We start from the raw sequence: 56,284 nt of genomic DNA on the forward strand, positions 1-56,284 counted from the left end.
TGTCGACGGCGTTCTACCGCGCGTCACGGACCGAGCCGATGGGCGTGGTGCTCCGTCGCCGGTTCGGGCTGGACCACGGCGCCATCACGGCCTACGAGGACGAGCACCTCCAGGACCGGGCCGAGCACGATGTCCGCAGCCAGATCCTGGCCGAGGAGATCGAGCGACCCCGCGTTGGGCCGATGCGCGACATCGTCGCGACGATCCAGCCCGAGCAGGACGAGATCGTCCGCGCGGGCGCCGACCAGACGATCTGCGTCCAGGGGGCGCCGGGCACGGGCAAGACCGCGGTGGGCCTGCACCGAGCTGCCTGGCTGCTCTACGCCTTCCGTGACCGCCTCGCCCGGTCCGGGGTCCTGGTCATCGGCCCCAACCGCGCCTTCCTCGAGCACATCGGCGCCGTGCTGCCGGCCCTCGGAGAGGTGGCCGTCGGCCACACCACCATCGAGGAGCTCGTCGCGTCGGTGCCCGTGCGTGGCACCGACAGCACCGAAACGGCTGTGCTCAAAGGCGATGCCCGCCTCGCCGAGGTGCTCAGGTATGCCGTGTGGTCGGCGGTGCAGCGCGCGACCGAACCCCTCGTGGTGCCGCGCGGCGTGCGCAAGTGGCGCGTCCCGGCATACGAGGTCAACGAGATCCTGGACGAGCTGAAGGCGAGGGGCGTCCGCTATGACGCGGCGCGCCAGATGCTGCCCCAGCGACTCGCGCACGCGGTCCTCCTCCAGCTGGAGGGCGCAGGCGACTCACCCGACGACCGCGTGCAGGACCAGGTCGCCCGCAGCGCGATCGTGAAGAAGTACGTCGCCTCCCTGTGGCCGGCGCTCGACGCCAAGGCCGTGCTGTACTCGCTGCTGTCCGACCCCGACGTCCTGGCGCGCCACTCGCAGGACCTCCTGACCGACGACGAGCGCCGGATCCTGCTGTGGGAGAGCCCGGCTCGCTCCAAGGGGACCGTTCGCTGGTCGCGGCCCGACACCGTGCTGCTGGACGAGCTCGGTGACCACATCGCCCGCACGCCGTCGCTGGGGCACGTCGTCCTCGACGAGGCGCAGGACCTCTCCCCCATGCAGCTACGCGCCGTCGGACGTCGGTGCTCGACCGGTGCGGCGACGGTGCTGGGCGACATCGCCCAGGGGACGACGCCGTGGGCCACCGACTCGTGGGAAGCCTCGCTGCACCACCTCGGCAAGCCGGGCAGCCACGTCGAGGTCCTCGACCGGGGGTTCCGCGTGCCCGCAAGCGTCATCGAGTACGCCGCCCAGCTGCTCCCCCACATGGCGCCAGGTCTCGGCGCACCGGTGTCGGTCCGCGACAACCGGGGCCGGCTCGACCTCGTCGCCGTGACCTCGGGCGACCTGCTGGCCCACACCGCCGGCGTCGTGGCCGGCGAGCTCGCCGAGCCCGGCTCGATCGGTGTCATCGCTCCCGACGACCTGGTGGCGGAGGTGTCGAAAGCCCTGAGCCACCACGGGATCGAGCACGGCGTGCTCGGGCAGGACCACGGCGACATCGACCACCAGGTCGACGTCGTGCCGGCCACGGTCGCCAAGGGCCTCGAGTTCGACCGGGTCATCGTGGTCGAGCCGGCCGCCATCGCCGCTGCCGAGCCCGACCAGCGCACCGGGCTGCGGCGGCTCTACGTCGTGCTGACCCGAGCGGTCTCGGCGCTCACGGTCGTCCACGCCGAGCCGCTGCCCCTCGAGCTCGCCCAACGGCCCTAGCCGGGGGTCTCGCGCGTCGTCCGACGACTCCCGCCCAGACGAGCTCGCGCTCTGTCAGACTCGGCCCGTGCCGGCACTCATCACGTGGTGGAAGCTCGACGTCGCCGACCTCGCTCCGCGCGCGCACTCTGACGCCGTCCTCGCGATCGGGGCCGACCTGGTGCGCAGGCTCGACGAGGAGCACCGCAGGTACCACACGACGCGACACCTCGTGGAGCTGTTCTGGGCGCTCGAGGACCTGGAGCGCGCCCACGTCATCTCGGCTCGTGAGGCGGCACTGGGCCGGATGGCGGGCTGGTTCCACGACGCGATCTACGACCCCACCACGCCCCCCGGCGACAACGAGATCCACAGCGCCGAGCTCGCCGTCCGGGACCTCAGCGCCCTCGGCTTCGCGCCGGACGACATCGAGACGATCCGCGACCTCGTCCTCGCCACGCAGACCCACGAGCTGGCCCACGACGGCCTGCCCGCCGCCTTCCACGACGCAGACCTGTGGATCCTCAGCGCCCCGCACGGCCGCTACGACGAGTACACAACCCAGGTGCGCGAGGAGTATGCCGCCGTGCCCGACGACGTGTTCGCCTCCGCGCGGGCGGCGATCCTGCGGCCCTTCATCGACCGCGAGTCGATCTACGCCACGGCCTTCGCCCGGGAGAACTGGGAGGACGCCGCCCGTCTCAACCTGGCGGCCGAGCTGGAGACATTGACGGCGGCACGTCCTCGATGAGCGGCCACCAGAAGCGCCCGCCGGAGCGGTTCCGGAACTCCTCCACGCTGACCCACTGGGGGTCGACCGCGTCATCCTCCGTGGCGGTCAGCTCCGGTGCCACCGAGCGGATGCGGGCTCGGTAGAGCTGCATCGCACCACCGGCGACAGGCCATCGTCCGGGCGTCTGCGGCTCGAACCGCTCCTCCCCCCACGGCGTCAGGTCCTCGTCCGCCAGGACGAGACCGGTCTCCTCCCGGACCTCGCGCAGCACGCATTCGAGCACGGTCTCGCCCTGCTCGCGGGCACCACCGGGAGGCCCCCACTCGCCGCGGCGCGGACTGAACACCACGGCATACCGGTCCTCGGCATCCTGGAGCACGACCATGGCGGCGAACACCTGCGACTCCGGCGCGAGCTCGTCGGAGCGGACGAGCTCGACGTGGGCCACCGAACCATCGGCGAAGGGCACGTCCCGCAGCTGCGCCAGGACGGTCCGACTCATCGTCGGCGTTCCAGGTGCTCCAGGTACCCGATCAATGGCCACCAATGGCGTTGTGAAAGTTCGGTTTTCGCGCGGTCGGGCGCCAGCCAGATGCCGTGACTCGCCTCGTCCCCCAGGGCGAGACGGTCGCTGTACACGGCGAAGCACGCCTTCGGGGCGGGCCACGGATAGTCCGCATCGGGTGACGGCACGGTGTTGCGGACGTAGCCCAACAGCGTTGGCGAGACGGCAGAGGGCGAGCCCATCAGGTCGTCGACCATCTCGGCGAGCTTCTCCAGCGGCGACCGGTCGTCCACCGCGCGGCTCGGGAGGTCCCAGCCACCGTCCGGGCGTTCGACCACCAGCAGCTCCGGCCCGCGCACCAGGGCCAGCCGCACCAAGACCGTGTTGGCCGGCGGCTCGTCCTGACGGGACGCGATGACGTCGGCCCGTGAGCCAGGCGGCAGCCAGGACGCGCCGGGCACGGCCTCCACGACGCGTTCGTGCTTGCGCTTCTGGATCCGCAGGCCGCTGCGCTGCAGGATCCGCACCACCTCTCGCCCGTCGACGGGAGCGGCGCCTGCGGCGACCAGCGCGGCATACCGCTCCTGTGGCACGTCGTAGTGGTCACCCTCGAAACCGCGGCGTGGAATCCCCTGTGCTGCAGCGAAATCGTGGAGCTCTTCATAGGAGGTGTCGCTGACGAGATGGGACCACAGGCGGCCGTGGGCCGGCCAGGCAGGCGGGTCGATCCAGATCGTCACCCGGCTGACGCTACCGCGCCGCGAAGAGCCCTGTGGATAACCCCGGGCCGACCGCGCACAGGTGCCTAGCCTCGGCACAGGCGGATGTCATGGGGGCACCGCACCGTCAGGAGGACAACCATGTCGGCACAGTTCACGGTGGACACCGAGCGCATCCACTCCGCGTCGGGCGACATCGCCCGCATCTCCAGCGAGATCGACGGCCAGGTCACGGCGATGATGGCGCGGCTCAACGAACTCCAGGGGGCGTGGACCGGCACCGCCTCCGCGCGGTTCCAGTCGCTGGTCGCCGAGTGGCAGGGCACCCAGAAGCAGGTGCGTGCCTCGCTCGACTCGATCGGCGGCGTGCTGGCCGCCGCCGGAGTTCAATATGCCGAGGCGGAGGCGCAGACCCTTCGGATGTTCAGCTGACGTCGCGACACCGTGAGCGCGTGGCACGGATCGTCATGCGTCCGGGCCACGGACCGCAGGTATGCCGCGTGGCCCGGACCGCGCTGGGTCCGGGCCACGCGTCGTGCCGGCCCCGCTACTCGGTGGTGATGGCCTTGAGCACGTCCAGCCGCGAGGCGCGGCGCCCGGGCCAGAGGGCAGCGAGGACACCCACCACGCCCGCCAGCGCGACGAAGATCGCCAGCTGCGGCACGGGGACCGCCAGCACGTCGATGCCGTCGTCGGCCAGGGAGCGCTGCAGACCCCAGCCGGCGCCGAGGCCCAGGACCACCCCGAGCACGGCTCCCAGGAGGGCGATCGCGACCGACTCCAGCCGCAGCATGGTCCGCAGCTGGCGGCGGCTGAGGCCGACGGCCCGGAGCAGTCCGATCTCGCGGGTCCGCTCGATCACCGACAGGGCCAAGGTGTTGACGATCCCCAGCACCGCGATGACGACAGCCAGGCCGAGCAGGGCGTAGATCATGTAGAGCAGCTGGTCGATCGGTTTGCGCTGCTCGGCGGCGAAGGCGTCCTGGTCCTTGAGGGTGACCGTGGGCAGGTCGGCGATGACCTTGTCGATGCCCGCCTCGATGGCCTTCTTGTCGGCCCCGGGCTGACGGACGACGAAGGTCAGGCTGTCCTGCTCCGGACGTCCGTTGGCCGTGGCGGTCGCGATCGAGGTCAGCACGGGGATGTCCATGGCCTCCATCGACCGGTAGATCGCGGCCACGGTGTAGGTGCCTTCCTTGCCGGCGGCGATCGAGGCCTTGACCGTGTCGCCGAGCCCGAGACCCAGCTCCTTGGCGGACTTGTCGGTGAGCATGACCGTGTTTGCGGTGAGGTTGGACAGCTTGCCCTGGAGGACCTCGATCGGCACTGCCCGGGCGAAGGTCGCCGGGTCGACCGCGGCGGCGAACTGGGTGTCGCCGCCCTTCTTGAACACCGTGTAGCGCACCGGGGTGGCCACCTCGACGCCCGGGACCTTGGCCACGTCGGCCGTGATCGTCGACGAGAACGGCTGACCGATGGCGTTGGACACGACGTAGTCGGCCACGAAGTTCTGCGCGATCGACTTGTCGACGCTGGCCTTGGCCGACGCCCCGAACACCGACATCATCGACACCAGGGTCAGGCCGATCATCAGGGCCGAGGCCGTGGCCGCCGTGCGGCGCGGGTTGCGGATCGCGTTCTGCTCGGCCATCACCCCGACCGTCCCGAACAGCCGCCGGTAGACGAAGCCGCAGGCCGCGATCACCGGGCGACCGATCACCGGGCTGGTCAGCGCCACCCCGAGCAGGAGCCCGAACACCCCACCACCGACGTACAACGCCGAGTGGTCGATGTCGGTGAAGGCACCGAGGTAGCCGGCCACGAGCCCCCCGACCATCAGGACGGTGCCCACCAGGAGGCGCCAGCGCAGCGCCGACTCGGGCAGCGCCACGTCATCGCGCATCGCGGCCACCGGCGGCATCTTGCCGGCGCGGCGAGCGGGCAGGTAGGCCGCGATCATGGTCACGAGCAGGCCCACGGCATACGACCACATGGCAGTCGTCCACTCGAAGACGAGGGGTGACCCGCTGAGGTCCAACCCGAACTGGGCGAACAGTGCCTTGATCCCCAGGGCGAGGACGAAGCCGAGACCCAGTCCGAGCGTCGCACCGACGAGGCCGACGACGAAGGCCTCGAAGAGCACCGACCGCGTCACCTGCTTGCGCCCCGCACCCAGGGCGCGGAACAGCGCGAGCTCGCGACTGCGCTGGGCGACCAGGATCGAGAACGTGTTGACGATGAGGAACGACCCGACGAACAGCGCGATCCCGGCGAAGACCAGCAGGAAGGTGTTGATGAACGACAGCGCCTGGTTGATCGAGTTCTGCGACTCCTTGGCGACGGCTGTTCCGGTGACGGCCTCGTAACCGGCGGGCAGCTTTGCCTGGACGGCCTTGGCGAGGTCCTCCTGGCTCACGCCGTCCTTGGCCGTGACCCAGGCGTCGGTGTACTCGTCGCGGCCCCCCAGGTAGAGCTCCTGGGCGGTCCTGGTGTCGAAGAAGGTGAGGGTGGCGCCCACGAGACCCGACTTGAACTCGGCGAGGCCGACGAGGGTGGCGCGGACGATCGGCGTCGAGCTGCTGGTGGCCAGCGTCACCTCGTCGCCGATCTTGTAGCCCGCGCGCTCCGCGGTGCCGGCGTCGAGGACGACCTCACCCTTCTGGTGGGGCGAGCGTCCCCGCTTGATGGATGCCGGGGGCTCACCCGCCGCGGTCGGTGCGTCGTTCCACGACAGACCCAGTCCCGGGGCGCCCTGGCCGCCGATGAGCTTGCCCTTGGTGGACACCACGAACGTGGTGGGGTCGGTGACGTTGCCGTCGGCGCGGGCCACCCCGGGGACGGAGGCCAGGTCGCGGACCATGGCGCCCGGCAGGGTGGCCGACGAGGGGGCGCTGTCGAAGTCGCCGCTCACGCTGTCGGGACGCACGACGACGTCGCCGACCGTGTCGACGATCCCACTGAAGGCCTTCCCGAGGGTGTCGGTGAAGATCAGCGACCCCGAGACGAATGACACGCCGAGGATGATCGCGAAGGCACTCATGAACAGCCGCAGCTTGCGGCCCATCAGGCTCTTCCAGCTGGCACGCAACATGTCAGGTGCCGGCCTGCGCGGAGAGGTGGGCCATCCGCTCGAGGATCTTCTCGGCGGTGGGCTCGCGCATCTCGTCGACGACCTTGCCGTCCGCGAGGAAGACCACGCGGTCGGTGTGGGCGGCGGCGTTGGCGTCGTGGGTGACCATGACGATGGTCTGGTCGAACTCGTCGACGCTGCGGCGAAGGAACCCGAGCACCTCGGCGCCGGAGGTCGAGTCGAGGTTGCCGGTCGGCTCGTCGGCGAAGACGATCTCGGGCTTGCTGACGAGTGCACGGGCGCAGGCGACGCGCTGCTGCTGGCCACCGGAGAGCTCGCTCGGCCGGTGGCTGAGCCGGTCACGCAGGCCGACGGTGTCGATCACCGTGTCGAACCAGGCCGCGTCGGGCGTGCGCCCGGCGATGGCCAGGGGCAACAGGATGTTCTCCTCGGCGTTGAGCGTGGGGATGAGGTTGAAGGCCTGGAAGACGAACCCGATCCGGTCGCGGCGCAGCAGGGTCAGCGCCTTGTCCTTGAGGCGGGTGATGTCGACATCCCCGATGTAGACCTCACCGGAGGTCACCGCGTCGAGGCCGGCGGCGCAGTGCATCATGGTCGACTTGCCCGAGCCGGAGGGACCCATGATCGCGGTGAACTCACCGCGCGCGATGTCGATGCTGACGCCGTCGAGGGCGCGGACCTGCGCCTCTCCCTTGCCGTAGACCTTGTGCAGGTCCACGACCCTCGCGGCGACCGCGCGGTCGGTCGGCGCCGAGGTGGCGTCAGTGGTCAAGGGTGTCGCAGTCATCTCAGGCTCCCGGCTCATGGTGGATTCCGTTCTCGTCAAACGTAGGGATGCATCCGCGCTGACGCATTCAGGTTCAACCCTGAACCCACCCTGAGTGAACCCTCAGTCGGCAGATCCTGACGGTCAGTGCACGACAACCCGGGCAACTTGCCGCAGATCGGGCGCGTCGAAGCGCTCGCCCCTGACCTCCCCGGCCTCCCAGCGGATCACCAGTCCCCGCCCGCGCACCTCGAGCGTGGCGAGGTTGTTGTCGAACCAGGGACCATCGGTGACGTCCCACCGGTATGGGGCGTTGGGCACCTTGTCGGTGCGGTTCACCAGGAGGGCCAGGGGCCGGGCGAGGCCCTTGCCCAGGAGGGCCTGGGCGATGCGGACCTGGCGGGGCAGCGGGTTGCGGATCGGTGAGCAGACGGCCTGGAGGATCGTGCTGCTGCCGGCCGGGAGCTGGTCCGGGGAGATCCGCGTGACGTAGGAGTTGTGCACGTCACCGGACAGGAACGTGATCGTGCCGGGCCGCTGTCCGCGCTTGCCGGAGGCGACCTCCACCACCATGGCCAGCACGGCGGCGAAGCCGTCCTGGAACGCCGCCCAGTGCTCGAGGTCGACGGCGCGACGCATCTTCTCGCCCCACCGGGCGACGCGCGGTCCCCACGCCCCGGTGGCCATCGCCTCGTTGATCGCCTCGAGGTCGTGGATGCCCTGCGCGATGAAGAAGGGCAGGGACGTGCCGATGAACAGGTGGTCGACGTCGCCACGCAGCTGCCCGTCCAGCCACTCCAGCTCGTCGTCGTCGAGGATCGAGCGCCGCTCGGGCTCGAGGACGCGGGCCGCGCGGGAGTCCACGACCACGAGCCGGGACTCGCCGAGGTCCCGGGCGTAGCTCCAGCGGTAGGTCTCGGGCTGGCGGTCGACACGCTCCGCGAGGTCGTCCAACACCCGGGTCAGGTCGAGCTCGTCGGTCGAACCGCCGTCAGCGTGGGCCACGATCTGCTGCCACACCTCGTCCTGTGCCAGCTCCTCGGGCGAGAGGTTGCCGACGTGCTGGTAGACCCAGTAGGAGGCGAGCCCACCGACGATCCGCTCGTGCCACCAGGAGGTCTGGTTGATCTCGCGCTTCCAGCTCTGGGAGGTGTTCCAGTCGTCGCGGATGTCGTGGTCGTCGAAGATCATCGCGCTCGGCAGCGTCGACAGCAGCCAGCGGTTGAGGGGATCGCTCCAGGCCAGGAAGTACAGGTGGGAGTACTCCTCGAAGTCCTTCAGCTCCTCACCGGGCGGCTCGTCGAGGCTGCGCCGCGAGGCGATGAACTCCTGCATCTCCTCGCTGGTCTCGTCGGCGTACACCTGGTCGCCGAGGAAGCAGACGAGGTGGGGCCATTCCTCCTCCGCCCGCTCGGGACGGCTCAGGTGGTACGCGTAGGCGCGCAGGGCGTCCACGCCGTTGCTGGCATTGCCCTCGGCGTCGTGCGGGACTGTCGTGCGGCACGACCCGAAGGCCAGCCGGGTGGGCTCACTGTGCAGCAGGGTCCGGATCCGGCTCGCCGGGAGGTCGGGGTGGTCAGGCGCGGCATGCGGCCAGACCTGCTCGCCGTCGATGTCGACGGCGTAGTCGCTGGCCGTGCCCGGCTCCAGTCCGTCGACGACCACGAGGGCGTAGTGCCGTTCGTGCGCCCCGAAGGTGGGCGCCGACCACTCCCGGTCGAAGGCCCGCACGCGCACCACGGCGGAGTCGCGGGTCTGGACCCAGACCGTCGCCGACGTCTCGCCGATGTAGCGGAGCAGCGGCCCCAGGGTCAGGGGTGACGCGGGGAGGTGAGTCGGCACGAGGACCGTTCTACACGGCATACCCCCTGCGTGGGTAACGACCCTGGACGACGCACCCCTTCGGGGGATGGCGAAAGGGCGGCCCACCTCTCGGTGGACCGCCCTTTCGGCGTTGCGGCGGGAGCCGGGTTGCGGGGTCCTAGAACCCCATGCCACCCATCTCGTCGCCACCGGGGGCCATCGCGGGAGCCTTCTCGGGCTTGTCGGCGATGACGGCCTCGGTGGTGAGGAACAGCGCGGCGATCGACGCGGCGTTCTGCAGCGCGGAACGCGTCACCTTCGCCGGGTCGATGATGCCCGCGGCGATCAGGTCGACGTACTCGCCGGTGGCGGCGTTGAGGCCCCACCCTGCATCGAGCGTGCTGACCTTCTCCGCCACGACGCCGCCCTCGAGGCCGGCGTTGATCGCGATCTGCTTGAGCGGAGCGGAGGCCGCGACGCGAACGATGTTCGCACCGGTGGCCTCGTCACCCTCGAGCTCGAGCTTCTCGAACGCGGCCTTGGTCGCCTGGAGCAGGGCCACGCCACCACCGGCGACGATCCCCTCCTCGATGGCAGCCTTGGCGTTGCGCACTGCATCCTCGATGCGGTGCTTGCGCTCCTTGAGCTCGACCTCGGTCGCGGCACCGGCCTTGATGACTGCGACGCCGCCGGCCAGCTTGGCCAGGCGCTCCTGCAGCTTCTCGCGGTCGTAGTCGCTGTCGGACTTGTCGATCTCGGCGCGGATCTGGTTGACGCGACCCTGGATCTGGTCGGCCTCGCCGGCACCCTCGACGATGGTCGTCTCGTCCTTGGTGACGACGACCTTGCGAGCGCGGCCGAGCAGGTCGAGCTCCGCGGTGTCGAGCTTGAGGCCGACCTCCTCGGAGATGACCTGGCCACCGGTGAGGATGGCGATGTCGGCCAGCATGGCCTTGCGACGGTCACCGAAGCCGGGAGCCTTGACGGCAACCGACTTGAAGGTGCCGCGGATCTTGTTGACCACCAGGGTCGACAGGGCCTCGCCGTCCACGTCCTCGGCGATGATGAGCAACGGCTTGCCGGACTGCATGACCTTCTCGAGGAGGGGCAGCAGGTCCTTGATGCCGGAGATCTTGGAGTTGACCACGAGGACGTAGGCGTCCTCGAGAACCGCTTCCATGCGCTCGGTGTCGGTGACGAAGTAGTGGCTGATGTAGCCCTTGTCGAAGCGCATGCCCTCGGTGAGCTCGAGCTCGAGGCCGAAGGTGTTGGACTCCTCGACGGTGATGACGCCTTCCTTGCCGACCTTGTCCATGGCCTCGGCGATCATCTCGCCGATCAGGGGGTCAGCAGCGGAGATCGAGGCCGTCGAAGCGATCTGCTCCTTGGTCTCGACGTCCTTGGCCATCTCGAGCAGCTGGGCGGAGACGGCCTCGACGGCCTTCTCGATGCCGCGCTTGAGGGCCATCGGGTTGGCGCCTGCGGCGACGTTGCGCAGACCCTCCTTGACGAGGGCCTGGGCCAGAACGGTGGCAGTGGTCGTGCCGTCGCCAGCGACGTCATCCGTCTTCTTGGCAACTTCCTTGACGAGCTCTGCGCCGATCTTCTCGTACGGGTCGTCGAGCTCGATCTCCTTGGCGATGGACACACCATCGTTGGTGATCGTGGGGGCTCCCCACTTCTTCTCGAGGACGACGTTGCGGCCCTTCGGACCGAGGGTGACGCGGACGGCGTCGGCGAGAATGTTCATTCCCCGCTCGAGACCGCGGCGAGCCTCTTCATCGAAAGCGATGATCTTGGCCATTCGGGTGGTTCCTCCCACGCGAAACGTAAACGATGGCCAGCGGGCGCCCGCGACGGACGGACCGGCTTGCGCGGCTCACGTCGCCGTGCTCCCCGGACCTCGCCCTGACTGGCCTGGATTGTCACTCTCATGGTGAGAGTGCTAACGCCATTATTGGCACTCTCAGGGGGAGAGTGCAAACGGGTCGGGCGTCCGGTGGGACAGGCGGTGGGGTTCCGCCGGGGGTCGGGGGGTGGGACGCTCGGCTCATGGCTGCGCACCCTGACCCGTTCGAGGCCTCGAACTTCCTCGTCGACTTCGCCGGCGCGGACGACGCGTCCTTCTCCCACGTCGACCTCCCGGTGGCCCTGCTGGACGAGATCGCCTACCGCTCGGGCAACGACAAGGCCAACGAACCGCGCAAGCAGCCCGGGCTGGCGAGCTACTCGCACCTCGTCCTGAGCCGGGGCCTGACGGCCAACCTCGACCTCTGGGACTGGTGGGAGGCAGCCCGCAACGGCGACCCCACCGTGGACCGCAACGTGGTCGTCAAGCTGCTTGACGGGATCGGTCAGCTCGTCCTGACCTGGAAGTTCCGCAACGCCTTTCCGGCCGTCTACCGGCTGAGCCCGCTGGATGCAGCCTCCAGCGACGTCGTCGTCGAGACGGTCGAGCTCGCCTTCGACTCCATGGACGTGGAGGTCTAGGAGGAGGTCTAGGAGGAGGTCTAGGAGAAGGCCGACGGGAAGGCAGCACGGTAGGAGCGGAGGTCGACCGTCCCGTTGGCGACCGATTCCGCGGCCAGCACGGCATGTCCGACGGCGCGGGTCACGCACTCCCCGGCAGCCACCATCACCGCGTGCAGCTCAGGCAGCTCGGGCGCGGGCCGCTCACCGGTCGCGAGGGTGAACAGCGTGTCGCCGTCGAGCAGCGTGTGCACCGGGTTGACCGCCCGGGCGAGCCCGTCGTGACCGAGCCCGCTCACCTTCTGGCACTGCGCCTTGGTGAGCGTGGCGTCGGTGGCGATGACGCCGATCACCGTTGCCATCCCGGGACGCAACGGCTCCCCCTCGTATGCCGCGGCCGCCCGTTCGCGCGCAGCCGCGAGCTCGTGGGCGGCCGGGAGCGCGACGTCCGCGAACTCCTCACCGAGTCCGTGCCGCCTGGCGAGCAGCTCCCCGGTCAGCTCGTCATAGGGGGCGCCGAACGAGTTGACGACGACCAGGGCCGCGACCGTGGAGCCGTCGTCGAGCACGGCGCTCGCCGAGCCCACAGCACCCTTGAGACCGCCGGCCCGGGCTCCCGTCCCAGCGCCCACACACCCCTGGAGCACCGCGTCGGCAGTGGCCACGGCGAACGCGTCGGCCCCGTCCGCGGCGGTCGGTGCGTTCGCGAACTCTCCACCTCGTCCGAGGTCGAACAGGATGGCGGCCGGAACGATCGGGACCACCTCACCGGGTTCACCCATCGGCCAGCCCAGCCCCGCGGCATACAGGCCCTGGACCACCCCGTCGGCGGCCGCCAGGCCGAAAGCACTCCCGCCTGCCAGCACGATGGCGTTGACGCGGTCGACGAGGTTCCGCGGGTCGAGCAGGTCGGTCTCCCGCGTGCCCGGCGCACCGCCTCGGACGTCGACACCGGCCACCGCTCCCGCATCGGGGGCGAGGACGACGGTGACGCCGGTGAGCCAGCCGGCCTCACGGCGCGTGGCGTGCCCGACGCGCACCCCGGCGACGTCGGTGAGCGAGTTGGTCGGCCCGGGAACTGGGCTCACGCCGGGCCGTCCGGCCCGGTGGCGTCGTCCTGTCCGGGGACGGCGTCGATGACGCAGAACCTGTTGCCGTCCGGGTCCTCGAGGACCACGAAGTCGTGCTCCTCCTCGGGATAGGGCCAGTCCTCGACGCGTCGCGCGCCGAGACCGACGAGCCGCTCCACCTCGTGGGCCTGGTCGTGGGCGTAGAGGTCGAGGTGGAGGTGGGGAAAAGCCTGAGGGGTGGACTCGCCGAGGTTGAGCGAGAGGTTGGGACCCACACCGTCCCTGGGCTGGAGGATGACCCAGTCCGGCTCGGGCTCGTAGCGCGGTTCGTAGTCGAGGACCGCGGACCAGAAGGCCATCGCCCTGGGCACGTCGCTCACGTTGACGACGACCGACCCGATCCGCAGCGCGGCGCCCATCACAGCTCCAGTCGGTAGGCCCGTGCGTCGGCCACGAACCCGACCCGCTCGACCATCGCCGTCGTGTGGACCCCGGCGGACATCAGTACCTGCTTGAATCCAGCGTCTCGCGCCCACTCCACGGCGGCTCGCAGGAGCACTTCCCCGGCACCGATCCCCCGGTGCTCCGGGCGCACGAAGAAGGTGTCGACCACCAGGTCGGCTCCCGCTCCGGACGGGCGGCCCGGCCACGGCAGCGGCTCCACGACGGCCGCCTGGAGGTATCCCGCGTGCTCGTCCCCTGCCTCGGCGATCCAGACCGGGTGGGCGTTGCCGGTCGCCAGCCAGGCCCGTGCGTAGCGGTCGAGGAAACCGGGCTCACCCTGCCCACCCCGGTGGCGGGCGCACTGCAGGGTGAGTGCCGCCACGACGAGCGCGTCGTCGGGTTCGGCCAGCCTGGTTCGCAGCTCACCCACGAGGGCAGTCAAGCACGACCCGGGACGCAACAACGCCCGTACAGTCGCTTCTGCACGGGCGTTGGTGAACCAGGGGGCTCGGTCAGAGCTGGATGCCCAACCGTCGGGCGCTGCGGGCCCGCTGGCGCGACGCGCGCAACCGGCGCAGTCGCTTGATGAGCATGGGGTCGGCCTCGAGGGCGGCCTGGGAGTCGATCAGGGCGTTCAGAACCTGGTAGTAGCGGGTCGCGCTCATGTCGAACAGCTCGCGGATCGCCTGCTCCTTGGCGCCCGCGTACTTCCACCACTGCCGTTCGAAGGCGATGATCTCGCGGTCGCGGTCAGTCAGCTCCGTGGGGGCGCTGACGTGATCCTGCTCGTGTGCGGCGTTCAACTCTCGACTCAGTCCTTCGTGGTTCGCAGACGTGCCCTGCCGTGTGTGCGTGCAGGGCAACTATACGGAGCGAATCACACGCTTGTCATTCCACTCGCGTAGTCCGATCGGGCGAGTTCTAGCGGTGTGGTCACACCCGTCCCACTCGCCTCACGAGGGCCTCGGCGCCTCAGCAGGCAGGCGCCTCAGGCCATGGTGTCGAGGATGGCCACGATGTCGTCCTCGGAAGTGCGTGGGTTGACGATCGCGAACCGGGTCAGCGTCTCGCCCGCGTGCGAGGTGGGCACCACGAAGGCGAACTGGTCGGCGAGCAGCCGGTCCGACCACTCCTGGTACTGCGCCGCGGACCAGCCGATCCGCCGGAACACCACGACCGAGAGGTCCGGCTCGCGCGCGACCTCGAGGTAGTCGCGCCGGCCGATCTCCTCGGCCGCGAACCGCGTGACCTCGAGCGTTCGCTCGACGGCCTCGCGGTAGGCGTCCGTGCCGTGGGTCGCCAGCGAGAACCAGAACGGCAGGCCCCGGGCCCGGCGGGTCAGCCCCACCGAGTAGTCGGTGGGGTTCCAGTCGGGCGCGTCGTTGAGGACGTCGAGGTAGGACGCGTGCTGGGTGTGTGCCGCGCGGGCCAGGGCGGGCTCGCGGTAGAGCAGGGCGCAGCAGTCGAACGGCGCGAACAGCCACTTGTGCGGGTCGACGATGAACGAGTCGCAGTGCTCGATGCCTGCATACCTGTGGCGCACCGACGGAGCGGCCAGCCCTGCGCCTCCGTAGGCGCCGTCGACGTGGAACCAGATGCCGAACTCGCGGCAGACCTCGGACACCGAGGCGAGGTCGTCGACGATGCCGAAGTTGGTCGTGCCACTCGTCGCGACCACCGCGAAGAACGTCTCGGGGCCGTGGGCGAGCAGCACCTCGCGAAGGGCCGGTCCGGTCAGCCGACCCATGTCGTCGACGTCGACCCCCACGAACTCGGCGTCCATGACGTCGCAGGCCGACTGGATCGAGGAGTGCGCACCGTGCGTCGCGGCGACACGGAACGGTCGCGCGCCGGCGCCGGTCCTGCCATCCAGGGCGGCGCTGGTGCGAGCGGTGTGCCGTGCCGCGACCAGCGCGGACAGGTTGCCGATCGTCCCGCCCGGCACGAAGACACCACCGGCCTCCGGCGGCAGACCGGCCAGGTCGGCGATCCAGCGCAGCGCCTGGTTCTCGGCGTAGACCGCTCCGGCCCCTTCGAGCCAGGACCCGCCGTAGATCGACGAGGCCCCGACGACGAGGTCGAACATCGCGGCCGCCTCTGTGGGGGCGCACGGGATGAAGGAGAGGTACCGCGGATGGTCGGTGGAGATGCAGGCCGGAGCCAGGTCCTCCTCGAAGAGCTTGAGCGCCTCGATGCCGCCGATGCCCTCGGCGGTGATGGTGGCTCCGGCCAGGGCGTCGAGCTCCGCCAAGGTCCGTGGGCCGTCGAGAGGCACCGGGTCGAGCTTCAGACGGTCGGCGGAGTAGGCGAGGATCGCGTCGCCGAGGGCCTCGAGGTTCTGGTCGCTGTAGCCGTGCACGCGGCGAGTCTAGGCTGCGCCGCTCACGCCGGGGCAGGGGCGAAGAGGACCGCCCTCAGGCCGACCACATCCGCCACGATCGCGTCGGGTCGGCTCGCCGCGAGCGCGGGCTCCAGGCCCGCGCCCCAGGTGACCGCGACCGCACCCATTCCCGCGGCTCGGGCGGCCTCGACGTCCACGGTCGCGTCGCCGACGTAGACGCAGTCGCGGGGGGCGGCACCGAGCTGCGCCGCGGCATACAAGAGGGGTGCTGGGTGGGGCTTGTGGAGGTCCGTTTCCTCTTGTCCTGCAAGGACATCGATCCGGCGGTCCAGGCCCACCGCCCGCAGGCCGAGACGCACGGTGTCGCCCTTCTTAGAGGAGACGACGCCGGTGCGGGCACCGGCGTCGTGCAGGTCGTCGAGGAGCTCGATCACGCCGTCGACGGTGCGGATCAGCTCGTCGTGGTTGGCGAGGTTCCACTCGCGGTAGACGTCGGTGAGCTCGGCGCCACGACCCGGGTAGCGCTCCTCGAGCACCGGCTGGAGGGGGCGGCCGATCCAGGACCTGACCTCGTCCTCCGCGGCCTGCTCGCCGAGGACCGACCCCAGCGCGTGGTGGTAGGACGCGACGATCAGGGGAATCGTGTCGGCGAGGGTGCCGTCGAAGTCGAACAGGACCACGGGCCAGCGAGGAGTCACGGGCTCGAGGCTAACGAACAGCCTCGATGGGGCGCCGGGTGCGCCGGTCAGGCCCGCGGCTCGACGCCCAGCTCGCGGAGCAGCACCTCGACCCGTCCGCGGATCTCGTCGCGGATCGGGCGCACGGCGTCGACTCCCTGCCCTGCCGGGTCGTCGAGCACCCAGTCCTCGTAGCGCTTGCCGGGGAAGTAGGGGCAGGTGTCGCCACACCCCATGGTGACGACCACGTCGGAGTCCTGGACGGCTTCGGTGGTCAGGACCTTCGGGATCTGTGCGGCGATGTCGATGCCCTCCTCGGCCATGGCTGCGACCGCGGCGGGGTTCACCTGGTCGGCAGGCTGGCTCCCCGCCGAGCGCACCTCGACGGCCCCACCGCCGAGATGCGCGAGGTATGCCGCGGCCATCTGCGAGCGCCCGGCGTTGTGGACACACACGAACAGGACAGAGGGCTTGTCACTCATACGGATTCGCTTTCAGGGGTGGGGATCTGGACGGTGCGCGTCTGAACGGTGCGCAGCAGGCCGAGGCCGGCTCCGACGCCGACGAGCTGCGCCGCGACGAAGGCGGGAACGGAGGCGGGCGCGATGCCCGCAAAGGTGTCCGAGAGGGCACGCGCGACGGTGACAGCCGGGTTGGCGAACGACGTCGAGGAGGTCAGGAAGTAGGCGCCGAAGATCCACGCCGGGACGACGAGGGCGGCGCGGCCCCCCTCGCGCACCAGTCCGATGGCGAGGACCAGCCCGGCCGTGGCGACGACCTCGCCCAGCAGCTGACCGACACCCCCTCGCTCGTGGCGGGACAGGTGCAGCGCGGGCAACCCGAACATGAGGTTGGCCAGGGCCGTGCCCGCAACGCCACCCACGAGCTGGACGCCCACGTAGGGCGCGACGTCCGCCCACCGGTGCTCCCCCCGGACGGCCTGCGCCAAGGTGACGGCGGGGTTGAAGTGCGCGCCACTGACGGGAGCGAACGAGCTGATGAGGACGCCGAGCACGGCCACCGTCGCGAGCGCGTTGACGAGCAGCTGGACAGCGCCGTCGTCGGTCAGGCGCTGGGCCATCACGCCCGACCCGACGACCGCGGCGAGCAGCCCTGCGGTCCCGACCAGCTCGGCGGCCAGTCGGGCGCGCACCGGGTGGTTCAGCAACACGCCTCCTGCAGCGCGGGGCCTGCGGCCGTCGTGCAGCACCCGCCGTCGTTTCCGCCTGCCACGATCGGAAGGCTCGCCGTGGCGGGACGTCCGTCGGCCGGGTTGTCGTCCTTCACGGTGTAGACCTCCCAGGGGGCGCCGGCCGGGTCGTGCACCCAGACCTTGTCCTGCACCGCATAGCAGCAGGTCGTGTCCCGCTCGTCGAACGCGGCCAGACCAGCCTCGCGCAACCGCGTCGCCCCCGCCTCGACGTCGGCGCTGCTGTCCACCTCGATGCCGAGGTGGTTGAGCGCCTGAGCTGTCCCCTCGCCACGCTGGTCGGCCGGGACCTCGATCAGCACCAGCTTGAGCGGCGGCTCGACGATGGCGAAGTTGGCGTAGCCCGGACGGCGCTTGTGCGGCTGGGTGCCGAAGAGGGTCGAGTAGAACGCGACCGACTTCTCGAGGTCGGCGACGTTGAGGGCGAGCTGGACACGCGACATGAGCGGACTCCTTGGTTCATCGACTATTGTCTATGCAGGAAGTGAAACGACTGCATCGATGTTTGTCAATATCGATGCAGGTCTATTTCTAGGAGATCCCGTGCCCGGCCCCACGCTCGTCACCCTCACCGCCCCAGGCGACGCCCTCGCCGCCACCACGACCGCCGGTGTCGCCTGCTGCGGCACGCTCACCACGGACGAGGCGATGGGACGAGAGCAGGCCGAGGCCACGGCATACCTGCTCAAGGCGGTGGCCGACCCCGTGCGCCTCCGGCTGCTGTCCCTCATCCGCTCGTCCCAGGGGCAGGAGGCCTGTGTCTGCGACCTCACGCCCGCCGTCGGACTCAGCCAGCCGACCGTGAGCCACCACCTCAAGGTGCTCACCGAAGCCGGCCTGGTGACCCGCGAGCGGCGGGGCACGTGGGCATGGTTCCGGCTGGTGCCGACGCGGTTGGACGACCTGGCCGCGATCTTCCGCTGACAGGGGTTTAGTTTCTGGGTATGCCGCCGGCTGCCCTCACCGAGCTCGTCCACCCCTCGTGGGCGGTCGCCCTCGAGCCCGTGGCCGGGGCCGTGGCCTCGCTGGGTGAGTTCCTGCGCGAGGAGGTCGCGGCCGGACGGGGCTACCTGCCGGCCGGCATTCACGTGCTCCGTGCCTTCGAGCGGCCGCTGGACGACGTGCGGGTGCTCATCGTCGGGCAGGACCCCTACCCGACTCCCGGGCACGCCGTGGGACTGTCGTTCTCGGTCGCGCCGGACGTGCAGCCGGTCCCCCGCAGCCTGGCCAACATCTTCCAGGAGCTGCAGACAGACCTCGGGCTCCCGCGACCGTCGACCGGCGACCTGTCGCCCTGGGCCGACCAGGGGGTCCTGCTCCTCAACAGGGTGCTGACCGTGCGACCCGGCAAACCCGCCAGCCACCGCGGCAAGGGCTGGGAAACCGTGACAGCACAAGCGATCTCGGCGCTGGTGAGCCGCGGCGGCCCGCTGGTCGCAATCCTGTGGGGCAGGGACGCGAGGAACCTCGTGCCGCACCTCGGCGGCATACCCGCCATCGAGAGCGCCCACCCCTCTCCCCTTTCGGCGCACTCCGGCTTCTTCGGGAGCAGGCCGTTCGGCCGGACCAACGAGCTCCTCGCCCACCAGGGCGCCGCACCCATCGACTGGAGGCTCCCGTGAGCGACCCCACCCCTGATTCCACAGCCACTGACGCCGTGGCGGACAACCTGACGCATCTCCCCGAGAGCGGCAAGGTCTGGCACCGCTACGTCGCGATCGGCGACTCCTTCACCGAGGGCATGTCCGACCCCGACCCGGAGGGTGAGAACGCCTTCGTCGGCTGGGCCGACCGGCTGGCCCACCACCTCGCGGCCATCGCGCACGATGCCGGAGGCGACTTCGCCTACGCCAACCTTGCGGTGCGCGGGCGGCTGCTGGCCGACGTCATCGGACCGCAGCTCGACGCCGCGATCGCCCTGGGTCCCGACCTGGTCTCGATGGTCGGGGGCGGCAACGACATCCTGCGACCCAAGGCCGACCTCGACGCGATCGCCGCCCGGCTCGAGGCGGCGGTCGTGCGGTTGCGCGAGGCAGGGGCCGACGTGCTGCTGGCGACGCCCACCGACCCCGTGGGCGCGCCGGTGCTGCGCCACCTGAGGGGGCGCCACGCCATCCACTCGGCCAACCTGTTCAGCATCGCCCAGCAGCACGGCGCCTACGTCATCAACCAGTGGGGCATGAAGGCGCTGCAGGACTTCCGGCTGTGGTCCGAGGACCGGATCCACATGACGAGCGAGGGGCACCGGCGCGTGGCACTCAACGCCCTGTCGGCGCTCGGGCACGACACCGACCGCGCCGACTGGTCCACCCCGTTGCCCCCGGCGCCGCCCGTCGCCCGACGCCAGGCGGCCGCGGCCAACGCCGAGTGGGCCCGCACCCACCTCGCGCCCTGGGTGCAACGCCGGCTCAAGGGCGAGTCCAGCGGCGACGCCGTCCGGGCCAAGCGCCCTGACCTCACCCCACTGGACCGCGGGACCTCCTAGCCGCGATCAGGCGAGCGCCACGAGCAGCTGGCGCGACACCAGACCCACCGTGCTCGCGAGCGAGTCGAGGTAGGTGCGGGTCAGGGTCGGGCTGGACTGCAGCTCCCAGAGCACCAGCGCCTGCTGCCAGGCCGCGTCACGGGCCCGGTTGACACTCCATGAGCCGACCAGGTTCAGGACCGGGGAGACCTCGTGGTCGAGGCGTCGCTGGGTCTCGTCGAGCAGGGACTGGCGCACCTCCTCATGAACCTCTGCCAGCACGGCATTGACGGTCAGGTAGTCACGCTGGACCCCGGGACTGGTCGGTGAGAGACCGAGTTGGCGGCAGGTGCGGACCGTGGCGATGGGCAGGTCGTGGTTGATGTGGGCGTTCATCCCCGCGACGGCGAACTGGACCGGCACCAGACCGGTGGCCGCACGGCTCTCGAAGAGCGGGGTCCACGCCTTGCTGCGACTCTCGTCAGACGCCTCGACTGCCTCGAGGTAGAGCCCCGCGAACACCACGTCCAGGCGCTCGAGGAAGGCCGGGTTCACGAACGCGTGGGCCGCCAGCCGATCACCGACCCGCTCGGTGACGAGGAGGTACAGCGCGTTGAAGCGGCCCACGCCGTCCGCAGGCCCGAGGGCGGCACCCAACCGGCGCAGCCGTTCGACCACCTCCGGGACGCTGGCGGCCTGGCCGGGCGGCACGACGACCGGACGGATCGGCGCGAGGACCTTGCGCACTCGTCGGATGACAGAGCTCAACCACCCCACAACGACGACGGTAGGCGCAGAAGTCCACGGCGTCCACGGCTTCGCCGCAGGGTCGAGAGTGCGTGACACGCTGGCGCCCGCGCCGGCGGGGTCAAGCGGTTGTTGCAACGAGGAACCTGTTTAGTGTCTCGGCTGGGGTTGCCCAGTCAAGGGTTTGCCGTGGGCGGCCGTTGAGCTCTCGGGCGACCTCGTCGAGGTCGGCCTGGGTGTGGGCTCGGAAGTCGGTCTTGCCTTGGGGAAGTATTGGCGAAGGAGCCCGTTGGTGTTCTCGTTGCTGCCGCGCTGCCACGGGGAGTGCGGGTCACAGAAGTACACCTCGCAGTTGGTGGCCAACGTGAAGGTGGCGTGCTGGGACAGTTCGCTGCCCTGATCCCAGGTCAGGGTCTTGCCCAGCTCGGCCGGTAGGCGCCGCATCAGCTGGACCAGCACGTCGACGACGGCCTCGCTGGACCTCGAGCCGGGCAAGGCCCCGAGCATCACGTACCGGCTGTGCCGCTCGACCAAGGTGATGATCGCGCTGCGCTGGCCGACACCGACGACCAGGTCTCCCTCCCAGTGACCGGGCACGGCCCGGTCGGCCACCTCAGCGGGCCGAGCAGAGATGTGCAGGTCCCGCACCCACGGCTTGCCACGAGTGGCGTCCGCCAGCCGTGACTGGGGGCGCCGTTTCGTGCGTGCGCTGCGCAGCGCGACCTGACGGGCCAGCTCGGCCCGCATCCCACCTCGGGCCTGGTAGTACACCGCCTGGTAGATCGTCTCGTGCGACACCCATTGCTCCGGCTGATTCGGGTACGTGCGGCGCAGCCACCGCTCGACCTGGCGCGGCGACCACCGTTGCCCCAGTTTCCCTGAGACAACGGGCCACAACCGACCCGAGGCCACCGGCCGGCCCCGGCCGTGCTCACCGATCAGTTTTCCCGGCCGGTATCGCCGCGCCCGGGCACGAGCCTTCTCCTGCGCCCGCCGGCACGAGTATGCCCACCGATACGCCCCGACCCGACCCGGACGATTGGCCCGGGACCGCTCAGGATGACGAACCCGCTCCCGCGCCGGCAGGTGCGCACCGCGGTAGCTGTGGTTGCGGCTCACCTCCCGCCACACCGTCGACCGATCCCGGCCAATTGCCACCGCGATCTCAGGAAACGTGCACCCCTGACCGAACAACACCTCGATCTTGGCCCGCTCCTCGAACGCCAACCGTTTCCCAGGCATACAACGCATCCTTCATCCAGGGTCCGTTGCAACAGCCGTTAGAAACCGCCGCCGAACCTTCAGCGTGTCGTGCACTCTCGAACGCTGCTGACCTGCGCGATTCAAGTAGTAGGACGTCCTACTACTACCCTTGGTGCATGCCAGCGACCCGCCTCATGCCCTCCGAGGAGGGCTACGACCTCATCGACCTGACCCGCGAGATCTGCGACAAGGAGCTCCGTCCCCAGGTCGACGAGGCCGAGCGCGCCGCCGCGACGACGCCGGCCCTGCCCCGCGACGCCTTCCGCACCCTGGGCCGAGCCGGGCTGCTCTCGCTGCCCTACCCCGAGGAGTTCGGCGGCGGTGGCCAGCCCTACGAGGTCTACCTCCAGGTCGTCGAGGAGATCGCCTCCGCCTGGATGAGCGTCGCGGTCGGCGTCTCCGTCCACTCGCTCACCTGCTACCCCGTCGCCCAGTTCGGCACGCGAGCCCAGCAGGAGGCACTCCTTCCGGCGATGCTCTCGGGTGACCAGCTCGGCGCCTACTGCCTCTCCGAGCGCCACGCCGGTTCCGACGTCGCCTCGATGAGTGCCCGGGCGACCCCTGACGACGATGCCGACCCCACGGCATACCAGCTCAAGGGCACCAAGGCCTGGATCTCGCACGCCGGGCACGCGGACTTCTACACGAGCTTCGTGCGCACCTCGGACGACGGCGCGCGCGGCCTGTCCTGCTTCGTCGTGCCGGGTGACGCCAAGGGCATCGCCTTCGGTGCGCCGGAGAAGAAGATGGGCCTGCACTGCGACACCGTGAGCGAGGTGCACTTCGAGGGGGTCGAGGTGTCCGCTGACCGTCTCGTGGGTGGCGTCGGCCAGGGCATGACCATCGCCCTGTCAGCCCTCGATTCGGGGCGCCTCGGAATCGCTGCGGCCGCAACGGGTTTGGCTCAGTCGGCACTCGACCAGGCTGTCGCCTACGCCAAGGAGCGCGAACAGTTCGGTCGACCGATCGGCGACAACCAGGGGCTCGCCTTCCTGCTCGCCGACATGGAGGCAGGCGTGACGTCGGCCCGCGCGGCCTATCTCCACGCCGCCCGGCTGCACGATGCCGGCCGGCCCTTCACCAAGGAGGCGGCAGTGGCCAAGCTGGTCTGCACCGACAACGCCATGCGCGTCACCACCGACGCGGTGCAGGTGCTCGGCGGCGCGGGCTACACCCAGGACTTCCCGCTGGAGCGCTACATGCGCGAGGCCAAGGTGACCCAGATCTTCGAGGGCACCAACCAGATCCAGCGGCTCGTCATCAGCCGCCAGCTCCTCAAGAGCTCCTCCAAGAGAGACTGACGCCATGCAGATCACCGATTCCACCGTCGCCCTCGTCACCGGCGGAGCCAGCGGCCTCGGCGGTGCCACCGTCCGCCGCCTGCACGCCGACGGTGCCGCCGTGGTCATCCTCGACCTGCCGTCCTCGCCCGGCGAGGCACTCGCCCAGGAGCTCGGCGAGCGTGCGCGGTTCGTGGCGACCGACGTCCGCGACGAAGCGCAGGTCCAGGCCGCGATCGACGTGGCGCGTGAGCTCGGGACGCTGCGGATCGTCGTCAACTGCGCGGGGGTCGGCACGCCCGGCCGCGTGGTCGGCAAGCGCGGTCCGCTGCCGCTCGAGCAGTTCGCCAACGTCATCAACATCAACCTGATCGGCACCTTCAACGTGCTGCGGCTCGCTGCCGCGGCGATGCTCGAGAACGAGCCCGTCGACGCCGACCGGGGCGTCATCGTCATGACGGCGTCCATCGCCGCCTACGACGGACAGATCGGTCAGGCCGCGTATGCCGCGAGCAAGGGTGGCGTCGTCGGCCTCACCCTGAGTGCCGCTCGCGACCTGGCGGACAAGGGAATTCGCGTGATGACGGTCGCCCCGGGAACGTTCATGACTCCGATGCTCGCGGGTCTGCCGCCTGAGGCCACTGCCGTCCTCGAGGCCCAGGTGCCGCACCCCTCACGACTGGGCAACCCTGACGAGTACGCCAGCCTCGTCGCGCACATCGTCGACAACGGCATGCTCAACGGCGAGGTCATCCGCCTCGACGGCGCACTCCGCATGCCCCCTCGCTGACGACTCGCTGACGACTCGCGGGTCTTGGCCGGTACCTCGGGCGGACGCGATCCGGAGTACGCGATCCGGAGTACGCGCTTCGACGTACTCGCCACCGCGAACGCGCGGTTCGTCGGTACGCGCTTCGCCCGAGGGCGAGGCGCATTTCGTCGTGCCACGATGGTGAACTGGGCCTGACTCTGGTGGCGTCGGGCGTCCCGCTCGCGTCGGTCGTTGGGCCCCCGTCGAAGGGACCCGCCATGAGAGCACGCTCTCGGACCGTGGCAGGGACGGTCCACCAGACACCCCCACGCGGCCTCCGGCCGCTTCATCGTTGGCACCGCAGTGCCGGTCTCGCGCTCACCGCCGCCCTGGGCGCGGCGGTCGCGGCGACGGCCGGAGCGCCCGCCACTGCCGAACCCTCGGCCGCCGCACCCGGCCCGGGCGTACTGCTGCAGTGGAACATCACCGCCCAGGGCCTCACCACCCCACTGCGGCCCTCGGCCCACGGCCAGACGCGAGGCATCGCCATGGTCGCGGGGGCTGTCTACGACGCGGTGAACGCCATCGACCGCAGCCACCAGCCCTACCGACTCGACGTCGCGGCCCTGGACATCAAGCCGTGGGCGTCGACCGACGCGGCGATCGCGACCGCAGCCCACGACGTCCTGGTTGCCATCGTGCCGCAGGCTCAGTGGGCCGCGCTCGACACTGCCTTGACGACAAGCCTTGCGGCCGTGCCGGACGGAGCCGGTGAGGACGAGGGTGTTCGTGCCGGCAGGGCCGCGGCCGCGGCGATGGTCGACTCGCGAAGGGGGGACGGCTTCACGTCACCCTTCACGTTCAACCTCGGGACCGAGCCGGGCGACTGGCGACCCTCACCCGCGACCGCACTCGACCCCGACCCCTGGGTGGGGCAGCTGCGGCCGTTCCTGATGAGGAGCCCCGACCAGTTCCCTTCCTCCGGGCCGAACGCCCTGACCAGTGCCGAGTACGCGAAGGACTTCAACGAGGTCAAGGAGCTCGGCTCGCTCACCAGCACGCGGCGTACCGCGGACCAGACGAAGGCCGCCATCTTCTGGCAAACCGCTCCCGCGCCACTCTGGCACGGCATGGCACGAGACCTCATCACCCGCCACGGCCTCAGCGCCAGCGAGGGCGCTCGGCTGATAGCGAGCATGAGCCTGGCCGGGGCGGACGGCGCGATCGCCTGCTGGAACGACAAGTACCACTGGCAGTTCTGGCGGCCGAACGCGGCCATCCGCGAGGCGGACACCGACGACAACCCGGCCACCGTGGCCGATCCCGGTTGGCGGCCTCTCTTCGATCCTGCGACGGCGACCACGCCTCCGCTGGTGAACCCGCCCTTCCCCGAGCACCCCTCGGGCCACGGATGTGTCAGCGGTGCCACCCTCGACGCCGTCCGCACCTTCTTCGGGACCGACAAGGTGTCCGTCCGCATGACGTCCAGCCGCTACCCGGGCGAGACGCGGGACTTCAGCCGGCTGTCGCTGGCCATGAAGGAGATCATCGACGCCCGCGTCTGGGGCGGTATCCACTTCCGCACCGCAGACGTGGTGGGAGCGAACACGGGTCGCAAGGTCGGGCACTGGATGGAGAAGCACTACTTCCAGCCAGTCGGCCAGGTGCCAGCCAGCCCGTAGGTCGCGGGACCCGGCGCAGAAAGGGGACTCATTGCACCTCTTGCGCGAGGGACCGTGATGGGTCAAGATCATCGAACCTCCCTCGGGAGGCCAGTCCCCCTCGGGGGACACGAGACCCGGCCAACTCATACTTGGCCGGGTCTCACCTTTTCTAACAGCCGAAGGTGGTCCGACCGGTAACCGACACGCGTCAGCCAGGTAAACACTGCACGAGGCTTGGTGCCATGTCGTTGACCCGGCGTCCCGATCTCGCGAGTCGCGCGTCCTTCCCTGTGAGAGGTGCAGCCGCCTTCTCCTGCAAGGGAGGGAATCATGCTCGCAGCCCTGGTTCGACGCCCGACCACGTTCGCCCAGGCGCTCGCGCTGGCGGCGTCCGAGGCCGTGCTCGTCGAGGTTCTCCTGGTCGTCGTGACCGCGGTGTCCGGCACCCCGCACCCGCCTTGGACAGCATTGCTGCTCTACGGGCTCGGCTGGGTGTCGGTCTCCGCCCTGCGGTGGGTGCTGATCGACAGGCGCTTCGTCCAGCGCACCTAGCCAGACGACAGGCGCGGGTCAGACGGACTGGGCGAACGCGTCCTCGAGGATGTCGAGCCCCTCGGCCAGCAGCTCGTCGCCCGCGGACAGCGGCGGCAGGAACCGGAACACGTTGCCGAACGTGCCGCAGGTCAGCGTCACCAGACCGGCCGCGTGACAGGCCTTGTTGATCCGGCCGGTGAGGTCCGCGTCAGGAGTCTTGTGCTCGAGGTCGCTGACCAGCTCGACGGCCAGCATCGCCCCACGGCCACGGATGTCGCCGATCACGCCGTACTTGTCAGCCAGCGCCTCCAGCCTCGGGCGGAACAGCGCCTCGACGGCCCGGGCCCGACCGCGCAGGTCGTCCGCCTTCATGGTCTCGATGGCCGCCAGGGCACTGGCACACGCGACGGGGTTGCCGCCGTAGGTGCCGCCCAGCCCACCGACGTGGATCGCGTCCATGACGTCGGCGCGACCCGTGAGGGCCGCGAGCGGCATACCTCCCGCGATCCCCTTGGCCGTGGTGATGAGGTCGGGGACGACGTCCTCGTGGTCGGAGGCGAACCAGTCGCCGGTGCGGCAGAACCCGGTCTGCACCTCGTCGGCGATGAACAGGATCCCCTGCTCGGTGCACCAGTCGGAGACCTTCTTCATGAAGCCCGGCGCCGGCACGATGAACCCGCCCTCGCCCTGGATCGGCTCGAGGATGACGGCGGCCGTGTTGTCCTCGCCGACCTGGGCGTGCACGAGGTCGACGAACTCCGCGAACGCCTCCTCCGCACAGGCCTCGGGACCCGTCGGCCAGCGGTAGGGGTAGGCCATCGGCACGCGGTAGATCTCGCTCGCGAACGGCCCGAACCGGTGCTTGTAGGGCATGTTCTTGGCGGTCAGCCCCATCGTGAGGTTGGTGCGCCCGTGGTAGGCGTGGTCGAACGCGACGACGCCCTGGCGCCCGGTGAAGTGGCGGGCCACCTTGACGGCGTTCTCGACGGCCTCGGACCCGGAGTTGAAGAGCGCGGAACGCTTCTCGTGGCTTCCGGGCGTGACCTCCGCGAGCACCTCCGCCACCTCGAGGTACTCCTCGTAGGGCGTGACCATGAAGCAGGTATGGGTGAAGTCGTTGATCTGTGCGGTCACCGCGTCGATGATGCGCTGGTTGCCGTTGCCCACGGTTGTCACGGCGATGCCCGAACCGAAGTCGATGAGCTGGTTGCCGTCGACGTCGCGCAGGATCCCGCCCGCCGCCTGCTCGATGTAGACCGGCAGGCCGGTGCCGACGCCGGCTGAGACGGCCGCGAGCTTGCGCTGCTGGAGTGCCTGGCTCTTGGGGCCGGGGATGCTGGTGGCGAGGATGCGCTTCTGCTCGAGCATGCGCCGAGCATACGACCGCCCCCGCCCCATCGTTATCGGGTCTAGGGACTTGTGTCGGCTTCGCCCTGGAACCGTTTCCGGGTGAAGCCACCCTTTGTCCCTAAACCCGATAAAGGTGAGGTATGCCGCGTGCGTGGCACCGCGGCATACCCACCCGTAGCGTGGGGGCATGGCAGCCAAGGCGTCGCCCGCGATCGTGCTCGAGGTCGGTGATCGCGACGTGCGGATCACGAACCCGGAGCGCGAGTACTTCCCGGCCCGCGGCGAGACCAAGCTCGACCTGGTCAAGTACTACCTGTCGGTCGGCGACGGGATCGTCAACGCGCTCAGGGAACGGCCGTGCATGATGCACCGGTTCCCCTCGGGGATCGCCGGTGACAAGGTGCACCAGAAGCGGGTGCCGCACGGCGCGCCGCCGTGGCTGCAGACGGTGCGGGTGACCTTCCCGCGCTACAACCGCAAGGCCGACGAGCTGTGCGTCACCGAGCTGGCCCAGGTCATCTGGGCGGTGCAGATGTCGACTGTCGAGTTCCACCCCTGGAACAGCAGGCGCGCCGACGTGGAGAAGCCGGACGAGTGGCGGATCGACCTCGATCCCGGGCCCGACTGCCCCTGGGACCGGGTGCAGCGCGTGGCCCACGTGGCGCACGAGGTGCTCGACGAGCTGGGGGCGGTCGGCTGGCCCAAGACCAGCGGCGGGTCCGGGATGCACGTCTACGTGCGGATCGCGCCGGACTGGGGTTTCAAGGACGTGCGGCGCGGTGCCCTCGCGTTCGCGCGCGAGGTGGAGCGACGGATGCCGGACGACGTCACCACCACGTGGTGGCGCAAGGACCGCGACCCCGCGGACCTGTTCATCGACTACAACCAAAACGCCCGGGACCACACGATCGCCGCGGCCTACTCGGTGCGCGGCAACGCGATCGGGACCGTGTCGGCACCGATCCGGTGGGACGAGGTCGACGATGTGGTCCCCGACGACTTCACCATCGCGACGATGCCCGCCAGGTATGCCGAGCTGGGCGACCTGCACGCCGGGATCGACGACGCGGTGTTCGAGATCGACCAGCTGCTCGAGTGGGCGGAGCGCGACGAACGGGACGGCGCCGCCGAGCCGCCCGAGCCGGACGCGGCGGACGCGGCGGAGCCGGCCTAGCGAGACGGAGCCGACAGCGGGACGCCAGACCGCGCCGAGCAGGCGCAGTAAGCCGAAAACCGCAGACGCGGCTTGATTTGCTTGTATCGACCGCAGGCACGGAACTACAGTTGATCGCATGCCGCTGATGAGGATCAAGGACGCCGCGTCATTTCTCGGCGTCAGCGACGACACGGTGCGGCGCTGGGTGGACAGCGGCGCCCTCGAGGCACGCACCGACGAGGTGGGCCGCAAGGTCGTCGACGGCTACCAGGTCGCGCTGCTCGCCCGTGACCAGGCACATGCCGTGGAGGATCCGTCCGGCGTGGGTCGCTCGGCCCGCAACCGCTTCGTCGGCCTCGTCACGGACATCAAGCGCGACACGGTGATGGCCCAGGTCGAGATGCAGTGCGGGTCGTTCCGCGTGGTGTCGCTGATGAGCTCCGAGGCCGTGGACGACCTCAGGCTCGAGCTGGGCTCCGTGGCCATCGCCGTGGTCAAGTCCACGACCGTCATCGTCGAAACACCCCAAGGAGCATCATGATCCGCCCCCTCGCCGCCCTGGCCACCGTTGCCACCGCGGCGCTGGTCCTCGCGACGGCAGCGTGCGGGTCCGACGCCGGCGACACCACGAGCTCCAGCTCGTCCTCGTCCTCGTCCTCGTCCCCGGCACTGACCGGGCAGATCACGGTGTTCGCGGCGGCCTCGTTGAAGAAGACCTTCACGGCGATCGGAGCCGAGTTCCAGAAGGCGCACCCGGGCGCCAAGGTCACCTTCAACTTCGCCGGCTCCTCCGACCTCGTCGCCCAGATCCAGCAGGGCGCACCCGCCGACGTCTTCGCCTCGGCCGACACCAAGAACATGGACAAGGCGACCGGCGCCTCGCTCACCGCGGCCACCCCCGTGAACTTCGCGTCCAACACCCTCGAGATCGCCGTCCCGCCGGACAACCCGGCCAAGGTCACTGGCCTCGCCGATCTTGCCAAGCCCGGCGTCAAGGTCGTCCTGTGCGCCCCGGCCGTTCCGTGTGGCTCCGCGGCGGCCAAGGTCGAGACGGCCGCGAAGATCGACATCAAGCCGGTCAGCGAGGAGCAGTCGGTCACCGACGTCCTCGGCAAGGTGACCTCGGGCGAGGCCGACGCCGGACTCGTCTACGTCACCGACGTCAAGGGCGCCGGCGACACAGTGAGGGGCATCGAGTTCGCCGAGTCCTCGGCCGCCGTCAACACCTACCCGATCGCGACCCTCAAGAGCAGCAAGAACGCCGCGCTGGCGAACGCCTTCCTCCAGGCCGTGACGGGTGAGCCGGGTCAGGGCATCCTCGCCGCCGCCGGGTTCGCCAAGCCGTAGCCTGCCTGTCGTGCCCCTGGTCCATCCCACGCCGAGACGACGACCGCAGCTGGGACGACCGCGGCTGGGACTGCCCGCCTGGGTGTTCGTCCCCGCCGCGGTCGGCGCGCTGTTCGTCGTGCTCCCTCTCGTGGCGATGCTCACCCGGATCGAGTGGGGCAGCTTCGGCACCCTCATCACGTCGGACTCCTCCCGCGCCGCCCTGGCCCTGAGCCTGCGCACCTCGGTCGCCAGCACGGTGCTGTGCATCGTGTTCGGCGTGCCGATGGCGCTCGTCCTGGCCCGCACCGAGTTCCGCGGACAGTCGATCGCCCGGTCCCTCGTCCTGCTCCCCCTCGTGCTTCCGCCAGTCGTCGGCGGCATCGCCCTGCTCTACACGTTCGGTCGCCGCGGCCTGCTCGGCCACACCATCGAGGTCCTCGGGCTGCAGATCGCGTTCTCCACGACCGCCGTCGTGATGGCCCAGACGTTCGTCGCCCTGCCCTTCCTCGTGGTCAGTCTCGAGGGTGCGTTGCGCACCGGCGGTCAACGGTTCGAGGAGGTGGCCGCGACCCTCGGCGCGCGCCCGACGACGGTGTTCCTGCGGGTGACCCTGCCCCTGGTCCTGCCCGGGCTCGCCTCTGGCGCGGTGCTCGCCTTCGCCCGGGCGCTGGGTGAGTTCGGAGCCACGATCACCTTTGCGGGCAGCCTCCAGGGCGTCACCCGCACCCTGCCGCTCGAGATCTACCTCCAGCGCGAGACCGACCCGCAGGCCGCGGTCGCCCTGTCGCTGGTCCTCGTCGTCGTCGCCACCGTCGTGATCGCCCTGACCCGACGGTCGAGGACCGCGCTGTGAAGCTCCACGCGCAGGTCCGACTCCCCCACCGCGGCGTCGACCTCACGCTCGCCGTGGAGGCCGGCCGCACGCTGGCGCTGCTCGGACCGAACGGTGCCGGCAAGTCCACAGCCCTCGCCACCATCGCCGGGCTCCTGCGCCCCACCTCGGGCCAGATCACCCTTGACGACCGGATCCTCTTCTCCGGCAACGACTCTGCGAATGCTTCAGGCCACGGCGAGTGGGTGCCTCCGCACGCGCGAGGGATCGCGCTGCTGGCCCAGGAGGCACGGCTGTTCCCGCACCTGTCGGTGCTGGACAACGTCGCCTTCGGCCCACGCAGCGCCGGTATGCCGCGTGGCCGGGCCCGCGAGCAGGCGCGGCAGTGGCTCGCCCGGGTCGACGCCGAAGACTTCGCCGACCGGCGTCCGGCGGCGCTCTCCGGGGGTCAGGCCCAGCGGGTGGCCATCGCCCGGGCGCTGGCCACCGAGCCGCACCTGCTCCTGCTCGACGAACCGCTGTCCGCCCTCGATGTCGAGTCCGCCCCCGCGATCCGCCAGCTGCTGCGCCGAGTCCTCAAGGACCGCACGACGATCCTGGTCACCCACGACATCCTCGACGCCGTGCTGCTGGCCGACGACGTCGCCGTCGTCGAGGACGGCCACGTCGTCGAGCAGGGGCCCACCTCCCGGGTGCTCACCCGGCCGACGAGCGGCTTCGCAGCCCGCATCGCGGGACTCAACCTGGTGCGCGGAACCGCCCACGGGGCAACGGTTTCGACTCCTGGGGGACTGCGCATCGAAGGGCTCACCGAGGACGTCCTGGGGGATGGTCAGGCCGCCGTCGCGGTGTTCAGCCCGAACGCCGTCGGCGTCTACCTACAGGCCCCTGCCGGTAGCCCCCGCAACGTCGTCCGCGGGACGGTGACCGACCTCGAACCGCACGGTCACCAGGTGCGCGTGCACACGGCATACCTCTCGGCGGACATCACGCCTGCGGCGCTGGCCGAGCTCGACCTGGCCCCCGGCTCCGACGTCGTGTTCACGATCAAGGCGAGCGAGGTCGCGGTCTACGCCGCGTGAGCGGCTCGCGTCCACCATGATCGTGTGATGATCCGGGAGACGAGGAGGCGCGGTGCCTGGTGGCTACCCGCGTGCGTGCTGGTCCTGACGGTCGGGCAACTGGCCTTGGGCACCTTCGCCGGCGGACTGCAGCAGTTCGAGGGCAAGGCGTTCGGGGCACGGCTCGTGGCCTACCCGGTGATGATGCTCATCGTTCCCGCCGCGTGGTGGCTGGTCCACCGGCGGCAGCGCGCCGAGGTGCCGTGGCTGGCGTTCGGCCTCGTGATGGCACCGTTCCTCATCGACGTCACCGGCAACACCCTCGACCTCTACGACTCGGTGACGTGGTGGGACGACGCCAACCACTGCGTCAACTGGGTGTTGCTGTGCGCCGGCCTGGGTCTGCTTCTGCTGCAAGGGATTCGTATGCCGTGGGCACGGGTCCTGCTCGTGACGGGACTCGGCGCAATGCTGGCGATCGGGTGGGAGCTCGGCGAGTGGTACACGTTCATCCGCCACGGGACCGAGCTGGACACGGCCTACCAGGACACCCTCGGCGACGAGGCGCTCGGCACCCTCGGCGCCCTGGTGGCAGGGCTGCTGCTGCGCAGGCCACGACCCACCCGAGGTGCCTGACCGCCCCTAGCCGTCGCTGGCGTCGGTCGCTGCCGCGGCCTCGCGCGCAGCCAGGGCGGCCGCGTAGTCAGGCAGCTCCTGGAGCGCGAAGTGGTTGCCGTCCGGGTCCTCGAAATGGGTGAAGCGACCCCACGGGAGGTCCTCGACCTCGGTCACCTCGACGCCGCGGCCCTTGAGCTCGGCATAGGCCGCATCGGCGTCGGCGACCACGACCTGGAGGTACTGCTTCATCCCCTCGCCCAGCATCTGCATGCCCTTGACGAAGCAGAACGAGCAGGCCGACCCGGGAGGCGTGATCTGGACGAAGCGCAGGCCGGCCTCCTCCACGACCTGGTCCTGGTCCGCCGGCCACCCGACGACGTCCTCGTAGAACGCCTTGGTGCGGTCGATGTCCGTGACGGAGATGGGGATGAGCTCGATCTTGTAGTCCATGGCCGGTCCTCTCGTCGCAACCTCTCTCCCGGAGGTTCTACCACCAGCCTAGGAAGGCTTCCGGTCACCTTCTGTCCGGAATCAGGCTCGGTCCGGAATCACGACCTGTCCGCTTTGGACAGGGCTGCTCGCCACGAGGTCGGCCACGGCTGGGCCGAGTCCGCGCCCGTGGGGACGTGGACGGTGACGTACCGCCCGTGGGCCGCCCTCGTCCGGGGGCGACCCTCGAACGGCTCGCCCCACACCTCGTAGGCGAAGGTCATCGAGCTGGTGCCGATGCGTTCGACCGCCACGGTGGCCGTGACCTCCTGGCCGAACCAGAGCCGCGCCTCGTAGTCGACCTCGTGGCGCACCCGAGGGGCGACACCGAAGTAGCCGGCCACGGCGCGCTCGCGCATCAGCTCAGCCTCCGCCGACTCGACCCACCGGGTGATGGCCGTGTTGTGGTGGTGGCCGGCCGCGTCGGTGTCCATCCACTCGACCCTCGCGCGATGGATGCCGACCGGATCTTCGAGGGTCACCGAGCCACCGCGACCTGCGAGCCCACCGAGGCGGCCTCGGGCGTCCAGCGCAGGTGGGTCGGCAGCTCGTCGCTCTCGGTCTCCTTGATCAGCGAGAGCCGGGGCCGGACCGCATCGGTCCGAGCCGTCGGCGGCTTGCGGCGGCCCGCCGCGAAGGGCAACGGCCACTCGGCGGCCGGACCGCGGAACTCCTGCTCCGCCGCCGCGTGCAGGGTCCACTGCGGGTCGTAGAGGTGCGTCCGCCCCAGCGCACACAGGTCGGCCCGGCCGGCGAGGAGGATCGAGTTGACGTCATCGTGCGACGAGATGGCGCCCACGGCGATCACGGCCACGCCTGCTGCCGCGGCCACCTCGTGACGGATCCGGTCGGCGAAAGGAGTCTGGTACGACCGCCCGAACGCCGGCTTCTCTTCCTTGGCGATCTGCCCCGACGACACGTCGATGCCGTCGGCACCGTGGGCGATGAAGGCCCGGGCCAGCTCGACCGCGTCGTGCTCGTCGTTGCCGTCCGGCATCCAGTCGGTCGCCGAGATGCGGACCGTCAGGGGCCGCTCAGCCGGCCACGCTGCCCGCACCGCGTCGAAGACCTCGAGCGGGAACCGCAGCCGGTTCTCGATCGAGCCGCCGTACTCGTCGGTGCGCTGGTTGGAGATCGGCGAGAGGAACGAGGACAACAGGTAGCCGTGGGCGCAGTGCAGCTCCAGCAGGTCGAAGCCCGCGTCCGCCCCACGCCGCGCGGCGGCCACGAACTCGTCGCGGATCGCATCCATGTCACTGCGGGTCACCTCGCGAGGCAGGTGGCACCCGTCGCCGTAGGCCAGGGCCGAGGGGCCGGTGACCTCCCAGTTGTCCGTGTCGAGCGGTTCGTCCATGCCCTCCCACATGAGCTTGGTCGACCCCTTGCGTCCGGAGTGGCCGAGCTGGAGGCCAATGGCAGCAGTGGAGTTCGCGTGGACGAAGTCGACGACCTTGACCCAGGAGTCGCGCTGCTCGTCGGTCCAGAGCCCGGTGCAGCCGGGGGTGATCCGACCCTCCGGCGAGACGCAGACCATCTCGGTCATCACGAGCCCCGCCCCACCGAGTGCTTTCGACCCCAGGTGGACGAGGTGGAAGTCGCCGGGCACACCGTCGACCGCGGAGTACATGTCCATCGGCGAGACGATGATGCGGTTCTTGAGCTGGAGGTTGCCGACGTGCATCGGCTGGAACATCGCCGGCACCACCTCGGCTGCGCCCTGGGCGGCGGCGAACGCCTCGTCCACCCGGGTCGCGAACTCCTCGTCGCGGGTGCGCAGTCCGTCGTAGGTGATGCGCCGCGAACGGGTCAGCAGGTTGAAGCAGAACTGGGTGGGGTCCTGGTCCTCGTACAGCCCGATGTTCTCGAACCACTCCAGCGAGGCCTGCGCCGCGCGCTGCGTCGACTCCACGACCGGTCGCCGTTCCGTCTCGTATGCCGTGAGCGCGGCATCGAGGGCATCGTGCTCGTGCAGGCAGGCGGCCAGGGCCAACGCATCCTCCATGGCCAGCTTGGTGCCGGAGCCGATGGAGAAGTGCGCGGTGTGCGCCGCGTCGCCGAGCAGGACGACGTTGTCGTCGTGCCAGTGCTCGTTGCGAACGGTCGTGAAGCTGAGCCACTTCGAGTTGTTGGACAGGACCTCGTGGCCGCCCAGCTCGTCGGCGAAGACCTCGGCCACCCGGGCGATCGACTCCTCGTCGGAGACCCCCGGAGGGAATTCGGTCCCCTCGCTGGCATCCAGACCGGCCGCCCGCCAGACGTCCTCGTGCATCTCGATGATGAACGTCGAACCCTTGTCGGAGTATGGGTACCCGTGGATCTGCATCGTCCCCCACTGCGTCTGCTTGACGTAGAACTGGAACGCCTCGAAGACCAGGTCGGTCCCCAGCCACATGAACTTGTTGTGCCGCCGGTCGAGGCTGGGACGGAACACGTCGGCATACCGCTGCCGCACCGCGGAGTTGACGCCGTCGGCCGCCAGGACCAGGTCGTGCGTGGCCCGGAGCTCCTCGACATCCGGCGCCACGGTCGAGAACCGCACGTCGACCCCTAGCTCGGCACACCGCTCCTGCAGCAGCGAGAGCAGCTCCTTGCGACTCATGGCCGCGAAGCCCTGGCCGCCGACGGTGTGCCGCTGGCCGCGGAAGTGGATGTCGATGTCGGTCCAGCGGGCGAAGCGGTCGGCCATCTGCTCGGCGATCCGCTCGTCGGCGTTCCCGATGCCACCGAGGGTCTCGTCGGAGAAGACCACTCCGAACCCGAACGTGTCGGAGGCGGCGTTGCGCTCCCACACGGTGACCTCGTGGGCGGGGTCGAGCTGCTTCATGAGGGCGGCGAAGTAGAGCCCGCCCGGCCCACCCCCGATGACGGCGATCTTCACGACTGCCCCTCCTGAGCGATCTGGTCCCTCAATCTGAAGTGCTGCAGCTTGCCGCTGGGGTTGCGCGGCAGGACGTCGACGAAGCGGACGTCGCGGGGGTACTTGTAGGGGGCGATGTGGGCCTTCACGAAGTCCTGGAGCTCGCGCGCCTTCGCCTCGTCGCCCACCACGCCGGCGCGCAGGACCACAAAGGCGCAGACGATCGACCCGCGCTCCGCGTCCGGCCTGCCGACGACAGCGCACTCGGCCACGTCGGGGTGCTGGTCGATCGCGGCCTCGACCTCCGGCCCGCCGATGTTGTAGCCGGACGACACGATCATGTTGTCGGAGCGTGCCTGGTAGTAGAAGTAGCCGTCGGCGTCGCGGACGAAGGTGTCGCCGGTGATGTTCCACCCGTTCAGCACGTAGGCGTGCTGGCGTTCGTCGTTGAGGTAGCGACACCCCGTGGGTCCGATGATCGCGAGCCGACCGGGCACGTCCGGACCGACCTCCTGACCATCGGCGTCGAGGATCGTCGCCCGGAACCCGGGCACCGCCTTGCCGGTCGCGCCGCGGCGGATGTCGTCCCCCCTCGCCGAGACGAAGACGTGCAGCAGCTCGGTCGACCCGATGCCGTCGATGATGCGCAGGCCGGTCTGGTCGAGGACGGCCTGCCAGGTCTCGGGGTTGAGGTGCTCGCCGGCCGACACCGCGGTGCGGACGCCCGCCAGCAGCCCGACGTGACCGTCGACGACGATCGCCCGGTATGCCGTGGGGGCGGTGAACAGCGTCGTCACCTCGTGGTCGTGCACCAGCTGGGCGAGCTCTGCGGGCGTTGCCTTCTCGGTGAGCAGGGAGCTCGCGCCGGACCGGATGGGGAAGACCACGAGTGCGCCGAGACCGAAGGTGAAGGCCAGCGGCGCCGTGCAGGCGACCACGTCGTCGGAGGTCAGCTGCACGAGGTGCTTGCCGAAGGTCTCGGCGATGGACGCGATGTCGCGGTGGAAGTGCATCGTCAGCTTGGGGACCCCGGTGGTGCCGGAGGTCGGACCCAGCAGGGCCACGTCGTCGGCAGCCGTTGGCACCGCTACGAATTCGCCCGACTTCGTGGCGCACCGAGCCACGAGGTCGTCCGACCCCGAGCCCCCGAACTCCACCACGGTGAGGTTGGGCGAGGCGCTGTCGCGCACGGCATACACGTCCTCCGCGAACCGGTGGTCGACCAGGGCGATGGTCGGCTTGGAGGCGGCGACGATGGGGGTGATCTCGACGGCCCGCAGGGCAGCCATGGTGGTGACGACGACGGCACCCGCCTTGAGGGCACCGAACCAGCAGGCCACCACCCACGGCGTGTTCGGCGCCCGGAGCAGGACGCGGTTGCCGGGCACGAGGCCCAGGTCGTCGGTGAGCACCTGCGCGACCTGGTTGGCCCGCTGCTGGAGCTCGCCATAGGTCCACGTCGTCCCGCCGGGCGTGTGCAACGCCGGGCGGTCGGCACCGACCCGGTCGGCCGTGTCGTCGAGCAACCAGGACGCGGCGTTGAGCCGGTCGGGGTACTGCAGCTCGGGAAGGGTGAACTCGATGGTCGGCCACAGCTCGCGCGGCGGCAACGAGTCGCGGGCGAAGGTGTCCTCATGGGCCGAGGGGCTGAGCTCCATCATCGTGCCTTTCACAGTCGTGCGCTCCGACATCACTGACCTGCGCGGATCATGCCCTCTTGGGCGACGGTGGCGACGTGGTCGCCGGATCGGGTGTAGAACCGGCCCAGACCGAGGCCGCGGCCCCCGTGGGCACTGGCCGCCTCCTGGGCGTAGAGCAGCCAGTCGTCCATCGCGAACGGCCGGTGGAACCACATCGCGTGGTCCAGGCTTGCGGTGACCAAACCCTTTTGCGCCCAAGGCATTCCGAGCACCCTCAGCACGGGCTCGAGGATCGTGTAGTCGCACGCATAGGCGAGCGCCGCCTGGGCCAGCTGGACGTCGTCGATGCCCTCGACCGGGCGCAGCGCGTCGAACGGCTTGACCCACACCGCCTGGTGCGGGGCCCGCTCCCCCTCGACCTGCACGTAGACCGGTCCGGGGACGTGGCGCATGTCGAACGACCGACCGCCCGACCAGTAGCCGCGCGAGTCCGCGGTCATCGTCCCCGCCGCCTCACTGCCCGGCTCGAACCCCTCGAGGTATGCCGCGGAGCTGGGCAGCGCCTCGGGCGCCGGGACCGCGGTCGGCGCCTCCGCGGCATACTCCCCGCCGTCCTCGGGCACGTGGAAGGAGGCCATGGCGACGTAGACGACCTTGCCCCCCTGGAAGGCGCGGACCTGGCGGGTGGAGTAGCCCCGGCCATCACGCAGCCGCTCGACCTCGTAACGCACCTGCGCGCCGATGTCGACGGGGCGCATGAAGTAGCTGTGCATCGAGTGCAGCCCGCGGTCGGTCTCGACCGACCGGATCGCGGCGACCGTCGCCTGGGCGACCATGTCGCCGCCGTACGCCTTCGGCCACGGGCAGTACTGCGTCGTGGCGGTGTAGGCCTCGTCGAAGACCTCGGCATCGACCTGGGTGAGGGCGAGCGCATCGGTCAGCACCCGCGAGGTGGGGGTCACGAGCTCACTCATGCGCGGCGGAAGCCCTCGAGGATGGAGTCGTCGACGTCGGCAAGGTTGACGACGATGTTGTCGGGAGTCCGGGTGGTCAGCCAGACCAGGTCGTGCCTGGTCGACATGTTGCACTCGACGTGGTGCATGAACGGCGGCACGAACACGAAGTCCCCCTCGGTCATGTCGACGTACTCGCGGAAGTCCTCGCCGTAGTAGATGCGGCCGTGTCCCTGCAGCACGTAGCCACCGGTCTCGGCCTCGCCGTGGTGGTGGTTCACGGAGCGGTAGCCGGGCTTGTTGAAGACCTTGCCGTACCAGAGTCGCTGCGCCGGCGTGTGCTGGATGCTGACACCGGACACGCGGTAGGCGCCGCCGGAGTCGGCAGTCGACGGGTCCTCGGAACCCGCCTTGGTGACGATGGGGATGACGCGACCATCGGGCTGGGCCCACGGCGACGGGTCTCCTTCGAGCACGTAGTCGTCAAAGTTCATCGGCGTCTCTCCTTGATCGGTGTCGGGTCAGTCGAATCGTGTTGTCCAGGAAGCCGATTCCCTCGATCTGCGTGCGCACGACGTCGCCGTCGGCGAGGAACCGTGGTGGCTTCATGCCCATGCCCACGCCTCCGGGCGTGCCCGTGAGCACGAGGTCACCGGGCCGCAGGAGCGTGAACTCGGAGATGTAGGCGAGGAGCGCCGCTGCACCGAACACCAGGGTCTTGGTGTTGCCGCGCTGGACGGTCTCGCCGTTGACCAGGCAGGTGACCTCGAGGCCGGCCTCGGGGTCGACCTCGTCCGGGGTCACCACGACGGGGCCGACCGGTGTCGTCGCGTCCCAGGCCTTGCCCTGGAACCACTGCAGCGTGCGTCGCTGCCAGTCACGGACCGAGATGTCGTTGGCCACGGTGTAACCGGCGATCGCTCCTCGGGCCTGATCCTCGGTGGCGTGGCGCAAGGGTTGGCCGACGACGACGGCGAGCTCGGCCTCCCAGTCGAGGTCCACCTCCGCAGGAGCGTGGATCACGTCGGTGGGACCGACCAGGGTGTCGGCGTACTTGGCGAACAGCGTCGGGAAGTCCGGCAGCTCGCGGCCCATCTCGGTGATGTGGTCGCCATAGTTGAGCCCGCAGCAGATGACCTTGGCGGGGCTGGGCAGCGGAGTGAGCAGCACGGCGTCAGGCCCACCGACGACCACTGCGCCCGGGCACGCGGCCACCTCGCGCCAGTCCGGTCGGGCCAGGAGCTCGGAGAGGTCGGCGGCAGGCAACGCGAGCCAGTCGCCGCACGAGGGCGACGTGTCGTGGGAAACGGCGGCACACGTCGCACCGTCCGGCGTCGCCACCGTGGCCAGTCGCATCCTCGCGCCCTTCCGTCCGCTGTATAGCGACAATTTCACGATCGTCACGTATAGTCAATAGTCGCAGGCGTCGAACTGCCCACGCCCAGGAACCACCCGAGGAGCGCCATGACCCCCGTCGCCATCAACCCGGCCGCGCTGCCCGCTCCCAGCGGCTACTCGCACGGCACGCTCAGCGGCAACACGCTGTACCTGGGCGGCCAGACGGCGCTCGACGCGGACATGCAGATCGTCGAGGGCGGCATCGTCGAGCAGTTCCGCCAGGCGTTCGGCAACGTGCTCACCACCCTCCGCGAGGCCGGCGGCCTCCCGGAGGACCTCGTCAGCCTGACGATCTACCTCACCGACATCCCCGACTACCAGGCACACGGCCGCGAGATCGGCCGCGCCTGGCGCGAGCTGGCCGGCCCCGTCTACCCGGCGATGGCCGGCATCGGCTGCACCGCCCTGTGGCAGCCGGAGGCGCTCATCGAGATCCTCGGCGTCGCGGTCATCCCCGACGACCGGCTGCGCCGCCCTCAGGCCTAGCYGCCTAAGACCGACTCTGCGTAGCGACGCGCTGGGCCGGCCAGCCGCTGGTGCAGGTCCGAGAAGAGCCGCTCCGCTGCGATCCCCTGCCAGTCCGGTGGCAGGAACTCCACCGGGAGGCCGGGGTCGAGGTAGGGCAGCCGGCGCCACGCGGTCAGCAGCAGCACGTCGTCGGCAAAGGCGCGCGCGTCGTCATCCGGCCCCGACCCGTGGGGACCCGACCCGTCCGCAGCGGTGCCCCACCGCTCGCGGACCGGTTCGAACTGGGCCCGGAACCCGGCATACAAGGCACCCAGCGCGTCGAGGTCCCACCACTCGGCCACGCGCCGCGCGACCTGGTCGTCGAGCAGGTCGGCCGCGAAGAACTCCACGAACTCCAGCAACCCCTCGCGCTCGAGCTCGCGGCGCAGGTGGGCGTGGACGAACTCGGGGGCGATCCACAGTCCAGCGGCCACCATGCCGAACCCTCGACCCGCGAGCACCCGGCGCAGCTGGTGGCGCAGGTTCCGCTGCGACTCCGGCACCGAGAACGCGGCCAGCAGCCAGCGGTCGCCGGGCTGGGCGCGCCGCGGCGCGAAGATGCGTTCGTCACCCTCCTCGAAGACGTCCTCGAGCTGCGGATCCAGCCGGTATGCCGCGCTGCCAGCCTTGCGGGTCGGCAACAGGACGCCGCGCTTCTTCAAGCGGGACAACGCCGATCGCGTAGCGGCCTCGTCGACGTCGAGGGTGGCGAGGAGCTTGATGAGCTCGGCCACAGCCAGGGAGTCGTGCTCACCCCGGGCGTGGAGAGCGCAGATCGTGACGATCAGCTGCTGGAGCTGCCGACCGGTGCCGGCCTGGGGCTCACCCGCATGCGACGCACCCGTCGGGGCTTCGCCCCGGACTGCGGTGTCGGACGGACGAGGCACCCCGCCAGCCTAGTCAGCCCGGGCGGCGCGGCCTTGGACGTCGAGGTGACTCGTGGAGAGCTGGGTCTCGGGACACCGCGCGTGCAGCTCGTCGATGATCTCCTGCTCGCGAGCCAGGGCCGCGAGCAGGTCCGTGGGCTGCACCGTCCCGGCCGGACCCGCGAAACCCCCGGGGCCGCGGGTGGCGTCCTCCAGCTCGGCGAGCTCGGTGAGGAGCTCACGCACGGACGCGGAATGGACGGGCGTCGTGGCCCGATCACCCACGCGGACGGACTCGATCGGCTCGCTCACCTGCAGCCTCCTGGGCGCTGACGACTGGTGCCCCGGCTGCTTGAAGCCTTGCGATCATCATCCGGTTTGTGGCGTTCTGTCAACGGTTGGCGCAACGGCTGGGCCTCCGGCGTCACATTCGGACCGTCCAGAATGTCTATCCCGTAGTCCTGTCGGCAGGGCGCGGCGACCATCACCCCTGCCGACAGGACCACGAGGGCCTGACCCGCGCGGGTTCAGCCCGGGCGGCGTCACGGTTCGACCGGGTATGCGTCGTATGGGTGGTGCGCTGTGCTGTCGGTGGGGCGGTCGGAGGGTGAAGGTGAGTTCGCGGCGTTGAGGCCGGTGACGGTGGCCCAGCTGCGCGCGTCGATGGGCGTTCCCACCCTCGTCGCGGCATACCGACAACGCGTGCTGAACGTTGCCGCGCCGGGCGCGTGCCACCCGTGGACCGGTGCGGTCTCCGGACGTGGGCACGGACAGTTCTGGATCGCACACGACCGCATGGTGATCGCGCACCGCTTCGGTTTCGCCCTGGCATTCGGCGTGGATGCCCTCGTGGCGGCCCAGGTGCTGACGCACGCGTGCCGGAACCCTCTCTGTCAGAACATGGCCCACATCGGGCCGGCGCTGTCCCCGACGCGGGGCCTGGATACCGACCAGATGGGCCTCGGACTCTCTGCGTAATCGTGGACCCCGCCAGGTGGTCTTAAGGGTGACGGTCCACCCACCCCCCCCAGGGGTGCTCCTGAGAAGCGAAACATCAACGAGCACAATGCTTTTCGAGAACCGTCGGCGGCGCCCTCAACCCCCTTCCGACGGGCCTGAGGAGGGTCGGCGGCTGCGGGACCGTCGTCTCGGAGCACCAGCCCCGAGGCCACTCTGTCATGGAGGTAGGCGCTCGCATGATCGCTACACACCTGTCCAGGAACTGTCGCATCCGGTCACCACGACGGACCCCGCGCGACCCGGCTGACCATCACCCTTCCACCGCATGCCGGACCGAGCCGCCTCCGCGCGGATCCACTGCGCCGCCGGTCTCGTGCCGCCGGACCCACCACCGCAAGGCCCCCTGCCCCGCCGTCGCGCGGGTGCTCCCGGTGCCCGCTCGGACCCGGCGCATCATCGCGTCCGTCTCGTTGGTGGCCGGCCTGCTGGCGCCCGCGACCCCCGCCGCCGGCCAAGCCTCCGCTGGCACCACCTCCGCGACGAGTCGCACGTTCCCGGTCGGCACGAAGGTTGTCGACTACTGCGGCAACGGATCCGTGGCCGTGAGGAGCAAGACGATCGCGAGGGTCGTCATCGTGGTCCACGGGACCTCGGGCAACTACTGCGACTACGCGCGGTACGCGATGGAGTCCGCCTCCGACGCCGGGGTCCTCGGTTCGACCCTCGTGGTTGCCCCTCACTTTCCGACCTACGCGGACACGGACGACGAGAGTCGGCTGATCTGGGGGTCAGGATGGCGCGAGKGAAACACCAGCAACAACGAGGACGGCACCAGGGTCTCGAGCTTCGAGGCGCTGGACCAGCTGACCGCCGCCGTCCGGAAGACCTTCGGGAGCAGCGTTCCCATCCGCATCATCGGGCATTCTGCAGGCGGCCAGTTCGTCCAGCGCTACGCCGAGGGCAGTGACGCGCCCATCGACCGGTTCGTCCCTGCGAACCCCTCGAGCTACGGGTACCTCACCGCCCAGAGGTGGGCTGGCGGGACCGTCCTCGCCCCGGCGGCCGGGTGTTCCGGCTACAACACCTGGAAGTACGGCCTGGACGGGCTGAACGGCTACATGCGCTCCGCCGGGGACGTGCGCGCCCGCTATGCCGGGCACCGCGTCGCCCTCCTCCTCGGCGGTGCGGACGTGCTGCGGGACTCGGAGCTGGACGTCAGCTGCGAGGCGGACGCCCAGGGCAGGAACCGGCTGGAACGTGGTCAGGTGTTCTTCAACCACCTGCGCGACCAGCTCGGGCAGCTCCCTGCCGGTCACTCCCTCTCGGTCGTGCCCGGAGTGGGGCACCACGGACGATCGATGATCCGCTCCGCCCCGGCACGAGCCCTGCTCTTCCGCTGACGTGCCCCGCCGGACCCGTGCCCCCGTGGGGCACGTGTCCGGCGACACGGGTCCGGCGACACGACTTCCCTCGCGCGACGTCTCTGTAGGCGGACCGCTGTCACCCCGACCGAGTAGGGGCGGCCGGGGTGGCAGCCTCCTGACACACGCCTCCCGCTAGTGGCGGGCGTCACGTATCCGCCGCTGCCCGCTCGCGTCATCCTTTCGCCACACCCCGGTCCTTTCTGATGATGGCATCGCCCGGCCAGTCCAGGGGGGACGACGACGATGCCGCTCTAGGGGAGGCGTTCGCGCATGGTGGTAACAGGCACAAACCGGTGGCAGCGAGTCGTGGGGACAGTGGGAGCGTGTGTCCTGCTGGGGCTGACCGCCCTACTGATCATGGCTCCGCCATCCCGGGCCGACGACATCCCGGGAGCGATCACCTCGATCTCGACCCGGGCCACCCACGTCGACGAGGGCGACGAAGTCACCTTCGCCTGCACGTGGGCGGTCCCTGACGGATCAGACCCGGGCGACACCTTCGACCTCACCCTGCCCGACCAGCTCAACTGGTTCGGGTCGAAGAGCTTCAACCTCTTCGCCCCCGACGGCTCGGTCGTCGCCACCGCGACCGTCGACGACGCCGACCACGTCGTCTTCACCCTGGCTGACTACGTCGCCTCGCATCCCACAGACATCCACGGGACCTGCACGTTCGTCACCCTCTACAGTGCTGCCGGCACTGGCGGTGAGGTGGATCTCGAGTTCCAGACGGGGTCCGACGTCGTCAGGGTTCCGGTCGGTACCGACCAGCCCTGCACCGTGAGCTGCGTGGGCTCTCGGGACGATGCCGGCAAGGACATGTGGTGGCTCGACTCCGGGCAGACGAAGACGCGATCAGTCGTCTGGACCCCGGCAACGACCGCTGACACCACCACCGTGACCATCACTGACACGCCCGGGCCGGGACTGAGCCTCGACTGCGCCTCCGTGACTGCCCACATCGGAGGACGACTCGGGTCCGAGGGCAGGCTGGCCGAGCCCTACGACGACGCCACCGTCCCGGCTGCGGTCACCTGTGGAGCGGACCGCCTTGTCGTGACGTGGACGGCTGTGCCCGCCGGCAAGTATGCCGAGGTGCGGGTCAACGCCACCGTCACCGATGCGGGACGGTCCGTGTACTCGAACGACGCAACGGTGAAGTTCGACGGCACGGTCCTGCCCGTCGAGTCAGTCGTGAAGCGCACGGACGCCTCGGGAACGGGCTCAGGGGGTACGCCCTCCCCGACCACGACGACACCGCCGACGAGCACCACGTCCACCACGCCCACCACGACCGCACCGCCGACGAGCACCACGTCCACCACCAGCACGACGGCACCGCCGACGAGCTCGACCTCCAGCACCAGCACCACGACCACGCCGCCGGCCTCCACGCCCACCTCGACGGTCAGCACGGGAGGCACGGGAGGCGGAGGGGAGGAGAACGGGACGATCGGCGGAGGGCTTCCCTTTGTCGTCACCACCAGCGGGGCTCTCGAGGTGAGCGAAGGCGCCCTGGCGTTCACGGGGGTCAACGTCATGGCCGCGGTGGCTGGCGCGCTGGTCCTGCTCATCGCCGGGACGGGCCTGATGACGGCGGGCCGGCGCTCACGCTAGGAGTGAGACGACGTGAGCGGGGGGCGGATCGGGTCCTAGACCCGATCCGCGCCTGCCCTCGTTCAACTGATGGCAAGGCAGGGCGTCGGGGGGACCGCGTCCACGGAGCGACGCCCGTCGCAGGGATTTCTTTGGAGGGTGGGGGCATGTCTCGACAAGACGTGTGGGTCCGGCCGTTGGAAGGGGGGACCAACCAGCGAGCCAGGCAGAGCTTCGCAACGCGCCGGGTGCCGCGCTCGGCCATGAAGACCCTCGTCGGAGGCGCGATCCGTCCGCGGTCCGGTGATGTCGTGCTGGCTCACGTCGAGCGCCTGGGGCAGCACCGGCGGATCGAACAGCCCGATGGCCGGCGCAGCGCGCTGCACGTCGGGGACACGGTGGTCGTCGCCTACGCCGACCGCTACGCCACGGACCAGTTCGAGTCCCACGTACCGTCCTCCCTGGGCCGTGTCCAGCTGGTGGCCTCCGGGGGGATCGCGTCCCAATCGATTTCCCACAGCAGGGCCGTCCGGCGTGCCACGGACATCATTCCGCTGGGCCTGGTCGGCGACGAGTACGGCAGGCCGCTGAACGTCTGGGACTTCCGACTTCCCGACGTGGTTCCGCCCCCTGTGCGGCCGAGGACGGTTGCCGTTCTCGGGACGTCGATGAACGCCGGCAAGACCACGACCATGCACTACCTCCTTCACGGGCTGAGCAAGGTCGGCATGTTGCCCGGGTCGGTCAAGGTCACCGGCACCGGCTCGGGGAACGACTTCTGGGTGATGCTGGATGCAGGCGCTCACCGGATGTTCGACTTCACGGACGCGGGTCTGGCCTCGACCTTCCGGCAGCCGATCCCCGTCCTCGAATCGGCGATGACCCAGCTGGTGTCCCAGCTGTCCCTTGCCGGATGCGGCGTCAACTTCGTGGAGATCGCTGACGGGGTGTTCCAGCAGGAGAACAGGATGCTGCTGACCTCGCCGGTCGTCCACGAGCTGCTCGACGTCGTGGTCCTCGCGGCCTCCGACGCGATGGGCGCCGCGCACGGCGTCAGCCACCTGCGGGAGCGAGGCTTCGAGGTCGCTGCGGTGTCGGGCATGCTGACGCGCTCCCCGCTCGCGATCCGAGAGGCCCAGGAGGCGACCGGCCTTCCCGTGTGGGGGATCCCCGAGCTCCAGACTCCCGAGCTGGTCATCCCCGCGCTCGGCCTGGACCCACGTCTGGCTCGTGAACCGGACCCCACGCTGGATGCCGCCTGGCCCGTCGAGCTCGCCGGGCTCGACCTGACGATGCAGATGGACCCGTCCCCCGTCGAGTCGGCCACCTCACCGTCCTCCGTGGCCGGCTTCCAGTCGAGCGACGCCCTACGGGGAGAAGCGTTCGCCACCGGTCGCCTGATCCCGCAGGCGGGCTGACCTCGTGGATGGGCGACTTCCTCCGGGAGAGACCGGTCCCGGGCCTCGCCCGGGCGGCGACAGACGCACGTCCCCTGCCTCCTTTCGCGTGTCGCGCGCGGCCAGGGTCGTCGTTCTTGCGCTGGGCCTCGGGCAAGGCGCCTGCCTCCTGACCTTCATCCTGCTGCTGGCCCACGTCGTCGACGCTCTCGAGCCGACAGGCGTGGGATTCGCCGCTGAACGCCAGTATCGAGACTCCCTGCTGGGCTGCCTCGCCCTCGCCGCCCTCGGCGCGGCACTGGGGATCATGCGGGCGATCGAGTTCAGCGTGACCGAGAAGGCCGGCTACGAGGTCGTCCGTCGACTCCGCATGGACATGTACGGCCACCTGCAGCGGATGCTCCCCTCGCACCTCGTGCATCGGGCCCGTGGCGGGCTACTGCTCAGGCTCACCGGAGACCTCTCGATGCTGCGCATGTGGCTCAGCCGTGGCCAGCTTCAGGGCTCGTCGGCCGTCATCACGCTGATGGCAGGCCTGACGGGCGCGTTCGTCCTGGACCGTGCCATGGCGTCCGCCCTCGTGGCCGTCCTCTGCCTTGGTGCCGCGGTGTCGCTCTACAGCGGTCAGACGATGCGGTCCGCCACGCGCACGATGCGGCGGCGACGCTCGCTGGTCATCGGCAACATCGCGGAGCAGATCAATGCCCTCGCCGTGACGCAGGTGTCGGGCCGTGCGGGCGGTGAGTACGCCAGGCTCTCCCGCCAGAACGACTCGCTCAACCGAGCGCTGGGGCGGGTGGCCACCTTGCGGGGTCGGCTGCGCGGAATTGCCACCGGCACCAGCATGGTGGCGACCGCCGCCGTGGTGGCCACCGGCGTCGTCGAAGCCCGCAACGGCGCTGTTCTTCCTTCCACGGTCCTGCTCGAGGTGCTGATCGCGCGTTTCCTCACGAGGTCGGTCAGGACCCTCGGACTGATGCACGACTACTGGCACCGGGGGCTGGTGTCGCGCCAGAAGATCGGGGACTTCCTCGCGAGCTCGAGCCGCGCCATCGAGGCTGAGCTCCTCGCGCCGCTGAAGGTGCGCCGAGGCCGCATCCGCTTCGACGGCGTCACGGTGGAGGGCACCCTCAAGGGCTTCTCCGCCGAAGCGGCACCCGGGACCGTGGTGGCCATCACGGGTGGGGCCGGTTCTGGTGCAAGCACGGTGCTCGACCTCATCGCCAGACTCGTGGACCCCGATGCCGGGACCGTCACGATCGACGACCAGGATCTCGTGGCCACCTACCCCGGCTCGATCGGTCGCGCCGTGGGCATGGTCAGTCCCGACCTGCCACTCATGCGCGGCACGGTCAGGCGCAACCTCACCTACGCTGCGGGGGCCGCCTCCGCGGCCGAGGTCCAGCGGATCGCCTTCGGGCTCGGACTCAACCAGGTCCTTCCGCGGATAGGGAGTTCGGGGGTGGCCGAGTGGCTCGTCGAGGGCGGACAGAACATTCCGTCCGCTGACCGACAGCTGATCGCCCTCGGCCGGGCGCTGATGGGAAACCCTCCGATCCTGCTGTTGAACCGGCCTTTCGAGGGCCTCGACCCGGCCAGTCGAACGCTGGCTCGTGCCATGGTCCTGCGTCATCGGGGAACCGTTCTCTGGTGCACCGACGAGCCGGACGACCTGGCCGAGGCCGATCTGATCTGGGTCGTGGACGGCGGGCAATGTGTCGAGGTGAAGGCCAGCAGCACCTACCGCGAAGAGCTGTGGACGAGCCGCACACCCCGGGGGAACCGATGGCCCGTCGTCAACACCTGAGGCGCGACCGTCGGCTGATGACCGGCTTCGGGGCCGCGACGACACTCTGCCTCGGGTCGGTCGGATGGCAGCTGACCGGCATGGCGGCACCCCCGCCCGACGTGGTCACCCGATCGGTCAGCGCCGGCACGGACGGCTCCATCGACCTCACGTTCGGGGGTGACACCATGCTGGGCGATGGCGCAGAACGCCTGATCGCCACCGCCGGCTTCGACGCACCGCTCGCGGGCGTGCGGGTGATGCTGATGTCCGGGGACGTCACGATCGTCAATGCCGAAGGCCCGATCACGACGGTGGCCGTGCCCGCCAATCCCGGCGCGAAGTACTCCTATGCGGTCGGCCTGCCCGGAGCGGCGGCCCTGGGCCGAGCGGGGGTGGACGTGCTCGGCCTCGGGAACAACCACGCCATGGATCGTGGCGCGGCGGGTCTGGCAGAGACCGAGCGGACGGCGGCGGCCTCTGGCCTCTCGACGTTCGGCGCCGGCGCCCGTCGAGCAGAGGCCATGCGGCCGCTCGTCCTCAGGTCAGGTCAGGAAACGGTTGCGGTGGTGGCGCTGGGCGAGAACTTCGGGCCGGCCCAGCGAAGCACGCCGACCACCCCGGGAATGGTTCCCTTCAGTCCCGACGTCATCGAGCGAGGGGTCATCACGGCGAAGCGCGCAGGAGCCTCGAAGGTGGTCGCCTTCGTCCACTGGGGCGACAACTACGCGGACATCAATGCGCAGCAACGGTACTGGGCCGGGCTGCTCGTCGACGCGGGGTACGACGCCGTGATCGGTACCGGTCCCCACGTGCTGCAGCCGATCGAGATCGTGCGAGGCATCCCGGTCGCCTACAGTCTCGGCAACCTCACCTTCGGCGCACCAGGCAGGTTTGCCAGCTACGGCAAGGTCGGGGTGGGCGCCGTCGCACATCTTCATTGGGACGCGAACGGCCGCGGAACTCTGCTGCTGGACTGCGTGCAGACTGACAACCTCCTGAACGGGTACGTGACACGGGCCTGCCCTGCCGCACCCCTCGAGGCGGCCCACCGAATTCTCGGTCCGGCGGTGAGCTGGATTCAGAACCGGGCATCCCTCTCCTTCTGATGCGACAGCTACAGCTCACTGGGATGTTGCTGCTGATGACGGCGTTGGGCGCCACGGCCTGCAGCCAGGCCGTCGACCATGCGGCGGGCGTCCAGGGGGCCGGCCTCACGGGAACTGGCTCGTTCGAGTTCGCCCCCGCCGGTGCGGCACCGATCAGGGTCTTCTATGCAGTCGGCTCGGGTGACCTGGCGACCGGACGAGTGGTCGTCGTGATGCACGGAACGAACAGGAACGCGCGCGACTACCGCGACTCGTGGACGTCGCTGGTGAAGGACCGCCCATGGGTGGTGGTCGCGCCACAGTTCGACCAAGCGGCGTTTCCGGGGGCCGCGGGCTACAACCTTGGGGGCACGGTGGACGAGTCCGGAGACGCACGGCCCGCGCAGGACTGGTCCTTTGCCTACATCGAACCCCTGGTGGACCAGGTGCGAGCCCTGACCGGTGTGCGGGACCCCACCTTCGACCTGTTCGGCCATTCTGCAGGCGCTCAGTTCGTCCACCGGTACCTGGAGTTCGAACCGAAGGCCCGTGTCCGGCGGGCGGTCGCAGCGAACGCCGGCTGGTACACGGCTCCTGATCCCGACGTCGACTTTCCCTACGGCCTGGACCACGCGCCGGCACCAGTGGACCTCGACGCCCTGTTCTCCCGTGACCTCACCGTGCTGCTGGGCAGCGAGGACGTCGAGGACGAGAACCTCCGACAGGACGCAGGAGCCTCTCGGCAGGGTCAGACGCGGATCGAGCGTGGCGAGGAGTTCTACCGGGTGGGGGGCGAACAGGCGCGCAGCCGTGGAACACCGTTTCGGTGGACGCTGCGCGTCGTCCCCGGGGTCGCGCACGACCACGCGCCAATGTCCGCGGAGGCCGCCGCCGTCTTCGCGCGCTAGCGCGTCGGTGCGCATGGTTCGGCTGGGCGATGCAACCACCCACAACGGGGTTCCACGCTTCCCGCGTCACCAATTGGCCTTTCAGACGTCACAGTCCTAGGAGGAGTCGTGTGCCCGGTAGGAAAGGTTCAGCGGTGAGCGAATCGGTATTTCGCCAGGGACCTGGAGACATGGAGCTCGTGGCTCGGATCATGTACTCCATGGAGGTCGCTGAGATCGACATGCCCCATGTCGTCATAGCGATGGTCCCGGGGTGTCCGCCGGCCAGCTACTCAGGCCCCTACCCCAGTGCCCTGGCAGCACTCACGGTGGCGGAGGCAGAGCATCGAGCCGACCTGGCAGCCGGGGGCACCGGGGAGGTCCGTTTTCGCGTCGCGGCACTGTACCCAGCCGAGCCCGAAGAGCTGCGAGAGCCAGCCGGAGCAGTCGCGGAGCCAGAATCAGGCACAGACCGTGGATGACGGAGACCCCGACGACCCCGTCGATGCGGCAGGCACCGTCGAGCCAGACGTGGACCTGGTCGAGCGCGCTCGCCAAGGCGATCAGGAAGCGGCCGTCCAGCTCTGGACCCGGCACTACCCCTCGGTGCTGCTGGCCGCACGACGGGTCACCCGGCAACCGCGGGACGCCGAGGAGATTGCCTCCGACGCGTTCGCGGGAATGCTGTCGGCTCTTGCCTCGGGCGCCGGGCCCACCACCTCCGTGCGCGCCTATCTGGTGACCTCTGTGCGCAACCTGGCCGCGAGCCGAGCTCGACGGCCCTCGTCCGGTGATGTCATCACCGACGATGTGGCCGTGTTCGACCGTGCCACCCCGGACACCACAGTCCACATGTCCGAGCTCGAGCTGGTGCGCCTCGCGTTCGCGGATCTGCCCAAGCGGTGGCAGATCGTGCTGTGGCGGACGGCTGTCGACAAGGACAGCAACATCGAGGTCGGCCGCGCCATGGAGCTCTCCCCCAACGGCGTGGCCGCCCTGGCCAAGCGAGCTCGGCGCGGGTTTCGACTGGCGTACCTTCGCGCGCACCTCTCGGACCGAGGGGTGGATGCCGGGTGCAAGCCCTTTGTCGACGGCCTCGCCGACCTGACGGTGTCCGAGGCCGGAGCACCGGACGCGCTGGTGAGCCACGTGGCCACCTGCCTCGGCTGTACGAGGCGCATGGAGGAGCTCAGAGCAGTCGACCGCAACCTGGCGGGTGTGCTCGGGCCCGCCATCCTGGGCCTGTTTCCCTCCTCGATGATCGCTGGCGGCCTGGGTGCTGGCGCCGGGGCAACGGGGTGGCCCCCAACGGCCCTTTCCCCTTCCACCGCACGTCCCCGAGCCCGCTGGTTCATGGGGCCCGCCGCGGTTGGTGTCGTCATCGCGATCATCCTGGCCGTGCGGCCGGACGGACTGCCCACGCCACCGGCCTCAGCGGCGGTCCCCCGCGCAACCCAGCCGTCGGCGAGCACCCCGACCAGCCCGAGCACCCAACCCGCCCCGACCCCCGTACCGACCGTGACCCAGCGGCCGAAGCGACCCGCCACCCCGGTCACGACTCCACCCCGCACGAGCGCGCCGCCACGGCCGACCGTCCCCCGCCCCCGCCCCCGCCCCCGGCCCACCTCCGTCGTGAACCCGACGAGTCCTGCCCCCACCACCCCTGCGGCCCGGACGAGTCCGATGGCCGTCGACCTGGCGATCGGGGGCGCCCGAACCGACACGGCCACCACCATCAGAGCCTCCGTCGAGGGCGTCGTCGGCCCGCCCACACTCGTCCTGGAGGTGCCCACGGGTGTCACCTTGACGCACGCCACGGGCGACTGGACCTCTTGCACCCAGAGCCAGACGAGCATCCGGTGCGCCGCCGCCAACGCCCAGGACGTGACGTGGTCGGGCACCATCCACACGACCTGGACTGCGGCGGCACGCGGGCTGGTCCGCGCGACCGTTGAGGGGACCTACGGCAATGGTTCGCCCGCCCAGGGGTCGATCGAGGCCACATGGCCCCCGTAAAACCGCCGCCCGGCCCGTCCCTCGCGTCGTGGTCATCGCCCCAGACGTGAACCCGCGCGTCCCACGAAGGAGCTCGTCATGGATATTCCGGAACGGATCTCGGTTTCGTCGCTAGTGCTCGACGAGCTCGTGCAGGCCGTCGATCGGGTCAGCTTCCTCAACCACGAGTTCAATCGCTCCTACCTCCTGGATCCCTGCTGCCTGCTCGAGGCGCTGGTGGAGGTGTATGCCGCGTCGCTCCACCTCGTGCAGGAGAACGGCCAGTACGGCAACACGCTGGTTACTGGAGCCGGGTGAGAGGTCCCAGGGGGCAGGGGTCCCGGGGGCAGAGGTCCCGGGGGCAGAGGTCCCGGGGGGCAGAGGTCCCGGGGGGCAGAGGTCCCAGCAGGCAGCACGACGGCGGGCGGGTGTTTCTCCCGCCCGCCGTGCGCGCCTACTCGTCGCCGCGGGTGGTGACCGCGCCCAGGTCAGGCACTCTGCGACCCCCGTCGCCGACGCGCCACCATCACCAGCCCGAGTCCCGTCATCAGGAGCAGGACCCCAGCGGCCACCAGGGGGATGGCGTTCGAACCGGTGAACGCGAGCACCGGGGGGTCGGTGAACCCGAGGAACGGCGGCAGGTCATCCTCGGTCCACGTGAGAACGTCGACCGTCGATGGCGGGGACGTCACCGTGCCCGGCGTCTGGCTCCCAGGTGGTGGCGGGGTCTCCCCGTCGGCCGTCGCCACGTTGCGGACACGCCCCGCGTCGACGTCGGCCTGGGTCACGACGTAAACGCTCGAGGTGCAGTCCATCGCTTCGCCCGGCGCCAGGGTCGTGGACGGGCACGTCACAGAGATGCCGAGGTCGGCGAGCCTGCGGTCGTCCACCTCAACGGCCTTCAGCGTGATGTTGCCGGTGTTGTCGACGTGGAAGGAGTACACGATCTCGTCACCGACAGCGGCCAGCCCGTCGTCGTTGGCGTCCTTGGTGATCTTCGCCGACTTGACCATCACCAGCCCGGGGGCCGCCTCGGGTGTCGGGGTGGCGGTCGCTGATGGGTCTGAGACCACAGGCGTCGTCGTCCGCGGAGGAGTGCCCGACGCCGTGGCGATGTTGGCCACCGAGCCCTTGTCCACGTCGGCCTGGGTCACGAGGTACGCGCTGGAGGTGCACACCATCGTGGCGCCTGGAAGCAGGGCCGCCGACGGGCACGTCACCGATACCGCAGGAGCGGCTGGGGCAACGAGCTCGTCCTTGACGGAAACGTTCGTCAAGGTCACGTTCCCGGTGTTCCTGATCGTGAACCCGAAGGTGATCTCGTCGCCCACGCCGGCCAAGCGGTCGTCGTTCGCGTCCTTGGTGATCTCGGCGGACTTGACCAGCGACAACCCGGGCGTCCTCGGAGGCGTCGGAGTCGTGGTCTCCGACGGGTCCGTCACGACCGGTGTCGTGCCCCCGTGCGGCGTGCCCGAGGCCGTGGCCGAGTTGGCCACCGAACCCTTGTCCACGTCGGCCTGGGTCACGAGGTACGCGCTCGAGGTGCACACCATCGTCGCCCCCGGAGCCAACGGGCCCGACGGGCAGATCACGGCGACCTCCGGACCGGCGGGCGCGACGAGCTGGTCCTTGACAGCCACGGTGTCCATCGTCACGTTCCCCGTGTTCTTGATCGTGAACGAGAACGTGACCTCGTCACCGACACCGGCCAACGCATCGTCGTTCGCATCCTTGGTGATCTTCGCCGACTTCACCAGCGTCAACCCGGGCGTGGCCGCGAGAGTGGGCTGGGTGGCCGTGTCCGTGGCGGTGACGTTGGGCCCGTCCGGCGGTGTGCCGGTGGCTGTGACGGTGTTGTCGACGTGGCCCGCCTTCGCGTCCTGGGCAGTGATCACGTAGTCAGCGGTGCAGACGATGGCGGCCGTCGGCGCCAGCGTCGCCGGGGTCACCGGGCTGCACACCAGGGTCAGGGCGGGCCCGGCAGGCGGCGCGAGCACGTCCGTGACGTTGACCCCCGTCAGGGTCGACTGACCGGTGTTGGTCGCCACGATCCGGTAGTGGATGACGTCGCCGGCGTCGGTCAGGCCGTCGTTGTTGGCATCGCTGACCGAGGTGACGGACTTGACGACCCCGATCGCGCTGCCCGGCGTCGTGACCACAGCCGAGCAGCCAGCACCCGGCGCGGGCGCGCAGTCCGCATCGACGGTGGGGACCGTCGTCGTCGAACCCGGGGTGTGGTCGGGACCCCCGCCGGGCATGAGGGGGATGGTCGTCTCCGCCGCAGGCACGACGGTCGCCGTGTTGAGGATCTCGCCGGTGGTTCCGGCGGCGACGACGCCCGTGAGGGTGTAGGTGATCGTGCCACCGACGTTGACGCGCACCGTGTCCGTGATGTCACCGGCGCCGCTGGCCCCACAGGCGGTCGGCCCCGACGGGGGCAACGTCGCTGTTCCCGCCGCGGTCACGGCGCACGTCCAGGTGGGGCTGGTGACCGCAGCAGGGATGGGATCGCTGAACGTCGCGTCGACCGCGTCGCTCGGGCCGTCGTTGTGGACCGTCACGGTGTAGGTGATCGGCTGGCCCGGTGTGTAGGAGTCCAGATTCGCGCTCTTCGTGATCGAGAGGTCGACCTCCGGGAGAACGGTCAGCGGTGTCGAACCCGGCGGGTAGAGCCCGACGATGGTCGAGATGTTGTTGGTGCAGTTCGGGATCGGGGCCCCGGTCGGGTCCGTGCACCCCGAGTTGCTGTAGACACCGGGGGTGTTGCTCGTGACCTGCACGGTGATGGTGCACGAGACCTCACCCTGCGCGAGGTCCCCCGTGGCGCTGATGGTGCCGCTGGTCACGCTGCTGGACGTCAGGTCGCACGTGCCTCCAACCGGCCCGGAGGCCAAGAGCCCGGCGGGCAGGTCGTCGTTGAACGACCACCCGTTCTTGGCCATCAGGTCGGTGGTGTTCGTGACCGTGAAAGTCAACGTCGAGGTGCCACCTTGGGCAATCGTCGTGGGCGAGAAGGCCTTGTCGAGCTGCGGGGTGACGTCCACCAGCTGGGGCAGGTCGAAGCCGACGTCGTTGCCGTTGCCGTTGGCCTGCAGGTTGCGCACGCGGAACCCGAGAGTCGGCGTCGCCCCGGTGACCGGCACTCGGAATGCGTTGGACTGCAGCTTGGCCACACTGAAGTTGGCAGCGTTGATCGAGAAGACCACCCTGCTGGGGTCGGTGCACGGGTCCAGGTTGGTGCCGACCACCGTCGGGACCCCGTTGATGAGGATCGCCAGCTCCTCTTCGGCGTGGTTGCTGAAGCAGTTGGTCTCGGCGAAGATCCCCGAGACGGCGTAGAAGTGCCCGGCGATCGCGGGGATGGAGTTGTTGGTGGTCTGGAGCTGGAGTCCGGCTGCCTGCGCACCGGTGGTGCTGTTCGTGTACTCGCTCAGGATCTGGTTCTGGGCGGACTGCGCGAGCGTCATCCCCTGGTAGCGACCCATGGCGTCGGCCATGTCGCCGAGGATGTTCCAGGCAGAGTTCCGCCCACACTGGTCGTTGTTCGTCACGGCAGGGGTGCCCCCGTCCGCCGGCAGACCTGAGCCCTTCCGCATCACCCAGCCGTTGCAGGCGCCGGCCCCCGGCGCCCAGGCCGCGTCCGCGGCATACGTCTCGCCGTCTGCCGCCGCGCCGCCGACGTAGGCGCCGATGCGAATCGGGGCAGCGCTGGCGTCCACGGCGGAGAAGTCCTCGCTGTAGAGCAGCGTCCCCGCCTGGGGAACACCCGGGCTGCCCGGTGCGGCGTTCGCGGGAAGGGCGAGCCCGGCCGCCCCCATCACTGCGAGGAGGCTCAGCAGGACCGCCGAGGCCGTCCCCCGTCGC

General features: G+C 70.1%; 54 protein-coding genes and 1 pseudogene (2 of these 55 running past the window's edge). 27 read left to right on the top strand and 28 right to left on the bottom strand.

Annotation, left to right across the window (positions count from 1 at the left end; genetic code table 11):
* Both AC1DXJ_RS13790 and AC1DXJ_RS13795 read left to right on the top strand, forming a co-directional pair.
* Positions 1–1,721, top strand: the 3' portion of a protein-coding gene (locus AC1DXJ_RS13790) for a HelD family protein (protein ID WP_477637238.1). Its footprint begins 304 nt before the window's first position; 1,721 of the gene's 2,025 nt are visible here — the last part of the coding sequence; its start codon lies off the left edge, out of view; the stop codon is at positions 1,719–1,721.
* A gap of 67 nt (positions 1,722–1,788) precedes the next feature.
* On the top strand, positions 1,789–2,451 hold the full coding sequence (locus tag AC1DXJ_RS13795) for an HD domain-containing protein (protein ID WP_477637239.1): 663 nt from the start codon (positions 1,789–1,791) through the stop codon (positions 2,449–2,451).
* Here the strand turns inward: AC1DXJ_RS13795 and AC1DXJ_RS13800 are convergent.
* Together AC1DXJ_RS13800 and AC1DXJ_RS13805 are read right to left on the bottom strand one after the other, a co-directional pair.
* Positions 2,402–2,935, bottom strand: a complete 534-nt coding sequence (locus AC1DXJ_RS13800) for an NUDIX hydrolase (RefSeq protein WP_477637240.1) — start codon at positions 2,933–2,935, stop codon at positions 2,402–2,404. The two genes, AC1DXJ_RS13795 and AC1DXJ_RS13800, sit on opposite strands and share 50 nt — an antisense overlap.
* Positions 2,932–3,678 carry a DUF4031 domain-containing protein gene (locus AC1DXJ_RS13805; protein WP_477637241.1) on the bottom strand — a complete coding sequence of 249 codons (747 nt, stop codon included), beginning with the start codon at positions 3,676–3,678 and terminating at the stop codon, positions 2,932–2,934. Before AC1DXJ_RS13805 ends, AC1DXJ_RS13800 begins: the two co-directional genes overlap by 4 nt.
* Positions 3,679–3,798: 120 nt before the next feature.
* Here AC1DXJ_RS13805 and AC1DXJ_RS13810 point away from each other — a divergent pair, with 120 nt between their 5' ends.
* Entirely contained in the window at positions 3,799–4,089 is a 291-nt protein-coding gene (locus AC1DXJ_RS13810; RefSeq protein ID WP_477637242.1) for a WXG100 family type VII secretion target, read from the top strand.
* A 115-nt stretch (positions 4,090–4,204) separates the two neighbouring features.
* On the opposite strand, the gene AC1DXJ_RS13815 is transcribed toward AC1DXJ_RS13810, so the two are convergent.
* The 4 genes from AC1DXJ_RS13815 to groL form a co-directional block, all read right to left on the bottom strand.
* The gene (locus AC1DXJ_RS13815; RefSeq protein WP_477637243.1) at positions 4,205–6,748 is read right to left on the bottom strand and encodes an ABC transporter permease; all 2,544 of its coding nucleotides are present in this window, start codon (positions 6,746–6,748) and stop codon (positions 4,205–4,207) included.
* 1 nt (position 6,749) lies between these two features.
* The gene (locus AC1DXJ_RS13820; RefSeq protein ID WP_477633452.1) at positions 6,750–7,535 is read right to left on the bottom strand and encodes an ABC transporter ATP-binding protein; all 786 of its coding nucleotides are present in this window, start codon (positions 7,533–7,535) and stop codon (positions 6,750–6,752) included.
* Positions 7,536–7,658: 123 nt separating this feature from the next.
* The gene (locus AC1DXJ_RS13825) at positions 7,659–9,356 is read right to left on the bottom strand and encodes an alkaline phosphatase D family protein (protein ID WP_477637244.1); all 1,698 of its coding nucleotides are present in this window, start codon (positions 9,354–9,356) and stop codon (positions 7,659–7,661) included.
* Positions 9,357–9,495: 139 nt separating this feature from the next.
* Entirely contained in the window at positions 9,496–11,121 is a 1,626-nt protein-coding gene (gene groL / locus AC1DXJ_RS13830; RefSeq protein ID WP_477615830.1) for a chaperonin GroEL, read from the bottom strand.
* A gap of 248 nt (positions 11,122–11,369) precedes the next feature.
* Between groL and AC1DXJ_RS13835 the strand changes: the two genes are divergently transcribed.
* Positions 11,370–11,807, top strand: coding sequence for a phage tail protein (locus AC1DXJ_RS13835; protein ID WP_477633450.1), 438 nt, complete (start codon positions 11,370–11,372; stop codon positions 11,805–11,807).
* Positions 11,808–11,827: 20 nt separating this feature from the next.
* On the opposite strand, the gene AC1DXJ_RS13840 is transcribed toward AC1DXJ_RS13835, so the two are convergent.
* From AC1DXJ_RS13840 to AC1DXJ_RS13880, 9 genes are all read right to left on the bottom strand, one after another.
* Positions 11,828–12,874 (bottom strand): P1 family peptidase, encoded by a 1,047-nt coding sequence (locus tag AC1DXJ_RS13840; RefSeq protein WP_477637245.1) that lies wholly within the window; start codon positions 12,872–12,874, stop codon positions 11,828–11,830.
* A complete protein-coding gene (locus AC1DXJ_RS13845; protein WP_477637246.1) occupies positions 12,871–13,275 on the bottom strand; it encodes a VOC family protein in 405 nt (134 codons plus the stop codon). The genes AC1DXJ_RS13840 and AC1DXJ_RS13845 overlap by 4 nt, the downstream gene beginning before the upstream one ends.
* Positions 13,275–13,730 carry an N-acetyltransferase family protein gene (locus AC1DXJ_RS13850; protein ID WP_477637247.1) on the bottom strand — a complete coding sequence of 152 codons (456 nt, stop codon included), beginning with the start codon at positions 13,728–13,730 and terminating at the stop codon, positions 13,275–13,277. Before AC1DXJ_RS13850 ends, AC1DXJ_RS13845 begins: the two co-directional genes overlap by 1 nt.
* 82 nt (positions 13,731–13,812) lie before the next feature.
* On the bottom strand, positions 13,813–14,103 hold the full coding sequence (locus AC1DXJ_RS13855) for a DUF3263 domain-containing protein (protein ID WP_477615835.1): 291 nt from the start codon (positions 14,101–14,103) through the stop codon (positions 13,813–13,815).
* A 185-nt stretch (positions 14,104–14,288) separates the two neighbouring features.
* Positions 14,289–15,659, bottom strand: a complete 1,371-nt coding sequence (locus AC1DXJ_RS13860; protein WP_477637248.1) for a pyridoxal phosphate-dependent decarboxylase family protein — start codon at positions 15,657–15,659, stop codon at positions 14,289–14,291.
* 23 nt (positions 15,660–15,682) lie between these two features.
* A complete protein-coding gene (locus AC1DXJ_RS13865; protein WP_477615837.1) occupies positions 15,683–16,339 on the bottom strand; it encodes an HAD family hydrolase in 657 nt (218 codons plus the stop codon).
* Positions 16,340–16,386: 47 nt separating this feature from the next.
* Positions 16,387–16,800 carry an arsenate reductase ArsC gene (locus AC1DXJ_RS13870; protein ID WP_477615838.1) on the bottom strand — a complete coding sequence of 138 codons (414 nt, stop codon included), beginning with the start codon at positions 16,798–16,800 and terminating at the stop codon, positions 16,387–16,389.
* A complete protein-coding gene (locus AC1DXJ_RS13875) occupies positions 16,797–17,489 on the bottom strand; it encodes an aquaporin (protein ID WP_477637249.1) in 693 nt (230 codons plus the stop codon). Before AC1DXJ_RS13875 ends, AC1DXJ_RS13870 begins: the two co-directional genes overlap by 4 nt.
* On the bottom strand, positions 17,480–17,971 hold the full coding sequence (locus tag AC1DXJ_RS13880) for an ArsI/CadI family heavy metal resistance metalloenzyme (protein WP_477637250.1): 492 nt from the start codon (positions 17,969–17,971) through the stop codon (positions 17,480–17,482). The genes AC1DXJ_RS13875 and AC1DXJ_RS13880 overlap by 10 nt, the downstream gene beginning before the upstream one ends.
* Positions 17,972–18,071: 100 nt before the next feature.
* Here AC1DXJ_RS13880 and AC1DXJ_RS13885 point away from each other — a divergent pair, with 100 nt between their 5' ends.
* Genes AC1DXJ_RS13885 through AC1DXJ_RS13895 form a run of 3 tightly spaced genes read left to right on the top strand, consistent with a single transcriptional unit; the run spans position 18,072 to position 20,013 of the window.
* Positions 18,072–18,452: an ArsR/SmtB family transcription factor gene (locus tag AC1DXJ_RS13885; RefSeq protein ID WP_477637251.1), complete on the top strand. Its 381-nt coding sequence runs from the start codon at positions 18,072–18,074 to the stop codon at positions 18,450–18,452.
* Between the two features lie 20 nt (positions 18,453–18,472).
* Positions 18,473–19,150, top strand: a complete 678-nt coding sequence (locus AC1DXJ_RS13890; protein ID WP_477637252.1) for a uracil-DNA glycosylase — start codon at positions 18,473–18,475, stop codon at positions 19,148–19,150.
* Entirely contained in the window at positions 19,147–20,013 is an 867-nt protein-coding gene (locus tag AC1DXJ_RS13895; protein ID WP_477637253.1) for an SGNH/GDSL hydrolase family protein, read from the top strand. The genes AC1DXJ_RS13890 and AC1DXJ_RS13895 overlap by 4 nt, the downstream gene beginning before the upstream one ends.
* Before the next feature lie 6 nt (positions 20,014–20,019).
* Here the strand turns inward: AC1DXJ_RS13895 and AC1DXJ_RS13900 are convergent, their stop codons facing one another.
* Together AC1DXJ_RS13900 and AC1DXJ_RS13905 are read right to left on the bottom strand one after the other, a co-directional pair.
* Positions 20,020–20,769: a DUF5995 family protein gene (locus AC1DXJ_RS13900; protein ID WP_477637254.1), complete on the bottom strand. Its 750-nt coding sequence runs from the start codon at positions 20,767–20,769 to the stop codon at positions 20,020–20,022.
* Between the two features lie 91 nt (positions 20,770–20,860).
* A pseudogene (locus AC1DXJ_RS13905) lies at positions 20,861–21,981 on the bottom strand (IS30 family transposase).
* Between the two features lie 137 nt (positions 21,982–22,118).
* Between AC1DXJ_RS13905 and AC1DXJ_RS13910 the strand changes: the two are divergent.
* The 4 genes from AC1DXJ_RS13910 to AC1DXJ_RS13925 all read left to right on the top strand — a co-directional run bounded on the left by AC1DXJ_RS13910 (position 22,119) and on the right by AC1DXJ_RS13925 (position 26,249).
* Entirely contained in the window at positions 22,119–23,303 is a 1,185-nt protein-coding gene (locus AC1DXJ_RS13910; RefSeq protein ID WP_477637255.1) for an acyl-CoA dehydrogenase family protein, read from the top strand.
* A 4-nt stretch (positions 23,304–23,307) separates the two neighbouring features.
* Positions 23,308–24,072 (top strand): SDR family NAD(P)-dependent oxidoreductase, encoded by a 765-nt coding sequence (locus tag AC1DXJ_RS13915; protein ID WP_477637256.1) that lies wholly within the window; start codon positions 23,308–23,310, stop codon positions 24,070–24,072.
* A 239-nt stretch (positions 24,073–24,311) separates the two neighbouring features.
* Positions 24,312–25,715 carry a vanadium-dependent haloperoxidase gene (locus AC1DXJ_RS13920; protein ID WP_477637257.1) on the top strand — a complete coding sequence of 468 codons (1,404 nt, stop codon included), beginning with the start codon at positions 24,312–24,314 and terminating at the stop codon, positions 25,713–25,715.
* A gap of 312 nt (positions 25,716–26,027) precedes the next feature.
* The gene (locus AC1DXJ_RS13925; RefSeq protein ID WP_477633439.1) at positions 26,028–26,249 is read left to right on the top strand and encodes a hypothetical protein; all 222 of its coding nucleotides are present in this window, start codon (positions 26,028–26,030) and stop codon (positions 26,247–26,249) included.
* Between the two features lie 18 nt (positions 26,250–26,267).
* Here the strand turns inward: AC1DXJ_RS13925 and gabT are convergent, their stop codons facing one another.
* Positions 26,268–27,599 (bottom strand): 4-aminobutyrate--2-oxoglutarate transaminase, encoded by a 1,332-nt coding sequence (gene gabT / locus AC1DXJ_RS13930; RefSeq protein ID WP_477637258.1) that lies wholly within the window; start codon positions 27,597–27,599, stop codon positions 26,268–26,270.
* Positions 27,600–27,768: 169 nt separating this feature from the next.
* On the opposite strand from gabT, the gene ligD reads away from it, so the two are divergent.
* The 6 genes from ligD to AC1DXJ_RS13960 all read left to right on the top strand — a co-directional run bounded on the left by ligD (position 27,769) and on the right by AC1DXJ_RS13960 (position 32,595).
* The gene (ligD, locus tag AC1DXJ_RS13935) at positions 27,769–28,755 is read left to right on the top strand and encodes a non-homologous end-joining DNA ligase (protein ID WP_477637259.1); all 987 of its coding nucleotides are present in this window, start codon (positions 27,769–27,771) and stop codon (positions 28,753–28,755) included.
* A 118-nt stretch (positions 28,756–28,873) separates the two neighbouring features.
* Positions 28,874–29,278, top strand: coding sequence for a TOBE domain-containing protein (locus tag AC1DXJ_RS13940; protein WP_477637260.1), 405 nt, complete (start codon positions 28,874–28,876; stop codon positions 29,276–29,278).
* Positions 29,275–30,084, top strand: a complete 810-nt coding sequence (gene modA, locus AC1DXJ_RS13945) for a molybdate ABC transporter substrate-binding protein (RefSeq protein WP_477637261.1) — start codon at positions 29,275–29,277, stop codon at positions 30,082–30,084. The genes AC1DXJ_RS13940 and modA overlap by 4 nt, the downstream gene beginning before the upstream one ends.
* A 16-nt stretch (positions 30,085–30,100) precedes the next feature.
* Positions 30,101–30,919, top strand: a complete 819-nt coding sequence (locus tag AC1DXJ_RS13950) for an ABC transporter permease (protein WP_477637287.1) — start codon at positions 30,101–30,103, stop codon at positions 30,917–30,919.
* Positions 30,916–31,980 carry a sulfate/molybdate ABC transporter ATP-binding protein gene (locus AC1DXJ_RS13955; protein WP_477637262.1) on the top strand — a complete coding sequence of 355 codons (1,065 nt, stop codon included), beginning with the start codon at positions 30,916–30,918 and terminating at the stop codon, positions 31,978–31,980. Before AC1DXJ_RS13950 ends, AC1DXJ_RS13955 begins: the two co-directional genes overlap by 4 nt.
* Positions 31,981–32,007: 27 nt before the next feature.
* Entirely contained in the window at positions 32,008–32,595 is a 588-nt protein-coding gene (locus tag AC1DXJ_RS13960; RefSeq protein ID WP_477637263.1) for a DUF2238 domain-containing protein, read from the top strand.
* 6 nt (positions 32,596–32,601) lie between these two features.
* Here the strand turns inward: AC1DXJ_RS13960 and AC1DXJ_RS13965 are convergent, their stop codons facing one another.
* The 7 genes from AC1DXJ_RS13965 to AC1DXJ_RS13995 all read right to left on the bottom strand — a co-directional run bounded on the left by AC1DXJ_RS13965 (position 32,602) and on the right by AC1DXJ_RS13995 (position 39,872).
* Complete coding sequence (locus tag AC1DXJ_RS13965) at positions 32,602–33,027, bottom strand: VOC family protein (RefSeq protein WP_477615855.1); 426 nt, start codon at positions 33,025–33,027, stop codon at positions 32,602–32,604.
* A gap of 98 nt (positions 33,028–33,125) precedes the next feature.
* Positions 33,126–33,500, bottom strand: a complete 375-nt coding sequence (locus AC1DXJ_RS13970) for an acyl-CoA thioesterase (protein ID WP_477637264.1) — start codon at positions 33,498–33,500, stop codon at positions 33,126–33,128.
* Positions 33,501–33,544: 44 nt separating this feature from the next.
* The gene (locus AC1DXJ_RS13975) at positions 33,545–35,944 is read right to left on the bottom strand and encodes a bifunctional salicylyl-CoA 5-hydroxylase/oxidoreductase (protein WP_477637265.1); all 2,400 of its coding nucleotides are present in this window, start codon (positions 35,942–35,944) and stop codon (positions 33,545–33,547) included.
* Positions 35,941–37,581, bottom strand: a complete 1,641-nt coding sequence (locus AC1DXJ_RS13980) for an AMP-binding protein (RefSeq protein WP_477633437.1) — start codon at positions 37,579–37,581, stop codon at positions 35,941–35,943. Before AC1DXJ_RS13980 ends, AC1DXJ_RS13975 begins: the two co-directional genes overlap by 4 nt.
* Positions 37,582–37,613: 32 nt before the next feature.
* Positions 37,614–38,537, bottom strand: a complete 924-nt coding sequence (locus AC1DXJ_RS13985; RefSeq protein WP_477637266.1) for an acyl-CoA thioesterase — start codon at positions 38,535–38,537, stop codon at positions 37,614–37,616.
* Positions 38,534–39,010, bottom strand: coding sequence for a cupin domain-containing protein (locus tag AC1DXJ_RS13990; protein WP_477637267.1), 477 nt, complete (start codon positions 39,008–39,010; stop codon positions 38,534–38,536). The genes AC1DXJ_RS13985 and AC1DXJ_RS13990 overlap by 4 nt, the downstream gene beginning before the upstream one ends.
* On the bottom strand, positions 39,000–39,872 hold the full coding sequence (locus tag AC1DXJ_RS13995) for a fumarylacetoacetate hydrolase family protein (RefSeq protein ID WP_477637268.1): 873 nt from the start codon (positions 39,870–39,872) through the stop codon (positions 39,000–39,002). Before AC1DXJ_RS13995 ends, AC1DXJ_RS13990 begins: the two co-directional genes overlap by 11 nt.
* Positions 39,873–39,980: 108 nt before the next feature.
* On the opposite strand from AC1DXJ_RS13995, the gene AC1DXJ_RS14000 reads away from it, so the two are divergent.
* Positions 39,981–40,400 carry a RidA family protein gene (locus AC1DXJ_RS14000; protein ID WP_477637269.1) on the top strand — a complete coding sequence of 140 codons (420 nt, stop codon included), beginning with the start codon at positions 39,981–39,983 and terminating at the stop codon, positions 40,398–40,400.
* On the opposite strand, the gene AC1DXJ_RS14005 is transcribed toward AC1DXJ_RS14000, so the two are convergent.
* Positions 40,397–41,308 carry a PaaX family transcriptional regulator gene (locus AC1DXJ_RS14005; RefSeq protein WP_477637270.1) on the bottom strand — a complete coding sequence of 304 codons (912 nt, stop codon included), beginning with the start codon at positions 41,306–41,308 and terminating at the stop codon, positions 40,397–40,399. The two genes, AC1DXJ_RS14000 and AC1DXJ_RS14005, sit on opposite strands and share 4 nt — an antisense overlap.
* Before the next feature lie 9 nt (positions 41,309–41,317).
* Complete coding sequence (locus tag AC1DXJ_RS14010; protein WP_477637271.1) at positions 41,318–41,599, bottom strand: hypothetical protein; 282 nt, start codon at positions 41,597–41,599, stop codon at positions 41,318–41,320.
* A 330-nt stretch (positions 41,600–41,929) separates the two neighbouring features.
* On the opposite strand from AC1DXJ_RS14010, the gene AC1DXJ_RS14015 reads away from it, so the two are divergent.
* From AC1DXJ_RS14015 to AC1DXJ_RS14055, 9 genes are all read left to right on the top strand, one after another.
* Positions 41,930–42,265 (top strand): hypothetical protein, encoded by a 336-nt coding sequence (locus tag AC1DXJ_RS14015; RefSeq protein WP_477637272.1) that lies wholly within the window; start codon positions 41,930–41,932, stop codon positions 42,263–42,265.
* 413 nt (positions 42,266–42,678) lie between these two features.
* A complete protein-coding gene (locus tag AC1DXJ_RS14020; RefSeq protein WP_477637273.1) occupies positions 42,679–43,647 on the top strand; it encodes an alpha/beta fold hydrolase in 969 nt (322 codons plus the stop codon).
* Between the two features lie 381 nt (positions 43,648–44,028).
* The gene (locus AC1DXJ_RS14025; protein ID WP_477637274.1) at positions 44,029–45,288 is read left to right on the top strand and encodes an Ig-like domain-containing protein; all 1,260 of its coding nucleotides are present in this window, start codon (positions 44,029–44,031) and stop codon (positions 45,286–45,288) included.
* 146 nt (positions 45,289–45,434) lie between these two features.
* The gene (locus tag AC1DXJ_RS14030) at positions 45,435–46,685 is read left to right on the top strand and encodes a DUF1611 domain-containing protein (RefSeq protein WP_477615868.1); all 1,251 of its coding nucleotides are present in this window, start codon (positions 45,435–45,437) and stop codon (positions 46,683–46,685) included.
* A gap of 88 nt (positions 46,686–46,773) precedes the next feature.
* A complete protein-coding gene (locus tag AC1DXJ_RS14035) occupies positions 46,774–48,471 on the top strand; it encodes an ABC transporter transmembrane domain-containing protein (protein ID WP_477637275.1) in 1,698 nt (565 codons plus the stop codon).
* A 17-nt stretch (positions 48,472–48,488) separates the two neighbouring features.
* Positions 48,489–49,559: a CapA family protein gene (locus tag AC1DXJ_RS14040; protein WP_477637276.1), complete on the top strand. Its 1,071-nt coding sequence runs from the start codon at positions 48,489–48,491 to the stop codon at positions 49,557–49,559.
* Positions 49,559–50,446 carry a lipase family protein gene (locus AC1DXJ_RS14045; RefSeq protein ID WP_477637277.1) on the top strand — a complete coding sequence of 296 codons (888 nt, stop codon included), beginning with the start codon at positions 49,559–49,561 and terminating at the stop codon, positions 50,444–50,446. The genes AC1DXJ_RS14040 and AC1DXJ_RS14045 overlap by 1 nt, the downstream gene beginning before the upstream one ends.
* Positions 50,447–50,899: 453 nt before the next feature.
* On the top strand, positions 50,900–52,441 hold the full coding sequence (locus AC1DXJ_RS14050) for an RNA polymerase sigma factor (RefSeq protein ID WP_477637278.1): 1,542 nt from the start codon (positions 50,900–50,902) through the stop codon (positions 52,439–52,441).
* A 78-nt stretch (positions 52,442–52,519) separates the two neighbouring features.
* Complete coding sequence (locus AC1DXJ_RS14055; protein WP_477637279.1) at positions 52,520–52,738, top strand: hypothetical protein; 219 nt, start codon at positions 52,520–52,522, stop codon at positions 52,736–52,738.
* Between the two features lie 170 nt (positions 52,739–52,908).
* Here AC1DXJ_RS14055 and AC1DXJ_RS14060 read toward each other — a convergent pair whose 3' ends face one another.
* On the bottom strand, positions 52,909–56,284 hold the 3' portion of the coding sequence (locus AC1DXJ_RS14060) for a DUF7507 domain-containing protein (RefSeq protein ID WP_477637280.1). Its footprint extends 71 nt past the window's final position; only the last 3,376 of its 3,447 coding nucleotides appear in the window; its start codon lies beyond the right edge, outside the window — the gene reads right to left on this strand; it ends in the stop codon at positions 52,909–52,911.

It is taken from the genome of Pedococcus sp. P2_D9, assembly GCF_056404275.1.

What these genes read in the sequence shown, in the direction of transcription:
- AC1DXJ_RS13800 (WP_477637240.1), bottom strand. Translation starts at nt 2,935, where the DNA reads ATGAGTCGGACCGTCCTGGCGCAGCTGCGGGACGTGCCCTTCGCCGAT.
- AC1DXJ_RS13810 (WP_477637242.1), top strand. Translation starts at nt 3,799, where the DNA reads ATGTCGGCACAGTTCACGGTGGACACCGAGCGCATCCACTCCGCGTCG.
- AC1DXJ_RS13815 (WP_477637243.1), bottom strand. Translation starts at nt 6,748, where the DNA reads ATGTTGCGTGCCAGCTGGAAGAGCCTGATGGGCCGCAAGCTGCGGCTG.
- AC1DXJ_RS13820 (WP_477633452.1), bottom strand. Translation starts at nt 7,535, where the DNA reads ATGACTGCGACACCCTTGACCACTGACGCCACCTCGGCGCCGACCGAC.
- groL (WP_477615830.1), bottom strand. Translation starts at nt 11,121, where the DNA reads ATGGCCAAGATCATCGCTTTCGATGAAGAGGCTCGCCGCGGTCTCGAG.
- AC1DXJ_RS13835 (WP_477633450.1), top strand. Translation starts at nt 11,370, where the DNA reads ATGGCTGCGCACCCTGACCCGTTCGAGGCCTCGAACTTCCTCGTCGAC.
- AC1DXJ_RS13845 (WP_477637246.1), bottom strand. Translation starts at nt 13,275, where the DNA reads ATGGGCGCCGCGCTGCGGATCGGGTCGGTCGTCGTCAACGTGAGCGAC.
- AC1DXJ_RS13870 (WP_477615838.1), bottom strand. Translation starts at nt 16,800, where the DNA reads ATGAGTGACAAGCCCTCTGTCCTGTTCGTGTGTGTCCACAACGCCGGG.
- AC1DXJ_RS13880 (WP_477637250.1), bottom strand. Translation starts at nt 17,971, where the DNA reads ATGTCGCGTGTCCAGCTCGCCCTCAACGTCGCCGACCTCGAGAAGTCG.
- AC1DXJ_RS13890 (WP_477637252.1), top strand. Translation starts at nt 18,473, where the DNA reads ATGCCGCCGGCTGCCCTCACCGAGCTCGTCCACCCCTCGTGGGCGGTC.
- AC1DXJ_RS13910 (WP_477637255.1), top strand. Translation starts at nt 22,119, where the DNA reads ATGCCAGCGACCCGCCTCATGCCCTCCGAGGAGGGCTACGACCTCATC.
- AC1DXJ_RS13915 (WP_477637256.1), top strand. Translation starts at nt 23,308, where the DNA reads ATGCAGATCACCGATTCCACCGTCGCCCTCGTCACCGGCGGAGCCAGC.
- AC1DXJ_RS13920 (WP_477637257.1), top strand. Translation starts at nt 24,312, where the DNA reads ATGAGAGCACGCTCTCGGACCGTGGCAGGGACGGTCCACCAGACACCC.
- AC1DXJ_RS13925 (WP_477633439.1), top strand. Translation starts at nt 26,028, where the DNA reads ATGCTCGCAGCCCTGGTTCGACGCCCGACCACGTTCGCCCAGGCGCTC.
- gabT (WP_477637258.1), bottom strand. Translation starts at nt 27,599, where the DNA reads ATGCTCGAGCAGAAGCGCATCCTCGCCACCAGCATCCCCGGCCCCAAG.
- ligD (WP_477637259.1), top strand. Translation starts at nt 27,769, where the DNA reads ATGGCAGCCAAGGCGTCGCCCGCGATCGTGCTCGAGGTCGGTGATCGC.
- AC1DXJ_RS13940 (WP_477637260.1), top strand. Translation starts at nt 28,874, where the DNA reads ATGCCGCTGATGAGGATCAAGGACGCCGCGTCATTTCTCGGCGTCAGC.
- modA (WP_477637261.1), top strand. Translation starts at nt 29,275, where the DNA reads ATGATCCGCCCCCTCGCCGCCCTGGCCACCGTTGCCACCGCGGCGCTG.
- AC1DXJ_RS13960 (WP_477637263.1), top strand. Translation starts at nt 32,008, where the DNA reads ATGATCCGGGAGACGAGGAGGCGCGGTGCCTGGTGGCTACCCGCGTGC.
- AC1DXJ_RS13965 (WP_477615855.1), bottom strand. Translation starts at nt 33,027, where the DNA reads ATGGACTACAAGATCGAGCTCATCCCCATCTCCGTCACGGACATCGAC.
- AC1DXJ_RS13970 (WP_477637264.1), bottom strand. Translation starts at nt 33,500, where the DNA reads ATGGACACCGACGCGGCCGGCCACCACCACAACACGGCCATCACCCGG.
- AC1DXJ_RS13980 (WP_477633437.1), bottom strand. Translation starts at nt 37,581, where the DNA reads ATGGAGCTCAGCCCCTCGGCCCATGAGGACACCTTCGCCCGCGACTCG.
- AC1DXJ_RS13985 (WP_477637266.1), bottom strand. Translation starts at nt 38,537, where the DNA reads ATGAGTGAGCTCGTGACCCCCACCTCGCGGGTGCTGACCGATGCGCTC.
- AC1DXJ_RS13990 (WP_477637267.1), bottom strand. Translation starts at nt 39,010, where the DNA reads ATGAACTTTGACGACTACGTGCTCGAAGGAGACCCGTCGCCGTGGGCC.
- AC1DXJ_RS13995 (WP_477637268.1), bottom strand. Translation starts at nt 39,872, where the DNA reads ATGCGACTGGCCACGGTGGCGACGCCGGACGGTGCGACGTGTGCCGCC.
- AC1DXJ_RS14000 (WP_477637269.1), top strand. Translation starts at nt 39,981, where the DNA reads ATGACCCCCGTCGCCATCAACCCGGCCGCGCTGCCCGCTCCCAGCGGC.
- AC1DXJ_RS14025 (WP_477637274.1), top strand. Translation starts at nt 44,029, where the DNA reads ATGGCTCCGCCATCCCGGGCCGACGACATCCCGGGAGCGATCACCTCG.
- AC1DXJ_RS14030 (WP_477615868.1), top strand. Translation starts at nt 45,435, where the DNA reads ATGTCTCGACAAGACGTGTGGGTCCGGCCGTTGGAAGGGGGGACCAAC.
- AC1DXJ_RS14040 (WP_477637276.1), top strand. Translation starts at nt 48,489, where the DNA reads ATGACCGGCTTCGGGGCCGCGACGACACTCTGCCTCGGGTCGGTCGGA.
- AC1DXJ_RS14045 (WP_477637277.1), top strand. Translation starts at nt 49,559, where the DNA reads ATGCGACAGCTACAGCTCACTGGGATGTTGCTGCTGATGACGGCGTTG.
- AC1DXJ_RS14055 (WP_477637279.1), top strand. Translation starts at nt 52,520, where the DNA reads ATGGATATTCCGGAACGGATCTCGGTTTCGTCGCTAGTGCTCGACGAG.